The 57671-nt window shown below is 68.7% G+C and carries 32 protein-coding genes (1 of these 32 running past the window's edge); 14 read left to right on the top strand and 18 right to left on the bottom strand.

The features are described 5' to 3' along the window. From AB0L57_RS25900 to AB0L57_RS25890, 3 genes are all read right to left on the bottom strand, one after another. Nucleotides 1-5024, bottom strand: the 5' portion of a protein-coding gene (locus AB0L57_RS25900) for a type I polyketide synthase (RefSeq protein ID WP_364967167.1). The gene continues 982 nt to the left of window position 1, outside the view; the window shows 5024 of its 6006 coding nt (coding positions 1-5024); it begins with the start codon at nucleotides 5022-5024; its stop codon lies off the left edge, out of view. Between the two features lie 50 nt (nucleotides 5025-5074). Next, a complete protein-coding gene (locus AB0L57_RS25895; protein WP_364967164.1) occupies nucleotides 5075-19204 on the bottom strand; it encodes a type I polyketide synthase in 14130 nt (4709 codons plus the stop codon). 1128 nt (nucleotides 19205-20332) lie between these two features. Then, nucleotides 20333-20566 (bottom strand): DUF3039 domain-containing protein, encoded by a 234-nt coding sequence (locus AB0L57_RS25890; protein ID WP_364967162.1) that lies wholly within the window; start codon nucleotides 20564-20566, stop codon nucleotides 20333-20335. Between the two features lie 396 nt (nucleotides 20567-20962). On the opposite strand from AB0L57_RS25890, the gene AB0L57_RS25885 reads away from it, so the two are divergent. The 3 genes from AB0L57_RS25885 to AB0L57_RS25875 all read left to right on the top strand — a co-directional run bounded on the left by AB0L57_RS25885 (nucleotide 20963) and on the right by AB0L57_RS25875 (nucleotide 23977). Beyond that, on the top strand, nucleotides 20963-21259 hold the full coding sequence (locus AB0L57_RS25885; RefSeq protein WP_364967354.1) for a DUF3099 domain-containing protein: 297 nt from the start codon (nucleotides 20963-20965) through the stop codon (nucleotides 21257-21259). A gap of 60 nt (nucleotides 21260-21319) precedes the next feature. Next, nucleotides 21320-22849, top strand: a complete 1530-nt coding sequence (locus AB0L57_RS25880; protein WP_364967159.1) for a methyltransferase — start codon at nucleotides 21320-21322, stop codon at nucleotides 22847-22849. A 159-nt stretch (nucleotides 22850-23008) separates the two neighbouring features. Then, nucleotides 23009-23977 carry a sigma-70 family RNA polymerase sigma factor gene (locus AB0L57_RS25875; RefSeq protein WP_364967156.1) on the top strand — a complete coding sequence of 323 codons (969 nt, stop codon included), beginning with the start codon at nucleotides 23009-23011 and terminating at the stop codon, nucleotides 23975-23977. A gap of 144 nt (nucleotides 23978-24121) precedes the next feature. Here AB0L57_RS25875 and ppc read toward each other — a convergent pair whose 3' ends face one another. From ppc to AB0L57_RS25860, 3 genes are all read right to left on the bottom strand, one after another. Beyond that, nucleotides 24122-26908 carry a phosphoenolpyruvate carboxylase gene (gene ppc / locus AB0L57_RS25870; RefSeq protein WP_364967153.1) on the bottom strand — a complete coding sequence of 929 codons (2787 nt, stop codon included), beginning with the start codon at nucleotides 26906-26908 and terminating at the stop codon, nucleotides 24122-24124. A gap of 79 nt (nucleotides 26909-26987) precedes the next feature. Next, nucleotides 26988-29684 (bottom strand): GNAT family N-acetyltransferase, encoded by a 2697-nt coding sequence (locus AB0L57_RS25865; protein ID WP_364967150.1) that lies wholly within the window; start codon nucleotides 29682-29684, stop codon nucleotides 26988-26990. Continuing rightward, nucleotides 29677-30909: an acetoin utilization protein AcuC gene (locus tag AB0L57_RS25860; RefSeq protein WP_364967148.1), complete on the bottom strand. Its 1233-nt coding sequence runs from the start codon at nucleotides 30907-30909 to the stop codon at nucleotides 29677-29679. The genes AB0L57_RS25865 and AB0L57_RS25860 overlap by 8 nt, the downstream gene beginning before the upstream one ends. 252 nt (nucleotides 30910-31161) lie before the next feature. On the opposite strand from AB0L57_RS25860, the gene AB0L57_RS25855 reads away from it, so the two are divergent. Together AB0L57_RS25855 and galE are read left to right on the top strand one after the other, a co-directional pair. Continuing rightward, nucleotides 31162-31848 carry an iron dependent repressor, metal binding and dimerization domain protein gene (locus tag AB0L57_RS25855; RefSeq protein ID WP_364967145.1) on the top strand — a complete coding sequence of 229 codons (687 nt, stop codon included), beginning with the start codon at nucleotides 31162-31164 and terminating at the stop codon, nucleotides 31846-31848. A 3-nt stretch (nucleotides 31849-31851) separates the two neighbouring features. Continuing rightward, complete coding sequence (gene galE, locus AB0L57_RS25850) at nucleotides 31852-32832, top strand: UDP-glucose 4-epimerase GalE (RefSeq protein WP_364967142.1); 981 nt, start codon at nucleotides 31852-31854, stop codon at nucleotides 32830-32832. Between the two features lie 29 nt (nucleotides 32833-32861). On the opposite strand, the gene AB0L57_RS25845 is transcribed toward galE, so the two are convergent. Both AB0L57_RS25845 and AB0L57_RS25840 read right to left on the bottom strand, forming a co-directional pair. Next, complete coding sequence (locus AB0L57_RS25845; RefSeq protein WP_364967140.1) at nucleotides 32862-34091, bottom strand: DUF4192 domain-containing protein; 1230 nt, start codon at nucleotides 34089-34091, stop codon at nucleotides 32862-32864. Nucleotides 34092-34863: 772 nt separating this feature from the next. Then, entirely contained in the window at nucleotides 34864-35577 is a 714-nt protein-coding gene (locus tag AB0L57_RS25840; RefSeq protein ID WP_364967138.1) for a DUF5642 family protein, read from the bottom strand. 336 nt (nucleotides 35578-35913) lie between these two features. Here AB0L57_RS25840 and AB0L57_RS25835 point away from each other — a divergent pair, with 336 nt between their 5' ends. The 4 genes from AB0L57_RS25835 (at nucleotide 35914) to speD (ending at nucleotide 41984) form a co-directional block, all read left to right on the top strand. Further along, on the top strand, nucleotides 35914-36849 hold the full coding sequence (locus AB0L57_RS25835) for a PAC2 family protein (protein ID WP_364967135.1): 936 nt from the start codon (nucleotides 35914-35916) through the stop codon (nucleotides 36847-36849). Between the two features lie 63 nt (nucleotides 36850-36912). Continuing rightward, a complete protein-coding gene (locus tag AB0L57_RS25830) occupies nucleotides 36913-39420 on the top strand; it encodes a DUF3516 domain-containing protein (RefSeq protein WP_364967133.1) in 2508 nt (835 codons plus the stop codon). Nucleotides 39421-39642: 222 nt separating this feature from the next. Beyond that, nucleotides 39643-40758 carry a type III PLP-dependent enzyme gene (locus AB0L57_RS25825; protein WP_364967130.1) on the top strand — a complete coding sequence of 372 codons (1116 nt, stop codon included), beginning with the start codon at nucleotides 39643-39645 and terminating at the stop codon, nucleotides 40756-40758. Nucleotides 40759-40766: 8 nt separating this feature from the next. After that, nucleotides 40767-41984: an adenosylmethionine decarboxylase gene (gene speD / locus AB0L57_RS25820; protein WP_364967127.1), complete on the top strand. Its 1218-nt coding sequence runs from the start codon at nucleotides 40767-40769 to the stop codon at nucleotides 41982-41984. 108 nt (nucleotides 41985-42092) lie between these two features. On the opposite strand, the gene AB0L57_RS25815 is transcribed toward speD, so the two are convergent. The 3 genes from AB0L57_RS25815 to AB0L57_RS25805 all read right to left on the bottom strand — a co-directional run bounded on the left by AB0L57_RS25815 (nucleotide 42093) and on the right by AB0L57_RS25805 (nucleotide 44506). Further along, the gene (locus AB0L57_RS25815) at nucleotides 42093-42545 is read right to left on the bottom strand and encodes a gamma-glutamylcyclotransferase family protein (RefSeq protein ID WP_364967125.1); all 453 of its coding nucleotides are present in this window, start codon (nucleotides 42543-42545) and stop codon (nucleotides 42093-42095) included. A gap of 197 nt (nucleotides 42546-42742) precedes the next feature. Beyond that, the gene (locus tag AB0L57_RS25810) at nucleotides 42743-43537 is read right to left on the bottom strand and encodes an MBL fold metallo-hydrolase (protein ID WP_364967122.1); all 795 of its coding nucleotides are present in this window, start codon (nucleotides 43535-43537) and stop codon (nucleotides 42743-42745) included. A gap of 60 nt (nucleotides 43538-43597) precedes the next feature. Continuing rightward, entirely contained in the window at nucleotides 43598-44506 is a 909-nt protein-coding gene (locus AB0L57_RS25805) for a hydrogen peroxide-inducible genes activator (RefSeq protein WP_364967119.1), read from the bottom strand. Between the two features lie 157 nt (nucleotides 44507-44663). Between AB0L57_RS25805 and AB0L57_RS25800 the strand changes: the two genes are divergently transcribed. The 3 genes from AB0L57_RS25800 to AB0L57_RS25790 all read left to right on the top strand — a co-directional run bounded on the left by AB0L57_RS25800 (nucleotide 44664) and on the right by AB0L57_RS25790 (nucleotide 46636). After that, on the top strand, nucleotides 44664-45251 hold the full coding sequence (locus AB0L57_RS25800; protein WP_364967117.1) for a peroxiredoxin: 588 nt from the start codon (nucleotides 44664-44666) through the stop codon (nucleotides 45249-45251). Between the two features lie 18 nt (nucleotides 45252-45269). Further along, nucleotides 45270-45809: a carboxymuconolactone decarboxylase family protein gene (locus AB0L57_RS25795; RefSeq protein ID WP_364967114.1), complete on the top strand. Its 540-nt coding sequence runs from the start codon at nucleotides 45270-45272 to the stop codon at nucleotides 45807-45809. A 131-nt stretch (nucleotides 45810-45940) separates the two neighbouring features. Continuing rightward, on the top strand, nucleotides 45941-46636 hold the full coding sequence (locus tag AB0L57_RS25790) for a PhzF family phenazine biosynthesis protein (protein WP_364967112.1): 696 nt from the start codon (nucleotides 45941-45943) through the stop codon (nucleotides 46634-46636). A 31-nt stretch (nucleotides 46637-46667) separates the two neighbouring features. On the opposite strand, the gene AB0L57_RS25785 is transcribed toward AB0L57_RS25790, so the two are convergent. From AB0L57_RS25785 to AB0L57_RS25770, 4 genes are all read right to left on the bottom strand, one after another. Beyond that, nucleotides 46668-47300, bottom strand: a complete 633-nt coding sequence (locus AB0L57_RS25785; RefSeq protein ID WP_364967109.1) for a DUF5134 domain-containing protein — start codon at nucleotides 47298-47300, stop codon at nucleotides 46668-46670. A 170-nt stretch (nucleotides 47301-47470) separates the two neighbouring features. Further along, on the bottom strand, nucleotides 47471-48694 hold the full coding sequence (locus AB0L57_RS25780; protein ID WP_364967106.1) for an aminotransferase class III-fold pyridoxal phosphate-dependent enzyme: 1224 nt from the start codon (nucleotides 48692-48694) through the stop codon (nucleotides 47471-47473). Between the two features lie 135 nt (nucleotides 48695-48829). Beyond that, the gene (locus AB0L57_RS25775; protein WP_364967104.1) at nucleotides 48830-49462 is read right to left on the bottom strand and encodes a Pr6Pr family membrane protein; all 633 of its coding nucleotides are present in this window, start codon (nucleotides 49460-49462) and stop codon (nucleotides 48830-48832) included. Next, entirely contained in the window at nucleotides 49459-49650 is a 192-nt protein-coding gene (locus AB0L57_RS25770) for a hypothetical protein (RefSeq protein ID WP_364967101.1), read from the bottom strand. Before AB0L57_RS25770 ends, AB0L57_RS25775 begins: the two co-directional genes overlap by 4 nt. A 139-nt stretch (nucleotides 49651-49789) precedes the next feature. Between AB0L57_RS25770 and hrpA the strand changes: the two genes are divergently transcribed. Next, nucleotides 49790-53947, top strand: coding sequence for an ATP-dependent RNA helicase HrpA (hrpA, locus tag AB0L57_RS25765; protein ID WP_364967099.1), 4158 nt, complete (start codon nucleotides 49790-49792; stop codon nucleotides 53945-53947). On the opposite strand, the gene nrdR is transcribed toward hrpA, so the two are convergent. From nrdR to AB0L57_RS25750, 3 genes are all read right to left on the bottom strand, one after another. Beyond that, on the bottom strand, nucleotides 53948-54424 hold the full coding sequence (gene nrdR / locus AB0L57_RS25760; RefSeq protein WP_364967097.1) for a transcriptional regulator NrdR: 477 nt from the start codon (nucleotides 54422-54424) through the stop codon (nucleotides 53948-53950). A 156-nt stretch (nucleotides 54425-54580) separates the two neighbouring features. Beyond that, complete coding sequence (locus tag AB0L57_RS25755) at nucleotides 54581-55834, bottom strand: hypothetical protein (RefSeq protein WP_364967094.1); 1254 nt, start codon at nucleotides 55832-55834, stop codon at nucleotides 54581-54583. Between the two features lie 138 nt (nucleotides 55835-55972). Then, nucleotides 55973-56464 carry a LysM peptidoglycan-binding domain-containing protein gene (locus AB0L57_RS25750; protein ID WP_364967091.1) on the bottom strand — a complete coding sequence of 164 codons (492 nt, stop codon included), beginning with the start codon at nucleotides 56462-56464 and terminating at the stop codon, nucleotides 55973-55975. A 242-nt stretch (nucleotides 56465-56706) separates the two neighbouring features. Here AB0L57_RS25750 and lexA point away from each other — a divergent pair, with 242 nt between their 5' ends. Continuing rightward, nucleotides 56707-57477, top strand: coding sequence for a transcriptional repressor LexA (gene lexA / locus AB0L57_RS25745; protein WP_364967089.1), 771 nt, complete (start codon nucleotides 56707-56709; stop codon nucleotides 57475-57477). The last annotated feature ends 194 nt before the right edge of the window (nucleotides 57478-57671 follow it).

Here is a 57671-nt window from a genome sequence, read left to right as displayed (position 1 = left end):
TGACCGAGTACGGCCGCGAGGTGCTCGAGCACCGTGTCGAGGACCGCCTGCCGCTCCCGCAGATCCCGCACCTCCGAGGTCGCCGCCGACCGCCGGGAGGCTGCCGGGCGCCGGCTCGGCGCCAGTTCCCGCAGCAGCGGCGGCAGCAGACCGGCATCGGCCCGGTCGCGAAGCGCCGTGGTATCCACCCCGGCGATCACCGCGTGTGCCGCGTCCGCCGCGAGCGCCGCGCGCCAGCCGGCGAACGCCTGCTCGTCCGGCATCGCGACGAAGCCGGCGCGGGCCATCCGGGCCACATCGGCCGCCGCGAGCCCGCCGGTCATACCGCCCGAGCGGGCCCACAGACCCCACGCCAGCGATTGCCCGGCCAGCCCGCGCGCCCTGCGGTACGCCACCAGGGCGTCGAGGAAGGTGTTCGCGGCCGCGTAGTTGGCCTGCCCGGGACTGCCGATGATCCCCGCCGCGGACGAAAACATCACGAACGCAGCGAGATCAAGCTCCGCGGTCGCCTCGTGCAGCTGCCAGGCGGCGTCCACCTTGGGCGCCAGCACCGCATCCATCCGGTCCGCGGTGAGCGAGGCGACGGTCCCGTCGTCGAGCACGCCGGCGGCGTGGATCACGCCGGTCAGCGGCCACTGCGCCGGTACATCGGCCAGCAGACCGGCCACCGCCTCGGCATCGGTGACATCGCAGGCCACCACCCGCGCCTGCGCACCCAGTTGCTCCAATTCGGCGGTGAGCGCCGCCGCACCTTCGGCCCCGGGACCGCTACGGCTGACCAGCAGCACCGACTGCACGCCGTGCTCGACGACCACGTGCCGGGCCACGGCCGCACCCACATCGCCTGTGCCGCCGGTGATCAGCACCGTCCCCGCGCCGAATGCGGGCACGCCGCCGAGCTCCCCGGAGGGCGCGGCGGGCCGGACGAGCCGAGCGGTGTGCGTCACACCGGCGCGCACGACCACCTGGGGTTCGTCCACCGCCACGGTGGCGGCCGCGAGTCGTTCGTCGATACGAGTGTCCAAGTCCGCCAAGACGATCCGGCCCGGATCCTCCGCCTGCGCGGCCCGCACCAAACCCCAGACCGCGGCACCGGCCAGGTCGGTGAGATCCTCGCCCGGCAGTGCCACCGCGCCCCGCGTGGCAACCAGCAGGGTGCTCGCGGCGAACCGGTCACCGGCCAGCCACGCCTGCACCACCTCGAGAATCCGAGCGGCCTCGGCGTGGGTAGCGCTCACCACGCCGGCGCCGGTGGATTCGTGCCACCCGTCTCCGGCCTCGAGCACCACCACCGCGGGTGCCGGCCCTTCGGGATCCAGTCGGTCCCACCACTCGACATCCGAATCCAGCAGCGCGGCGGCGGATTCGGCCGGTGACCAGACGAGTTCGAGGACCGAATCCGGCGGGCTGGCCGAACCCGCGGCGGTGAGTTGCCCGACCGGCATCGGCCGGCTCGTCAACGACCCCGACAGCACCGGCTGTCCCTTGCGATCGGTGACCCACAGCGACGCCGACGAACCGTGCACGGTCAAGCGCCCACGCAACGCCGACGCTCCGGTGGCGTACAGCGACACCGACTCCCACGAGAACGGCAACACCACCTGACCCGCCGGGATCTCGAACGCACCGGCCAGCAGTCCCGACTGCACGACCGCGTCCAGCAGTGCCGGATGGATCCCGAATTCGGTGCCGCTCACCCCGGCGTCCGGATCGAGGGCGATTTCGGCGAATACCTCCTCGCCGCGCCGCCACAGCTCCCGTACGCACCGAAATGCGGGGCCCATGTCGTAATCGGCGGGCAGTGTCGTCCGCGCGAGGTCGATTCCGGTCGCCGCTTCGGGCGGCCACGGCTCCGAGCCCGGTTCGGTGGTCTCACGCTCGGCAGTCAGCAGACCGCGCGCGTGCAGTACCCACTGTCCGTTGTGATCGTGTTCACCACGGGAGTAGATCGATATCGGGCGCTGCCCGGAATCCCGCGCGGGCTCGACCGCGACCTGGATCCGCACACCGCCGGTCGCCGGAAGTACCAGCGGCGCCTGCATTATCAGTTCCTCGATCACCGGGCACCCGGCTTCGGCGCCGGCGCACAGTGCCAGCTCCACGAACCCGGTCCCCGGAAGCAGTGCGACCGCACCGATGGCATGGTCGGCCAGCCAGGGCTGCGACAGCGACGACAGCTGCCCGGTCAGGACGAGCCCGCCATCGGCCATCGGCACGACCACGTCCAGCATGGGGTGTTCGACCACACCCAGACCCGCGGCTTCGGCACCGGCGGCGCCGTAGGAGGGCGCGAGCCAGTAGCGGTGACGCTGGAACGCATAGGTGGGCAACGGGATTCGGCGCCGGACTCGGCCCGCGAACCAAACCCGCCAGTCCACCCGGGCACCCGCGACATGTACCTGCGCCAGGGCGGTGACGAACTGCTCCACCTCATCGGCCGACCGCCGGGCCGTGGCCGTCACCGACGAGATGGACTCGATCTCGGGCCGCTCCGCCAGGCAACCACGCGTCATCGCCGTGAGCACCGCATCGGGCCCCAGCTCGACGAACCGGCGCACACCGCCCGCGATCAGCGTCTCCACGCCCGGCGCGAACCGCACACAGGCCCGCAGCTGCCGCACCCAATACTCCGGGTCGGTCACCGCGTTGCCTGCGAGCTCCCCGGATGCGTTCGACACGATCGGCCAGTGCGGCGAACGATATTCGACGCCAGCGGCCACCTTCCGGAACTCGGTCAGCATGGGATCCATGCGCGCCGAATGGAACGCATGGCTGACCCGCAACCGAGTAGTCTGCACCCCCTCCGCGGACAGCGAGCGCTCGATGTCCGCGATGGCATCGATGTCTCCGGACAGCACGGTCGACGACGGGCCGTTCACCGCCGCGATCGAAACCCGATCCGAGAAGCCGGCGGCTCGGTCCGCATCGATCGCCACCGCGAGCATCGCGCCGCCCTCCGGTAGGGCACCCATCAACCGGCCCCGGGCCGCCACCAGCTTGCAGGCATCCGGCAGCGACCACACCCCGGCCACATACGCCGCGGCCAGCTCGCCGATCGAATGCCCGATCAGCAGATCCGGTGTGACACCGAAGGATTCGAGTAACCGGAACAGCGCCACCTCGTGTGCGAACAGCGCCGGTTGGGTGAATTCGGTCCGATCCAGCACACCGTCGGCATCGGCGAACATCAGGTCCCGCAGCGAGCGGCCCAGCAGCGGATCGAATTCCGCGCACACCTCGTCCAGCGCCGCCGCGAACCTCGGGAAGGCCCGATACAGGCCCTGTCCCATACCGATTCGCTGGGCACCCTGACCGGCGAACAGGAACGCCGTCCGATCGGAACCGGCCCGCCCCTCGATCGTGCCGGGTGCGCCCGCGGCCAGATCGACCAGACCGGCGAGCAGTTCGTCACGGTCGCGGCCCACGATCGCGCCGCGCCACTCCAACTGGGCCCGCGACGTCATCGATGAACAAGCCACGTCCCTGATGTCGGCATCGGGATCCTCGATCAGCCACTGCCGCAGGCGATCCGCCTGGGCGCGCAGCGCGTGCTCGGACTTGGCCGACACCAGAAGTGGAACACACTCGGCCGCAATGGGTTTCGATTCCGGCTCATCCTCGACGAGGACCGGCTGGGTGGGGGCCTCTTCGAGGATGAGGTGGGCGTTGGTGCCACTGACCCCGAACGACGACACCCCGGCACGCCGGACCCGGTCCCCCACCGGCCACGGTTCGCCGTCCTGTAGAAGCCGTACCGTGCCCGCGGACCAATCCACATGTGGAGTGGGCGAATCCACGTGCAAGGTCTTCGGCAGCACGCCGTGCCGCATCGCCTGCACCATCTTGATCACGCCGCCCACCCCCGCGGCGGCCGAGGTGTGACCGATATTCGACTTCAACGACCCCAGCCGCAACGGCGCGCCCTCGCGCCGGGTGCCGTACGCACTGATCAGTGCCCGCGCCTCGATCGGATCCCCGAGCATGGTGCCGGTGCCGTGCGCCTCCACCGCGTCGATATCCGACGGCGCCAGACCGGCACTCGCCAGCGCGGCCGCGATCACCCGTTCCTGCGACGGGCCGTTCGGCGCGGTCAGGCCGTTGCTCGCACCGTCCTGATTGACCGCGCTGCCACGCACCACGGCCAGCACGGTGTGACCGAGCCGCTGCGCGTCCGACAACCGCTCCAGCACCAGCACCCCGAGGCCCTCGGTGAAGCCGGTTCCGTCGGCGGCCGCCGCGAAGGCCTTGCAGCGACCGTCGGAGGCCAGCGCACGCTGCCGCGCGAACGCGATCAGCATGGACGGATCCGACATGATGGTCACGCCACCGGCCAGCGCCAGCGACGTATCACCCTGCCGCAGCGCCTGACACGCCAGATGCAACGCCACCAGCGACGACGAGCAAGCGGTGTCGACCGCCATGGCCGGACCCTGGAACCCGAAGCTGTAGGCGATCCGGCCGGACAGCACCGCATTCGAAACACCGAGGGCGGCGTGGCCTTCGGTCTCGGCGCCGAGTTTCGCCGCGCCGATGCGGGGACCGTAGTCCTGATGCATCACGCCGACGAAGACGCCGGTATCGCTGCCGCGCAACGACAGCGGGTCGATACCCGCGTCCTCCAGCGCCTCCCAGGACGATTCCAGCACCAGGCGCTGCTGCGGATCCATCGCCGCGGCCTCCCGCGGCCCGATACCGAAGAACGCCGCGTCGAAATCGCCCGCGCCTTCCAGGAATCCGCCGTCGCGGGTGTTGATGGCGCCGGGCACGTCGGGATTCGGGTTGTACAGCCGTTCCAGGTCCCATCCGCGATCGGCCGGGTAGCCCCCGATCGCGTCCACACCGTCGGCCGTGAGGCGCCACAGGTCTTCCGGTGTGCGCACCCCACCCGGATATCGGCAGGCCATGCCGACGATCGCGATCGGCTCCCGGGACCGGTCCGTCAGCACGCGCAGTTGCTGTTTGGTGTCGTAGAGCTCCTTCGCGGTCTTCTTCAGATATCGCCGTAGCTCATCGGTGTCGGTCAAGGGTGAAGCTCCAGATCGTGCGTGCTCGGTTGCGTGGCGGTGTGGCTGGGTCAACTGATGTGGTCGATGAAGTCGAACAACTCGCGGTCGTCGGCGGATTCGAGAGCGTCGGCGCCACCCGGGCCCGGGGGCTCGGCGCCTTCGAGCTCACGCAGCAGTGCGGTCAGCCGGTTGGCGAGGCCCGATCGATCTCCCGCCGACAGCTCGGCGGTGGTGTAACTGCGCGCCAGCGCATCGAGTGCCGCCGCAATGCGTTCCGCGGGCGTCTCGACCGGCACGAGTTCCTGCCGCAGGTGCGCGGCCAGTGCCTCCGGGGTGGGATGGTCGAACATCGCCGTAGTGGACAACTGCACGCCGGCGGTCGATTTCAGCCGGTTGCGGAATTCCATCACGGCGAGCGAGTCGAATCCGATGTCGCTGAACGGTTTATCCGGCGGGGTCGAATCCGCACGGTGGTGTCCCAGCACAGCCGCGGCCTCGGTCCGGATCACCTCGAGCAGGACGCGTTCCTGTTCGGCGGCCGGGCGGTCGCGCAGTTGGTCCACCAACGACGCCGAAGACCTACCCGCCGTCCCGGCATGCTTGTGGCGGGGAGTCCCGTTCGGCTGTTGGATTCCGGCCGAGAGCTCGCCGGAATGACGAGCGGACCTGCGGCCCGATGGCCACGTGAGGTCACGCATGAGCGGGCGCACCGTATCCGGCTGTGCCGCACCGAGAGCGGTCCGATCGATTCGAGTCGCCACGAACACCGGCCGGCCACCCGCCAACGCGGCATCGAGCAGCTCCATTCCGTCCTCGTCGCCGAGCGGCAGTAGACCCTCGCGTCGCAAACGGGCGAGATCGGTTGCGCTGAGCGCACCGGTCATACCGCCGCTCTGCTCCCACGGTCCCCAGACCACCGAGGTCGCGGGCAGCCCGTGCACGTGCCGATGGTGCGCCAGCGCATCGAGGAAGGCATTCGCGGCCGCATAGTTCGCCTGGCCCGCATTGCCGATCACCCCCGAGATCGAGGAGTACAGCACGAAGGCAGACAGCTCCATGTCCTGGGTCGCCTCGTGCAGATTCCAGGCCGCATTCACTTTGGCCCACAACACCTTCGAGAACTGTTCCCGGGTCATCGTGGCGAGCAGGCCGTCGGCCAGCACGCCCGCCGCATGGACGACGGCGGTCAGCGGATGCCGGTCCGGGATCGCCGCCAGCACCGCGTTCAGCGCGGCCCGGTCGGCCACGTCGCACGCGACGATCTCGACCTCCGCACCGAGGGCGGTCAGCTCGGCGACGAGCTCGGCCGCACCCGGCGCGTCCGGACCACGTCGGCCCGCGAGCACCAGCCGCCGCGCACCATGCGCGGTGATCAAATGACGCGCGGTCACCGCCCCCAATTCCCCTGTGCCACCCGCGATCAGGACCGTGCCCTCGGGACGCAGCGACCACGCCGGGGATTGTGGCGATGCGGGTTCGAGGGCATTCGAATCACCGCGGTTCAGCCGCGGCGCGTACACCTGCCCATGCCGAAACGCGAGCTGGGGCTCGTCGTCCGCACCCAGAGCCCGAACCACCGCGCTCCGATGATCCGCCCAGTCCTCGACATCGACGAGCACGATCCGATCCGGGTTCTCACTCTGCGCGGTGCGTATCAGACCCCACACCGCGGCCGTGGACAGATCCACCGACTCGTGCGGGTGCACCGCGACCGCCTGCCGCGTCACCACGACGATCAGCCGATCCACGGCCAGCAGTCGCTGTATCCGCGCCGCGAGTGCGATCACCGAATCCCGTACCGCCGTCGGGAGATCGTCACCGGTGGCAGCTCCGGTGTACAACAGTGCATTCCACCGATGCCCATCGAGCGGCGGCATCGACGCGTCACGCCGTGCGCCCGTGCCGGTGCCGTCGGCGGCGAAGCCCGTCGCATCGGCCCGCGCACCCTCGGATTCGGTGCCCAACAGCTCATTCCACCGCTGCGCATCCAGCCGCAACACCGTCGCATCCCGTCCGGCGATCGTCGCGATCTCGCCGTCGTCGGTGGAGCTCCAGGTGTCGACCGCGGAGAGCTCCCCGCCAGGCGGCCCTTGGGTCATTCCGGTCGGGTCTCGGCCGAAATCTTGACCACTGTCCGGGATTTCGGCCACAAACATGCCCGTTCGGCGGGACGCGTCCGGATGACGAACGATGCTGTCCGCGCGCCCATCGGACTCGGGTAGCGCGACCCAGGTCAATTCGTATCCGACGCCGTCGTCGCGACGGTGCGCCGAGCGGAGTGCATCGGGTGGCAAGGCCCGCAGCGTCAGTGCCTCGATGTCGGCGACGGCCAGGCCCGACGGATCGGCGAGTGTCAGGGCGATCCGCGCACCGCCCGGCCCGGAATCGGTCACGGCGGCGCGGACCCGCACGGTGGTCGCGGCGGTTGCGTGCAGGGTGATGTTCTCCCAGGAGAACGGGACGACCACCCCATCGGTCTCCGAAACCAGCCCGCCGAGCAGGATCGGGTGCAGCGCGGCATCCAGCAATGCCGGGTGCACACCGAATTTCGCGCCGTCCGATGCGACGGGCTCCGGCAGTGCGACCTCGGCGAACACCTCGCCGTCCCGCGACCACAGGGCGGTCAGCCCGCGGAATGCCGGTCCGTACTCGTAGCCTCGCTCGGCCAGTTCCGCATAGGCGTCGTCGATCACCATCGACGTCACACCTGCGGGTGGCCAGCTCGGGCCGAGATCCGGAGCAGGCGTCGCCGGTCCCGCGGCGAGGGTCGCTACCGCGTGCCGAATCCACCGGTCCGCTACTCCATTCGGCACATCCGCGGCATCGCTGTCGGACCGCGAGTACATCGACACCGTCCGTGCACCGGTTTCATCCGGTGCGCCCGCTACCACTCGTAGTCCGACGGACTTGTCGTCCGGCAGCGGCAGCGGCGCCTCGATTACCAGGTCCGCCAGGCGCGGGCAATCCATCACCGATCCCACGTGCACAGCCAGTTCCACGAAGGCAGCACCGGGCAACAACACCGTCCCGGCGACAGCGTGATCGGCCAGCCAAGGTTGCGCCGCCGGCGACAATCTCCCGGTGAACACCACGTCCCGGGAATCCGGCAGTCGCACCATCGCGCTCAACAACGGATGCCCCGCAGCGTCGAGGCCCGATTGCCACAGATCCGGAGCGCCGACCGGCCGCGCCCAGTAGCGGCGATGTTGAAATGCGTAGGTGGGCAACGTTATCCGGTTCGCGGTGCGGCCCGCGAACAGCGGCGCCCAATCCACCCCGACACCGGCGACAGCGGCCTGCGCCAGTGCGGACACGAATTGCGCCGCCTCATCACCAGATGCCTCGACCGAAGCTCCAGTCATCATCCCGGCACGATCGCGGCCGGGATCTCGCCCCAGCGCGTGGATTCCGGCCGAGGGGTCGCCGGAATGGGGAGAAGAACCTTCGCGCTGTTGCGTCGCGCGCCGGATGGTCGCGACCACGCTCGACTTCGCCTCGACCGCCGGCAGCTCGGCCAGGCATCGCCGAGTCATCGCGGCCAGCACCGCATCCGGCCCGATCTCCACGAATCGCCGCGCACCCGCCTGCGCCAGAGCCTCGATACCGGGCGCGAACCGGACGCACTCCCGCACCTGCCGAACCCAGTACTCGGGATCGGTCAGCTCGGCCGCGGCCAGGTCCGCCGACACGTTCGACACGATCGCCAGCAGCGGCTCCCGATATGTCACTCCTTCGGCGACGGAACGGAACTCGTCGAGCATGGGATCCATCAGCGCCGAGTGGAATGCGTGACTGACCCGGAGGCGGGAGGTCTGGACTCCCGCTCCGGCAAGCCGTGCGCCGATCTCGTCCAGCGCAGCCGCTGCCCCGGAAAGCACCACCGACGCGGGCCCGTTCACGGCGGCCAGCGACACCCGCTCGTCGTACTCGGCGACCACTCGCTCCGCCTCGGCCTCCGGCATCGCGATGGCGAGCATCGAACCCCCCGCCGGCAGCGCGCCCATCAGCCGGCCACGCGACGCCACCAGCCGGCACGCATCCGAAAGCGACCACACCCCCGCCACATACGCCGCCGCCAGCTCACCGACCGAATGCCCGATCAGCACATCCGGCGTGACACCGAAGGATTCGAGCAACCGGAACAACGCCACCTCGAACGCGAACAACGCCGGCTGCGTGAATTCTGTCCGATCGAGCACATCGGACGCGTCATCGAGAGCCTCCGGATGATCGCTGTGAGCGCCGCCGCTTCCCGTCATCCCGGCAGGCTTTCGGGCGGAATCCACCACGTCGCCCGAGATCCCGGCTACATGCGTGCCAGGCCGGGTGCGACCGCTATCGACCAGGCGGCCGGTGAACATCAATTCCCGCAGCGAACCGCCCAACAGTGGATCGAACTCCGCGCACACCTCGTCCAACGCATTCGCGAACGCCGGGAACGCCCGATACAGGCCCGCGCCCATACCAACTCGCTGCGCACCCTGACCGGTGAACAGGAACGCCGACTTCCCCGGAGTCTCGGCCCCCTCGATCGTGCCCGGGGCACCCGCCGCCACATCGGCCAGACCCGAGAGCAATTCGTCCCGATCCCGGCCGACGACGACCGCCCGCCGGTCCAGCAGTGCCCGCGTGTCCACCAAAGACTCTGCCACCGACCAGATATCGGCCTCCGGACGCTCGGCCGCCCACGCTCGCAACCGTTCCGCCTGCGCCCGCAGGGCTTCCGCCGACGTGGCCGACACGGTCCACGGCACCGTGTCGACGTCGATCCGCGGTTCGGGACCGGGCGGCGGCACCGAAACAGCTTGTGCCGGAGCCTCTTCGATGATCACGTGCGCATTGGTGCCGCTGATCCCGAACGACGACACCCCGGCCCGGCGCACTCCGTCACCGGCCGGCCACGCCTGCGCCTCGGACAGCACCCGCACCGACCCCGACGACCAGTCCACGTGCGGCGACAGGGAATCCACGTGCAGGGTCGCCGGCAGCGTCTCGTGCCGCAGTGCCTGCACCATCTTGATCACGCCGCCGACGCCCGCGGCCGCCTGCGTGTGACCGATGTTCGACTTGAGCGAGCCGAGTCGCAGCGGCGCTCCCGCACGGTCCTGTCCGTAGGTGGCGAGCAAGGCCTGCGCCTCGATCGGATCGCCCAGTGCCGTTCCGGTGCCGTGCGCTTCGACCGCATCCACATCCCGCGGCCGCAGCCCGGCATTCGCCAGCGCGGACGCGATCACCCGCTGCTGCGACGGCCCGTTCGGCGCGGTCAGGCCGTTGCTCGCACCGTCCTGATTGACGGCGCTGCCGCGCACCACCGCCAGCACGTCGTGCCCCAACCGGCGCGCATCCGAAAGGCGCTCCACCACCAGCACCGCCGCGCCCTCGGACCAGGCGACACCGTCGGCGTCGGCGGAGAACGACTTGCACCGGCCGTCGCGAGCCAGCCCGCGCTGCCGCGAAAACTCCTGGAACACCATGGGGGTCGACATCACCGTCGCACCACCGACCAGCGCCAGCGAGCTCTCACCCTGGCGCAGCGCCTGGCAGGCCAGATGCAGCGCCACCAGCGACGACGAGCACGCCGTGTCCACCGTCATCGCCGGTCCCTCCAGACCCAGCGCATAGGCCACCCGCCCGGACACCACACTGCCCAGGCCGCCGGTGAGAACATATCCTTCGGTCTCGGACCCGGCCTGGCCCGCCACCGTCTCGTAGTCCTGATACATCACGCCCGTGTAGACACCGGTATCGGTGCCGCGCAACGATGTCGGGTCGATTCCCGTGTGCTCCAGAGCTTCCCAGGACACCTCCAGCAGCAATCGCTGCTGCGGATCCATCGCCGCCGCCTCGCGCGGACCGATCCCGAAGAACCCGGGATCGAAATCACCCGCGTTATGGAGGAATCCACCACGCCGGGTGTAAACGGTGCCGGGCCTATCCGGATCCGCGTCGAAGAGCCGCTCCAGATCCCAGCCGCGATCCGACGGGAAATCGCCGGTCCCGTCCCTGCCGGACAACACCAGATCCCATAATTCGTCCGGCGATTCGACACCGCCGGGGTAACGGCAGGCCATGCCGACGATCGCGATGGATTCGTCCACGCGGGTACGGCGCGGCACGCGCGTCGCCCCGGAACCGGAGTCCGTGCCCTCGATCCGCGACTGCACGAGGGTCGCGACCGCCGCGGCGGTGGGATGGTCGAACACCAGCGTGGACGGCAACCGCACACCGGTGGCCTGCGCCAGCCGATTCCGGAATTCCACGCCGCCGAGCGAATCGAAGCCCAGCGAATCGAAGCGCTCGCCGGGACCGACATCCGCCGCCGAACCGTGCCCCAGCACCGCTGCCGCGTGCTCCCGAACCAGGTCGAGCACCATCTCGGCGCGCCGGACCTCCGGCACCCCGCGCAACCGGGCACCCAGCGAACTCGACTGTGCCGCCGACCGATCCGTGGCACGGGGCAGGAAACCGCGCAGTACCGCGGGCACCGCACCCCGGCCCGCTGCCCGCCGCAGCTCGGCTGGGTCGAACCGGATCGCGATCGAGTGTGCGGCGGCACCACTGATGGCCGTATCGAACAGCCGCAGCCCTTCCTCGTGCCCGAGCGCGTGCAGGCCGAGCCTTTCCCAGCGGGCGACCGCGCTGCGGTCCATTCCCCCGGTCATGCCGCTCACGGAGTCCCACGGCCCCCACGCCACCGAGGTCGCGGGCAGCCCTTCGGCCCGGCGACGCCGCGCCAGCGCGTCGAGGAACGCATTGACCGCCGCGTAGTTCCCCTGCCCCGCTGACCCGATCGTCGCCGCGACGGACGAGAACAGCACGAACGCCGACAGCTCACAGTCTCGGGTGAGCTCGTGCAGATGCCATGCGGCCTCGGCCTTCGGCCCGAACACCCGCTCCAGCTGCCCGGCGGTGAGGCCCGCGACGGTCCCGTCATCGAGCACACCCGCCGCATGGACGACACCGGTCAGCGGGCGATCCGCCGGAATCGAATCGAGCAGCGCGCGAAGGGCTTCGCGATCGCCGACATCGCAGGCCGCCACCGCGACGGCAGCGCCGCTCGCCGCGAGATCGGACACCAATTCCGGTGCACCGTCGGCCGTTTCGCCCCGACGCGACACCAGCAACAGACTACGAACATCATGCACGGCGACCAGATGCCGAGCGACCAGTGCGCCGAGGCCACCGGTCCCACCGGTGACCAGAACGGTCCCCGCACCGAACGAGCCCCCGGGCTCGCCCTCGTACCCCGCTCGCACCTCGCGCGCGCGAGCCGCACCCTCACCCCGCGACCCCGCAGGCCCCTCGCCGATCGCCCTGGCAGGAGCCGCGGTGGCCTCCGCGTCCGCCGATCCGGAACGACGAGGCGAGGTTGCCGCCGGGCGCTTCACCAGCCTCGGGACGTGCATTGCTTCGTCACGCACCGCGGCCTGCGGTTCGCCTGCCGCGATCACCGCACCGACCAGCGCCGGAATATCCTGTGGCACACCAGCTGCCGGATCGGTGTCGACGAGTACGAAGCGGCCCGGATGCTCGGATTGCGCGGTGCGCAGCAAGCCCCAGACAGCAGCCCCGAAAAGGTCCGGCGCCGCGCCCGGTAGAGCTGCGGCGTTCGCGGTCACCAGGACCAGCCGAGTGTCCGCCAGACGGTCCTCGGACAGCCAAGCCTGCACTGTCATCAGCACCGTTTCGAGGTGACCCCGTACAGCTACCGGACTGCCCGGCGTGGCCCCGCCGGGGAGGATGATGTCACCCTGCGTGCGGTTCGGACGGCCGTCATCACCCTCGGTACGGCGGCCATCGTCCCGGTTCGAAACTCGGGGAGCGTCCGGTTCCGGGCGCCAGATCACGACATCCGGAACTTCTTGTGCCGCAGCCAGTTCCGATGGGCTCGCGAAGCAGGTGTCAATTCCGTCGACTGGTTGCGGACCGAGCACGGCCATCCGGACGGCGGGCCCACTCGGTGCCGCGGCGAGCGTCCACTGGACCTCGTACAGGTCGGCGTCATCCCCGGCCAGGGTGCGGCGCAGCTGTTTCACGTCGTGGGGCCGCATCACGACCGCGTCGACGGAGACCACGGGCCGCCCCGAACCATCGACAGCCGCAACGGCAATCGTCTCCGGACCGTTCTCGGTCGCGATGACCCGCAGCGTCGTCGCACGTCCCAGCGGCCGGTACAGTCGAGCTCCGCCCCAGCGGAACAGCAACCTGCCGGAGTCCGGGCCGGGCTCCTGATCACGCCAGAGCAGCCCGGCCAGCCCGGCGTGCAGCACCTGGTCGAGCAGGGCCGGATGCAGCTCGAACCGCTGCGGTTCGGGCGCGGCCACCGGATCCAGGGTGATCTCGGAGAAGACGGTTTCGCCCCGCCGCCACGCGGCTTCCACACCGATCAGCGCCGGACCGTATTCGAGCCCGGTAGCTTCGGCGATCCGCCCGGGAATCCACGCCGGGTCGAGAATTTCAGCGTCGACCGGCGGCCAGGCCTCGTCCTGCAGCCGGTCCAGCAGCCGGTGGTCACCATCCCACGAGGGCGCCAGTACACCGCTGGCGTTGCGCACCCATTCGCCCGCCTGGCGGAAGTAGAAGCCGAACTGCCGCCGTCCGGACGAGTCCGGCTCCCCCACCGACACCTGAAGCTCGACCTCACCGTCGCCGGCCGGCGGCACCGGAGCCTCCAGGGTCAGCTCCTCGACGACACCACAATCGATACGATCGCCTGCGGCAAAAAGGAATTCGACGAGGGCGGAACTGGGCAGCACCACGGTGCCGTAGGTCATGTGGTCGGCGACCCACCGATCGGCCGACAGCGAGAACCGGCCGGTGAATACGAATTCGTCCGCACCGGCCACCGGCACGACACCGGTCAGCAGCGGGTGAGCGAGAGCATCGGCGCCTTCGGCACGCGGCGGCAACCAGAACCGCTGATGTTGGAAGGCGTACGTGGGCAAGGGAACTCGCCGACTCCGCCGCAGCAGCGGCGCCCAATCCACATGCACACCGGATACGTGAGCCTGCGCCAGCGTGGCCGAGAACTGCTGGGCCTCATCGTGATCCCGGCGCGCGGCGGCGATCACAATCGTTTCGGTGTCCGCCGCGAGCGTTCGCCGGGTCATCGCCGCCAGTACCGCGTCGGGCCCGATCTCCAGGAACCGCCGCACACCCGAGGCGTGCAAGGTCTCGATCCCGGGCGCGAATCGCACCGCGGTCCGCACCTGCCGAACCCAGTAGGCAGGCTCGGTCATTTCCTCACCGGCAAGCCTGCCCGACACAGTGGAAACCACCGGAAGCCGGAGCCGGTTGTAGGTCAGTCCCTCTGCGACAGCCTTGAATGCGGCCAGCATCGGCTCCATCCGATGCGAGTGGAACGCGTGGCTGACCCGCAGTCGTGACGTCTTCGCGCCACGCTCGGCGAACACCGCCCCGATCTGCGTGACCGCATCCTCGTCTCCCGAGACCACCAGGGCCGCAGGCGCATTCACCGCGGCGACCGAAGCTCGCCCGGGATACCGTTCCACGACGTCGTTCACGTCGGCTTCGGATGCTCCGATGGCCAGCATCGCCCCGCCCTCGGGTAGCACTCCCATGAGCCGACCGCGCGCCGCCACCAACCGGCAGGCGTCCTCGAGCGACCACAGTCCCGCGACACAGGCGGCCGCGATCTCGCCGATCGAATGCCCGATCAGCACATCCGGGGTGACGCCGAACGATTCCAGCAGGCGATACAGCGCCACCTCGAAGGCGAACAGCGCGGGCTGGGTGAACTCCGTCCGGTCCAGCACGCCGGCGTCACCGAACATGATGTCCCGCAGGGGGATCGTCGCGGAGTTCTCGCGTTCGGAGATCGAATCGAATTGGGCGCATACCGAATCCAGCGCCTGCGCGAATACCGGGAACGCCTCGTACAGCCCGGCGCCCATACCGGCCCGCTGCGCACCCTGACCGGTGAACAGGAACGCCGTGCGCCCCGAACCCGCGACACCTTCGATCACACCGGCGCCGGACCCCGAGTCGGCGAGATTCGCCAACCGCTCGAGCAGCTCGTCCCGATCGTGCCCGAGGACCACACCGCGTGAATCCAGCTGCGCCCGCGACGTCGCCAGCGCATAGGCCGCATCCGCCATATCGATCTCCGGCCGCTCCGCCAGCCAGGACCGCAGCCGCGCCGCCTGCGCCCGCAGGCCCGCCTCCCCCTTGCCCGACACCAGCAACGGCGTGACGCCCGTATTCGGCCGCTTCGCAACGTCTTCGACAAGCCCCGGTGTGGCGGGCGCCTCTTCGAGGATCACATGCGCATTGGTGCCGCTGATCCCGAACGACGACACACCCGCGCGACGCGACCGCTCCCCGGCGCTCCACGGCTCGGCCGCGGTCAGCAGCCGCACCGCGCCCGCCGCCCAATCCACATGCGGCGACGGCGTCTCGGCGTGCAGCGTGCGCGGCAGCCGCTCGTGCCGCATGGCCTGCACCATCTTGATCACACCGGCCACCCCGGCGGCGGCCACGGTATGGCCGATATTCGATTTCACCGAACCGATCCGCAACGGTTCCCGTTCGCCGCGATCCTGTCCGTAGGCGGCGATCAATGCCTGCGCCTCGATCGGATCACCGAGTCTCGTGCCGGTCCCGTGCGCCTCCACGGCATCCACGTCGGCCGCCGAGATCCCCGCGTCCGCGAGTGCCTGCGCGATCACCCGCTCCTGGGACGGTCCGTTCGGAGCGCTCAGGCCGTTGCTCGCACCGTCCTGGTTCACCGCGCTGCCGCGAATCACGGCCAGGACATCGTGGCCGAGTCGGCGCGCGTCCGAAAAGCGTTCGAGCACAAGTACACCCGCGCCCTCCGACCACGCCACACCGTCGGCCGCCGCCGAGAACGCCTTGCAGCGGCCATCCGGTGCCAGGCCGCGCTGACGGGCGAAGTCCACGAACAGATCCGGACCGGCCGCGATGGTCACGCCACCGGCCAGCACCAGCGAACTATCGCCGCCTTGCAGTGCCCGGCACGCCAGATGCACGGCCACCAGCGACGAGGAGCACGCCGTATCCACCGTCACCGCCGGACCTTCCAGCCCGTACACATACGCGATCCGGCCCGAGACGACGCTGTGCGATGTCCCGGTCAGCCGGTAGCCCTCCAGATCGCCGGTGACCCGGTCCGCGTAGCCCGAGGAGCAGGCACCGGCGAATACGCCGGTATCGCTGCCCCGCAACGACATCGGATCGATGCCCGCGTCTTCCAATGCCTCCCAGGATGTCTCCAGCAGCAGCCGCTGCTGCGGATCCATCGCCAGCGCTTCCCGGGGGCCGATACCGAAGAAGCCCGGATCGAAATCGCCCGCACCGTCGAGAAATCCACCGCGGCGGGTGTAGACCGTCCCCGGCTTGCCGGGGTCGGTGTCGAACAGCCGGTCCAGGTCCCAGCCGCGGTCGCCGGGGAAGTCGCCGATCACGTCCCGGCCCGCGAGCATCAGATCCCACAGATCCTCGGCGGAGCGCACTCCCCCCGGGAACCGGGCGCCGATGCCGACGATTGCGATGGGTTCGTCCGTGCTCGCACGCCGAGATACCCGGTGCGTGGTCGAATCCGTGCCGGTGACCCGGCCGGACAGCAGTGCCACCACCGCATTCGCGGTGGGGTGGTCGAAGACGAGCGAGGCGGGCAACGGCAGGCCGGTGGCCCGGATCAGCCGGTTCCGCAACTCGACTCCGCCGGCCGAATCGATACCGAGCTCGGTGAACGGCAGATCGGGGTCGATCGATCGGGGCGCATCGAGGCCCAGTACCGCGGCGGCGTGATCTCGGACGATATCGAGAACCACTGTGGCACGCTGATATTCGGGAACGGCCGGCATGGTGCGGGCGAGTGGCCCGTCCAGCCATCGGCCGGCCGTCGGCTGCTCGGCGATTTCGGCGTCGGCACCGGTGACGACCGCCGCGTCGGTGCGGAAGTTCCGGCGCTGGAACGCGTACGGCGGCAGGTCGACCCGGGATCCACCGGCGACCAGCGCACCCGGATCCACGCCGATACCGGTGCAGTACGCCTGTGCCAGCGATGCCAGGAACCGTTGTGGGCCGCCCTCGTCGCGCCGCAGGGATCCGACCACCGCGATATCCTCGGCCGCTTCGGCGGCCTCGATGCCCATGACGAGTACCGGATGCGGGCTGACCTCGACGAATCCGTTGACTCCGTCCGCGATCAGCGCCGCGACGGCCTCGGCGAACCGAATCGGTTCCCGCTCGGAGCGATACCAGTACTCGGCGTCCAACTCGGCCGTATCCAACCGGTCGGCGAATACCGTCGAAAAGAACGGCACCGGCCCGGATTGCGGCCGGATCGGCGCCAACTCCGTGAGCAGCCGGTCACGGATCTGCTCGATCGCCGTCGAATGCGATGCGTAGTCGATCGGCACCCGGCGGGCCCACACGCCGTCGCGTGAGCACTCGGCGAGAAATTCCGTCACCGCCGATACCGCACCGGACACCACGCATTGCGCGGGTCCGTTCACCGCGGCGAGTGACAGCCGATCCCCGTACGCCGGCAGCCGTTCCCGGACCGCGTCGGCGCCGAGTCCGACCGAGACCATGCCCCCGTGTCCTGCCAGTTCCTCGGCGAGAGCCCGCGACCGCAGCGCCACCACCCGCGCCGCATCGGCCAGCGACAGTCCTCCGGCAACATGGGCGGCGGCGATCTCGCCGTGGGAATGACCGATCACCACATCTGGTTCCACACCGGCCGCTCGCCACATCCGGGCCAGCGAGACCATCACCGCGAACAGCGCCGGCTGCACGACATGCACTTGATCCAATGCGGGCGCGCCGGGTTCACGGCGGAGCACCGCGGTCAGCGACCAGTCCACGTACGGCTCGAGCGCCGCTTCACATTCCGCGATCGACTCCGCGAACACCCCAGCCGATTCCAGCAGCCCGAGAGCCATCCCCTCCCACTGACTGCCGTTCCCCGGGAAAACGAACGCCACCCGCCGCCGCGCGGCCCGCCCGGTCACCGGCTCGATCGCCACCGCGGGCGCGGCCGGGTCGGCCAGTGCGGTCAGCCCCGTCAGCAGCTCCTCCCGGTGACGTCCGATAACGCCTGCGCGCCAGGGCATTTGGGCACGTGTGGTCAGCAGCGAATGCGCCACGTCGTGCGCGCTCAGCTCCGGATATCGCAGGATCCACTCCCGCAGCCGGGCCGCCTGCGCCGCGACGCCGCTCGCGCTGCGTGCCGACACCAGCCACGGCACCGCGCCGGGAGCCTCGCCCGCCGTCGCCGCGAGGACCGCCGATGCGGGCGCCTCCTCCACGATCACACGAACGTTCGGTCCCGCCGCGCCCGATGACGCCACGGCCACCCTGTGTGGTTCGGCCACGGGCCGCTGTTCGATGCCCGCCACCGGTGGATCCGAATCCACAGGCGGAACCGGTGACGCGGCATCGGCCGTGGATTCCCGGCGACGCACACTCAGCACGATCTCGATCAGGTCCGCGATATCGGCGGCACCCTCCAGATGTTCGCCACTCCTCGCGACCGATCCGATGGCCGGTGGCACATCCGGGTACCCGGTGCCGGATTCGCCGAGCGCGGCGGTCGCCGGATCATCGGCACCACTTCCGGTGGCGTCGATCGCGCTGCCGCGAATCACAGCATGAATACGATCACCGTCGGTGACGGCCTGTGCCAGTGGTTTCACCACCACCACACCGCCTGCCTCGCCGCGCATGAACGCGCCCGCCAGGGCCACCTCACACTCGCCGCGACGCAGGCTCTCAGCGGCCGCGTGCACTGCGACCAGTGAGGAGGCCTCTGCACCGTCGATCAGGACGCGGGGACCGCCGAAACCGAGGCAGTCCGAGACACGGTCGACAACACTGCTTCCGGCACCACCCAGGAACACACCGCACCGCCGGGGTTCGCGGCCCGGCGCGGTCAGGCCCGCGTCCTCGAGTGCCTCCCAGCACAGCTCCAGCGCCAGCGCCTGGGGTGGATCGACCAGCCGGGCCGCGGCCGGCGACATCCCGAAGAAGGTCGCATCGAACTCCCCCGCGGTATCGGCGAATCCGGCCTGATCGGTGCCGCTTTCCCACTCGGATGTGCCGATCGCTTCGCGCCCTGGTCGCAGCAGCCGCCGAAAACTGTCGAGATCGGCCACGCCCGGCATCCTGCAGGCCATGCCGACGAGTGCGACGGCAAAAGCCGATCCGGTCACCTCAGATCATCCTTCCTCGTGGCGCACGAACTTCGCGCCCCCTCATCCGCCCCCGATCGCCACGAGCCACCGTGCCGGACAAGTTCCGTTCCATCAGGGCAGACCACCCGTGAAACCGCGCGACGCCGTGACCGAAGCCCACGACGTCGCTATCGGAGACAATCGTGGTGTTTGTCCGGATCGCCGAACAGGCCGTGGCGTGATCGAATCACATGTCCGGCCAGAATCTCTGAAGTGCGTCGATGCGAAACACTGTGATTTCGGCGCGACGAATTCCGATTTGAACGAGACCTGTGAATCACTCGGAGGATGGGGAGCCGCTTCGGCAGAGCCTGGGCCCGACCGCGGCGTCGATCACCGTGGTGCTACCACTCAGCGGGCGACACTGTTCACTGAACATTGAGGTGCGCACACCTGCACTGAATCAAGCACACAGAGTCTTCGAGCCGCTGATCTCATCGTTCCGAACCTATTGGGGCATTCTCGGCTTTGTCAAACGATCCAAACTTTCCAGCAATGGGAAATCTACCGATCGGTAACGATGTTTGAACTGGCCATCCTCGGAACGGCGGATCCGCACCGGCTGTGACGAACGGCAGCGAACCATCCAGTCGACGACCACGATCCGTAAGACTCGATGCCGGGCACCGGCCGCAGATCTCGCAGTGGCCCGGACCGCATTCCGATTGGTACCGCATTGTGAAAAGGATTGACGGCGAGTCGAATTCGAATCAGAGCTCAGTGCGAGTGAGCGAACTCCCGCGATGCCTCTCGACGCGAATTCGGGATGACTCCGGGAAATGTATTGCACTCGTGGACAATTCGACATCGACCGGACCCGCACCAGGTCTGATCGTGAGCGAGTTCGCCTCATCGTGGAACACACGCGCGACGGGAGCCGGTGCCGGTCCCGCCGGTATCCAGGTTGGTTGCGCCGACCGACGACAGCGTCGACAGATGACTCGCCACCGGCGCCGCCGGTGGCGCTCACATCGTTGGTCCGATATCCGATGCCGAGATTGTCACTGGGCGCCCGCCTCGCGGCAAGCGCAAAAATGCCACGCGCAGGTGTTCACCGCGGCCTCGATCATCTCCACGGATACAGCCGCGCGCGGGAGCGCCGGGCGATCAGTCCTTCTTCATCATTTCGTAGATGCGCTTGCAGTCCGGGCAGACCGGCGAACCGGGCTTGGCGGAGCGGGTCACCGGGAAAACCTCACCACAGAGGGCGACGACATGGGTGCCCATGACCGCGCTCTCGGCGATCTTGTCCTTCTTCACATAGTGGAAGAACTTGGGAGTGTCGCTGTCGGTCGACTCGTCGGTGGTCGTATCCGGGCGTACCAGAGTATCGGTGCTCACCCGATCGATTCTGCCATCGTCGCGTGCCGAGGGTCGCCGGGTGTCGCCAACCCGGGGCCCGACCGTGGGAATGCGCGGGTGGGCGCGTGTGCATTCGATCATGCGGAGTGGAAGACTCGAGGTATGCAGCGTGAGCGCGACTCCTCCGATCCACCGCCCGAGTCCCGGGCGTCGGGCCCGGGGCAAGCCGGCGCGGAACGTGGTGACGCGCGGGCCGAGGAGACACGCGCGGCCAGCTCCGATGCCGGGAGCACCGAGGCGCCGCCGACGGATTCCACGGGTGACGATGAGCAGACGACAGCCGATCCCGGATTCGAGCGCCGCCCGCCGGGCTCGGTCCCCCGCCCCACCCACGTATCGGTCGGCTACTTCCCCGGTGAGGACAAACATCCGGCCCTGATCACCGAGGCCGCGCCGTCGCTCGATCAGCAGCATCGCGCTCGCGTCAAGCGGTACTCCATCCTGATGGGATTCCGTATCCCCTGCCTCGTCCTGGCGGCGGTGGCCTACGGACTGTGGGGCAATGCGCTGATTTCACTCGCGATCATCGGGGTCTCCATTCCCCTGCCGTGGATCGCGGTGCTCGTCGCCAACGACCGCCCGCCGCGCAGCAAGGACGAGCCCAGCCGCTGGGACGGGCGGCGGGACGCCACAGCGATCGAATCCCGGCCACACCGCTCGATCGACGGCTGACGCCCGCGCGAGGCGTGCCCCAGCGCCGCCGCCGGCGCTCACCGGTGGCAGAGTTCTCCTGTGCCTGCCGATCCGACGACCGCATCCCCGCTGACCGCTCTCGCACCCGCGCTGCGCACCGCGCTGATCCGGGTTCGCTACGACGCCGATGCGGTGCTCGACGCCCTGGGCGCCGACGCGCACAGCGCACTGGGCCGTTCGGAGCCGGTACCGGTTCGCCGCGCCGCCCGGGACGCCGGTGAACTCGGCACGCTGATCCGGCTGCTGCTCCTGGGGGACGCCCTGCCCGAAAACGAGGTCGCCGCGGCGCTGGCACCGCTCGACATCGACCGGGCGCTGGCCGCCGGACTGCTCGAACGCGACGGCGACCTGGTCCGGGCCGCCCTGGATCTGCGCCCGCTCGACCTGGGATCGGGCCCCCGGTGGGTGCTGTCGGACCTCGACGATTCGATGCGCAGGCGCACACTCGACGCCGATCACGTGCTCGGTGTCGGGCACGCCTCGCTGTCGCTGCTGCGCGCCACCCCCACCGATCCGGTCGGGTCGGTGCTGGACCTGGGCACCGGCTGCGGTGTGCAGGCGGTCCACGCGGCCGGGTACGCCGCCGCGGTGACCGGCACCGATGTCAGCCGCCGGGCCCTGTGGCTGGCCGAGGCGACCGCCGCCCTCAACGAACTCGCCATCGAATTGGCCGAAGGGCCCTGGTTCGAGCCGGTGGCCGGACGCCGATTCGATCAGGTGGTGGCCAATCCCCCGTTCGTGGTGGGGCCGGCGCGAATCGAACACACCTACCGGGACTCGGGCCTGGCCCTCGACGGCGCGAGCGAGCTGGTGATCTCGCAGGCGCCCACCCTGTTGAATCCGGGCGGTACCGCGGCGATGCTGGCCTCCTGGATCCACACCGGCGACGCCGATTGGCGGGCCCAGGTCGCGGGCTGGCTGCCCGATCACGGTGTCGACGCCTGGATCGTCCAGCGTGATGTCGCCGACCCCGGCCTGTACGTCGGAACGTGGCTGCGCGACGCGGGCCTCGATCCCCGCGACCCCGAGGCCCAGCAGCGGGCCGAGCAGTGGCTGGCGGCCTTCGACGCCGCCGATGTCGAGGGCATCGGATTCGGATTCGTCTATCTGCGTGCCATCGACGGCCCCACCGAGGTCCTCGCCGAGGACCTGAGCCACGGATTCGACGACCCCCTCGGTGCGGAGGCGCCGGACTATTTCCGGCGCTCGGCGTGGCTGCGATCGGTGGCCACGAACAACGACATCGCCTGGGACGCGCGCTTCGCCGTCGACGCTGCCACGGCACTGGAGCGGGTGCTCCTGCCCGGCGCCGACGGCTGGGAGCAGCGGGTCGTCCGGCTGCACCGCGGTGACGGTCCACGCTGGCAACACGAGATCGACGACACCCTCGCGGCGCTGCTCGCGGGAATGCGACCCGGCGGCCTGCCGTTGGAAGAACTGGTCGAATTGCTCGCAATAGGCCACACCGGCACACCCGCCACACCGCAATTCCGTTCCGAAGCCCTCGCGGCGATCACCGGGCTGGTACGGCACGGCCTGATCGCACCGGAGGAGCTCACCGCGCGCTGAGCGACCACCCCCGTTCCGGGACCCGTTCCTTCTTAGGAACTTCTCAGACGAAGGTTGCGAAAGCCGCAGCTCAGAACGGTTTATCGGTGGCGGGGCGGGGAACTTTCCCAATGTCGGGTCCGTTGATCGGAGTGAGACACCACCGACAGGAGGCAAGTCATGACAAGCCCCGCCACCACCCGAGTGCGCGCCATCGATTCCGACCTCGACGCCCAGAGCCCGGCCGCCGACCTGGTACGCGTGTACCTGAACGGGATCGGCAAGACCGCGCTGCTCACGGCGGCCGACGAGGTCGAGTTGGCCAAGCGCATCGAGGCGGGCCTCTATGCCCAGAACCTGTTGGAGACGGGCAAGCGGTTGTCCGCTACCCGCAAGCGTGATCTGGCGATTCTCGTCCGCGACGGCCAGGCCGCTCGTCAGCATCTGCTGGAAGCCAATCTCCGCCTGGTCGTATCGCTGGCCAAGCGCTACACCGGCCGCGGCATGCCGCTGCTGGATCTGATCCAGGAAGGCAACCTGGGCCTGATCCGCGCGATGGAGAAGTTCGACTACGCCAAGGGCTTCAAGTTCTCCACCTACGCGACCTGGTGGATTCGCCAGGCCATCACCCGCGGTATGGCCGATCAGAGCCGCACCATCCGGCTGCCCGTGCATCTGGTCGAGCAGGTCAACAAGCTGGCGCGGATCAAGCGAGAACTGCATCAGCAGCTGGGCCGGGAGGCCAGCGACGACGAACTCGCGGCCGAGTCCGGTATCCCGGTCGAGAAGATCGCCGATCTGCTCGACCACAGCCGCGACCCGGTGAGCCTGGACATGCCGGTCGGTAGCGACGAGGAAGCCCCGCTGGGCGACTTCATCGAGGACTCGGAGGCCACCTCCGCCGAGAGCGCCGTGATCGCCGGACTCATGCATCGCGATGTGCGCACCGTGCTCGCCACCCTCGACGAGCGGGAACAGCAGGTCATCCGCCTGCGTTTCGGACTCGACGACGGCCAGCCGCGCACTCTCGACCAGATCGGCAAACTGTTCGGTCTCTCGCGCGAGCGTGTGCGCCAGATCGAGCGCGAAGTCATGGCCAAGTTGCGTAAAGGTGAGCGGGCCGATCGCCTGCGCGCCTACGCCAGCTAGGTCACACAGACGCTGGGCCGCCCGGAATCCGGCCCAGCACCACCCAGGTGACCGGATATCGCGGTCACCTCCGCAGCGCCGGCCGATGCCGGTGTGCCCCTCCCCCTCCGGGGTGCACCCGTCGGCCGGCGTGCCTTTCCACCGCTAGCCCGAGTTGCGCAGGGCGGTGGCCAGGCCGTTCATGGTCAGCAGAATGCCGCGTTCGACCAACTCCGACTCATCTCCCGCCCGGCGACGCCGCAGCAGATCCACCTGCATCTGATTGAGCGGCTCGAGATACGGGAAGCGATTGCGGATGGATTCGGCGAGAGCCGGGTTGTCCGCCAGCAGCTCATCACTGCCCGTGATCGCCGCGTGTACATCGGCGGTGCGGTCGAATTCCGCCCGGATCATGCCGAAGATGGTGTCGCGCAACGTCGTATCACCGACGAGTTCGGCATAGCTCTCGGCGATGTCCATATCCGCCTTGGCCATCACCTGCGCGAGATTCGACATCACGGTGCGGAAGAACGGCCAGCGCCGGTACAGCTCGCGCAACGTCTGCCAGCGCTGCTCATCGGTACCCGCCCAGTCCCGGATGGCGCTGCCGGTGCCGTACCAGCCGGGCAGCATCACCCGCGCCTGACTCCACGCCATCACCCACGGGATCGCCCGCAGATCGGACACGGAGTTGGTTGGTTTGCGTGAGGCCGGACGACTGCCGAGATTGAGGTCGGCCACTTCCGCGATCGGTGTGGAAGCGCGGAAGTAGTCCACGAATCCGGGAGTTTCGTGCACCAGCCGGGCATAGGCCGCGCGCGCCGCCTCGGCGAGTTCCTCGAAGATCTCGTAGGCCGCCTCGGCACCGTCGCCGAGCCCTTCCACGTCCAGCAGCGAGGATTCCAGGGTGCCGGCCACCAGCGATTCCAGATTGCGGTGCGCGGAACCGGATTCGGCGTATTTCGTGGAGATCACCTCGCCCTGTTCGGTGAGCCGCAGAGACCCGCGGACCGCACCTGCGGGCTGCGCGAGGATGGCATCGTAGCTGCGGCCACCACCGCGGCCGACGGTTCCGCCCCGGCCGTGGAACAGCCGCAATCGAATTCCGGTCTTCCGCGCGGTTTCCACGAGGTCCAGTTCCGCCCGGTACAAGGCCCAGTTCGCCGCCAGGTATCCGCCGTCCTTGTTCGAATCGGAGTAGCCGAGCATCACCTCCTGCGCCATGGCGCGGGCGGCGACGAGGCGCCGATAGACCGGAACATCCAGGGCCGCAGCGAGAGTCGCCGCACCGCCACGCAGATCGTCGATGGTCTCGAACAGCGGGACCACCCCGACCGGCGAGTGCGGCGGTGTGCTGTCATCGCCCGGGTCGAGAATGCCCGCCTCCTTCAACAGCAGCGCGGCCTCGAGCATGTCACTGACCGAGGTGCACATGCTGATGATGTAGTTGGGCACCGTATCGGGCCCCAGGGCGTCCAGTGCGGCGCGGGCCGCACGCAGCACACCGAGCTCCTTCGCCGCCAGATCACTCAACTGCGCGCCGGGACCCAGCAGTGGTCGCCGAGTGCTCAATTCCCGTGACAGCAGGTCGACTCGCTCGGATTCGGTCAGGCCGGCGTACTCGGAATGCACTCCCGACCAGGCCAGTAATTCGGCGACGACCTGCTCGTGCACCTCCGAGTTCTGGCGCATGTCCAAGCCCTGCAGATGGAAGCCGAACGTCTCCACCGCACCGCGCAGCGCCGCGAGCCGGTCATCGGCCAGCAGCGCGTCACCCGACGCCCGCATGGACGAGTCGACGATGTCCAGTTCGGCGAGCAACTGCGCCGCACTCTCGTACGGTGCGACACTGTCGAGCCGGTCGCCGGCAAGTTCGAAGACCGAGGGCAGTCCGGCCGCCGACCCCAGTGCGGCACGCGCGGTCGCGGCGGTGCGCAACCGGATACCCCGGATCGCGCGGCGGTAGGGTTCGTCGGCCCGCTGGGGGGAATCGTCACCGGCGGCGTCGCCCAGCTGCGCCAGCTCGGGTGTGATGTCCACCAACCGGATCGACTGGGACAGTGATTTCTCCAGTCCGACAAGCTCTTTCATATAGTGCGCGAAGATCACCGAGGCGGCCCGGCGGGTGGCCCGCTCCACCACCTCACCGGTGACATTCGGATTGCCGTCACGGTCGCCACCGATCCACGAACCGGGCCGCAGAATCGGGCGGGCGAGCAGTTCATATCCGGGCCAATGCGCCCGCAGTGCGGCCCGCACCTCGGCATTGATCCGCGGGATCACCTCGAGCAGGGTCAATTCGTAGTACCGCAGACCGACCTCGATCTCGTCGGAGATCCGCAGGCGTGCCAGCCGGATCAGCGCGGTCCGCCAGAGCGTCAGGATCTGACGGCGGATGTCGTGGTCGATGGCCGAGTAGTCGGGTTCGTCGTCGCGGTAACGGGCTCGCCGCCGCATCAATTCGGTGATGTGGGCCTGCACATCGAAGACGGTGCGGCGGCGCGTCTCGGTGGGATGTGCGGTGATGACCGGCGAGACCAGCGCGTCACCGAGCACATCGGCGGCGACAGCGCCGTCGATGTGGGCGCGATCCAGTGCGCTGTAGGTCGCGGCCAGACTCGACTCCTGCGGTGGCTCACCGGCACCGACATGGACCGCCCGGCGGCGGTCGCGCTGCAGATCCTCGGCCAGATTCGCCAGCAGCAGGAAGTGGCTGAACGCCCGGATCAACGGGATCGCGACCCGCAGATCGGTACCGCGCAGCATCTCCGCGACAGCGCTGCGCTCCACTTCGGAGCGGCGCACGCGAAAGGCCTCGACCCGGACCCGTTCGATGAGGTCGAACACCTCCGCGCCCTCGTGATCGCGAATCGTCTCGCCCAGAATCGCGCCGAGAAACCGGATATCGTCTCGCAGTGGCGCCGTAGCGCTCTCGATCTGATCTTCGCGCATACCGTCAGTATCGACCATCGACGGGGATCGGCCGCGGTGGCACCGGTCACTACGGTACGGCGAGCGCCCGTCCCCGGTCTCAGACCAAACGGCGCGGACCGTTGTCGAACCGGCTCGGTTCCGGACCGATGCGTACCCGCGCATACAGGATCGCGGCTCCTTCGGGCGAGGCCAGCACCGGTTCCACCGACAGTTCCCGGACCTCGGGCAGATCGTCGCACAGCGCCGAAATCCGTTGGGCCAGTACTGCGAGCGCCGCTTTGTCGGCCGGTTCGCCGATGGTGCGGCCCGCTCCCGCCTGCCCGTCCAGCAGCGGGGCGGCGCGTGGCGCATCGATCAACTCCGCGGCTTCGGCCTCGGTCAGCGGCAGCGCCCGGTAGGCCCGGTCACCGAGCAGATCGATGATGGTGCCCGACAAGCCGAATCCGATCACCGACCCGAACGACGGATCGTCCTGCACGCGCAGCACACATCCGACCCCCTTGGTGGCCATCTTCTGAATGTGGATCACCTCGTTGCCGGTCAGCTCAGCCAACTCGGTGTAGGCACGCCGCACCGCGGTGTCACGCCACAGATCGAGGCGGACGCCGATGAAATCGGGACGGTTGCGCCACATTTCACCGGTGGCCTTGGCAGCCACCGGATACCCGAGCTCCGCCGCCGCGGCAACCGCCGATTCCGGGTCCCGCGCCTCCCGGAACTCCACCACCCGGATTCCGTAACAGGCGAGCAGTTCGGCGGCTTCCAGATCGCCGAGCCATTCGCCCTCCGGGCGGCGATCGGTCCACCGCTCCACCAGCTCTCGTGCTCGCCCGACCGCCAGCCCCTCGGGCCGCACCACCAGCGAGGCCGGCCGCGTGCGCCAGGCCGCGTAGCGCCGCACTCGCGCCAGCGCCCGGGCGGCACGCTCGGGATCGGGATACGACGGGATCGACCCGCGCTCGACAGCACCGCCGGTGCCGCGCACGGTCAGCAGGTTCGGCATGCCGTGGTCGGCGACGAAAGTGGTGAGCACGGGTTTCGTCGCCTCCCGCGCACCGGTCCGGATGGCCTCGGCGAACGTGGTCACCGCCACCGGCACCGGCGGGGCGAAGATGACGATGACGGCGTCGACCGCGGCCGAGTTCATCGCCTCCGCCACCGCACTCAGATAGTCGGCTGGTTCGGCCTGCGGCCCGAGATCGGTCGGTTCCCCGACCTCGAGCCCCTCGCCGCGAGCGGCATCCACCGCCAGCCAGCCCAGTGCGGCACTGTTCCCGACGACCGCCAGGCGCGGGCCATCGGGCAGCGGCTGATAGGCCAGCAGCATCGCGCAGTCGAACAATTCGGCGATGGTGTCGACCTGCACGATCCCGGCCTGGGCGAACAGATCGCGCTCGACCGAACGCTCCAGCCCACTGACCGGCGCGTTGGCGGCATTACGGCCGCTGCTCACCGCCACGACCGGTTTCGTACGCGCCACCCGGCGCGCGATCCGCGAGAACTTGCGCGGATTTCCGAAGGTCTCCAGATACAGCAGGACCACGTCGGTGTCGGGATCGGTATCCCAGTACTGCAGCAGGTCGTTGCCCGAGACATCGGCACGGTTACCCGCGGACACGAAGGTCGACAGTCCCAGTTTCCGGGCGGCCGCCTCGGCCAGGATGGCCGCGCCCAGCGGACCCGACTGGCAGAAGAACCCGACCCGCCCGCGGCCGGGCAGTACCGACGCGAGCGTCGCGTTGAGCGATACCGCCGGATCGGTGTTGGCGATCCCCAGCGCGCTGGGCCCGACCACCCGCATCCCGTGCCCGCGGGCGGCATCGACCAGGTCTCGCTCGGCACCGAATCCCGCCGGGCCGGTCTCGGAGAAACCGGCGGTGAGTACCACGAGGCCTTTGACCCCCTTGGCCATACAGTCGTCGAGCACCGACTTGATCTCACCGGCCGGAACCGCGATCACGGCCAGGTCCAGTTCATCGGGGATGTCGTGGACGGTGGGATATGCGCGCACCCCGCGCACCGAGACCCGGTTCGGATTGACCGGGTACACCGGGCCCTGGAACACCCCCGACAGCAAGTTGGCCAGTACCGCACCACCGACCCGTCCGGCCGCGGGAGTGGCACCGATGACCGCGATCGATTTCGGGGCCAGCAGATTGCCGACACTGCGGGCCTCCGAGGCTCGCTCCCGCGAATCACGTACCGACAGCAGTGCTTCGGTGGGATCGATGGCGAATTCCAGATGCAGCACCGAGCCGTCGCGGCTGCGTTGCACCTGATATCCGGCCTCGCGGAAGACGGTCACCATGGTGTGGTTCTCGGCCAGCACCTCCGCGACGAAGGTGTCGATATCGCTTTCGGCGGCCGCGCCGGCCAGGTGTTCCAGCAGAATCGATCCGAGCCCGCGGCCTTGGTGTTCATCGGCCACCACGAACGCCACCTCCGCCGCCCGCGGCCCCTCACGATCGGTGAGCAGTTCGTAACGGCCGACCGCGATGATCGACGAACCGAGTTCCACCACCAGCCCGACCCGGTTGTGATAGTCGACATGGGTGGTGCGGTAGATGTCCTTCGGCGTCATGCGCGGGTAGGGCCCGAAATAGCGCAGGTACCGGGTGCGGTCGGACAGGGCCGCGTGGAAGCGCTGCATCGGTTCCGCGTCGTCGGGAGTGATCGGCCGCAACCGCACCACGCCGCCGTCGGCGGCGAGGACATCGGCGAACCAGTGCTGCGGCGGGGGCGGCGGATCTGCCGGGGTGTTGTCGGCGATCGATGCGGCGGGCGGCTCAGTCACGAGGGTCCTCCGGGTCCAGGCCCAGCAGTCCGTAGGTCGCGCGGCGTGTGGCCAGCACCGCGGTGTCGACAGCGCGCTGAGCGCGATCGAGGTGAGCGTCACCGGTGCCGAGCGCGCCACCGGGCCCCTCCCAGGGCAGGAAAGCGGTGTCACCACCGTCTCCCATGGTGATCGGCGGTCGCACGGTCGGGGCGTACGCGCCGACCAGTTCGCGCCATTCACCCGGTGTCTCGGTCGCGGGGTCCACGTCGCGGTCGAGCGCGATGGCCAGCAGATGCGTCCACGCGCGCGGCACCACCCGGACCAAGCCGTATCCACCGCCGCCCACCGCCAGCCAGCGGCCCTCGGCATGGCGATCGGCGAGTTCACGCATGGCTCGGAACGCCGCGCGCTGGCCGTCGACGGTGAGTTCGAGGTCGGCGAGCGGATCCTCACGATGACTGTCGACCCCGCATTGGCTCACCACGATCTGCGGGCGAAACGCCGCCAGCGCACCGGGTACGACGGCGTGGAATCCGCGCAGCCACTGGGAATCCCGGGTTCCGGGCAGCATCGCGAGGTTGATCGCGGTGCCCTCGGCACCACCTGCGCCGACCTCTTCCGGCCAGCCGGTGTTGGGCCACAGGGTCGCCGGATGCTGATGCAGCGAAATCGTCAGTACCCGAGGGTCGTTGTAGAAGGCCCGCTGCACGCCGTCACCGTGATGCACGTCGACATCGACATAGGCGATGCGGTCGAATCCGTTGTCCAGCAGCCAGGAGATGGCCACCGCCACATCGTTGTACACGCAGAATCCGGAGGCGGCGTCCGGCATCGCATGGTGCATCCCGCCGCCGATGCTCACCGCCCGGCGGGTCCGCCCCGCCGCGATTTCACCGGCGGCGGCGAGGGTTCCGCCGACGATCACCGAGGCCGCCTCGTGCATGCGCGGGAATACCGGATTGTCCATCGAGCCGAGTCCGTGCGGGGGCGCGGCGGGGGGCGTGGTCCCCGGTGGTGCGGGGACCGCGTGCCGGACGGCCTCCAGGTACGCGGCGGTGTGGATCCGCAGCAGATCACCGTCACCGGCGGCACCGGCGGTGAGAGCCTCGACACCTTCCAGCACTCCGAGGCTGCGCGCCAGTGCCATGGTGAACCGGAGCCGAGCCGGTTTCATCGGATGTTCCGGAGTCCAGGTGTAGTCCAGGAACCGGTCGGTCCAGACCACCGTGGCGTCGTCTGCCATACCCGTCACGCTAGCCCACCACCGCCGGTCGCCGTGGCGTTGCTCGCACCCGTACGGACACGGGAAGCAGACCGCCCGCGTTGTCGTTGTGATGCAGTAGAAATGCAGGACGACATCGACCGAGTCGGTCGCGCGCGTGGATCCGGCAACGCGCGCAGGCACCGGCGAGGGTCGCGCGGGACCCGCAACGTACGTGGACGCCGATTGTGCGGCCGGACGTGGGTAGAATTCGTGCCGACGAAGGGGTAACAGGTGAAGGATCTGGTCGACACCACGGAGATGTACCTCCGTACCATCTACGACCTCGAGGAGGAGGGCGTTGTACCGCTGCGTGCGCGCATCGCCGAGCGCCTCGAGCAGAGCGGCCCGACGGTGAGTCAGACGGTCGCGCGGATGGAGCGCGACGGTCTGCTGATGGTCGCCGGCGACCGACACCTCGAGCTCACCGACAAGGGCCGGGCCATGGCGGTCGCGGTGATGCGCAAGCACCGCTTGGCCGAACGGTTGCTCGTCGATGTCATCGGGCTCGATTGGCAGAACGTGCACGCCGAGGCCTGCCGCTGGGAGCACGTGATGAGCGAGGAGGTCGAGCTGCGTCTGCTCGAGGTCCTCAACAACCCCACGACCTCCCCGTACGGCAACCCCATCCCCGGCCTCGACGAACTCGGCGTCAATTCCGGCAATTCCGGTGAAGAGGTCCTCGTCCGGCTCTCCGATCTGCCCCCGGGGCAGGTGTCCGCGGTCGTCGTGCGTCGACTGTCGGAGCACATCCAGTCCGACCCCGACGTGATCGGGCAGTTGCGTGAGGCCGGCGTGGTACCCGACGCTCGCGTCACGGTCGAGACCAAGCCCGGTGTGGTGATCATCTCGGTCCCCGGCCACGAGGGCTTCGAACTGAACGAGGAACTGGCCCACGCGGTCCAGGTGAGGCTGGCCTGACAGATGAAACTCCTGGTAACCGGCGGTGCCGGATATGTCGGTGGCGTGTGCGCGCAGGTTCTGATCCAGGACGGGCACGACGTTGTCGTCGTCGATGACCTGTCCACCGGTAACGCCGACGGCGTGCCCGCCGGCGCGAAGTTCGTCGACGGCGACATCGCGACCGTCGGCGTGCAGCTGATCGAATCCGAATCCTTCGACGGTGTCCTGCATTTCGCCGCGCAGTCGCTGGTCGGCGAGTCGGTACAGCAGCCCGAGAAGTACTGGCAGGGCAATGTGGTGAAGACGCTGGCGGTACTGGAGGCGATTCGCCGGTCCGCCACACCACGGCTCGTATTCTCCTCGACCGCCGCCGTATACGGCGAGCCCGAGCAGGTACCCATTCTCGAGTCCGCCCCGGCCCGTCCGACCAACCCGTACGGTGCGTCCAAACTGGCGATCGACCATGCCATCACCTCGTATGCGAATGCTCACGGACTGGCCGCGACCAGTCTGCGGTATTTCAATGTCGCCGGCGCCTACGGCGGTCTGGGCGAGAACCGCGCGGTCGAAACACATCTCATCCCGCTGATCCTGCAAACCGCTCTGGGCCATCGTGATTCGATTTCGGTCTTCGGCGACGACTACCCCACCCCGGACGGCACCGCGATCCGCGATTACATCCACATTCGCGATCTGGCGGCCGCCCACGCGCTCGCCCTGGCGCAATCGAAGCCTGGTGAGCACCGAGTCTTCAATCTGGGTAGCGGTACGGGATTCTCTGTGCGCGAGGTGATCTCGGCGTGCGAGCGAGTTGTCGGCCGGCCGATTCCCGCGGTCGACGCACCGCGCCGTGCGGGCGACCCGGCGGTATTGATCGCCTCCAGCGCGAAGGCCACCGAGGAACTCGGCTGGCGGCCCGAGCACAACGATCTCGATGAAATCGTTTCCGACGCTTGGGATTTCCTCGTATCCCTCGGCGATCGCGCGCACAGCGCGCGCTAGTCGGCCGTCCCGATGCCGGGTCGCGGCGATCACCGCGATGCCTCGTCGGCCGGCGGGTCGTACGGTTCGGTGATGCCGAGGTCGACCCCCAGCCCGGCGGCGGTGTCCCGCCCGCTGCATGCGAGTTTGCGCACATCCCCGGGCCGCATTCCGGTACGCAGCGCCGCATCGAGCAATCGCGCGATGCGGTGCCCCGGTTCCGCCACCAGGGCCGCATCGAAGGCGACTCCGGCCAGCGGCCCGTCACCGCGAGCGTAGGCGCTGTATCCGAGCAGTGTGGCGACCTCGGCACGATCCGGGCCGCCGAGTCCCCGGCACGCTCTGGCCCACAGCGTCTCGGCAGCCGCGGCATGCTCGGTCAAGGCCACCGCGAACAACGAATCCCGCACCGCGTCGTCGCGGATCGCGACGGCCACATCAGCCAGTTCCGGTGGGTCGAGTTCGTCTCCGGATGCGACCGTGCAGATCTGCCACAGCACCATCTCCAGGGCCGCCCGGCTGTAGGAACGCGGTACGCCGGCCTGCAATGCCTGTCGGAAACGCGATCGCGCCGCCTCGGCGGCAGCACCGATCACCGCGTCGATGCGGTCGCGCAGTGCTTCGTCCTCGGCGACCACGGCGGTCAGTTCCGCCCGCGACGCGCGGATCGGCCGGCCGTCGAGCACCTGGGCGAGCGCCACCGGCGAAGCCGCCGGGTCCGATTGCCTGCCTCGGTGCCCGGCATCGACGACACTCCACCAGTCCGCGCCGGCGGCGATGTCGGTGACCGCCCATGCCTGCACCAGCGTGACACCCCGAGCCCCCAGCGCGCCGTCGAGCGTGCGGACCAGATCGCGATGACGCGCGCCGCGACGCCCCGCTCGCCCGGCCCGCGGCGCCGTCGCCCGGTCGTCGACGATCAGGACCAGCACTCCCACCGCCTCTTCCTGCCCGCAGATCGCGGCCAGTTGCCCGGCCAGCCGCACCCACGCCCCGCATCCGGCGACGTCGAGATCATGGCGTGCGAGCGCTCCGAGATACACCGCCCCCGGATACTTCCGCGAGCGCAACAGCAGACACACCACCAGCGAACGCTGCGGCCGAAACCCCAGCAGAGCCGGCACTGCCGCGATGAACTCCCCCGGTTCGCTCATCGTCGATGCCATGGCCGCCCAGCACTCTTCGGCCTCCCGCGGGCCCGGTCGCTTCGGCCCGGCAGCCGGATCGGCTCCGCCGCGCCCCTCGCGCGTGGGTCCCTCGTGGCCGGTCGCGCCGTCCACCGGATCCGATGTTGCGGACCGGTCGTTCCCCGCTGGTTGGGTGGGCTCCGCACCCGATCGGTCCGCACCCTCTCCGCCGCCGGGACGCACCGGCTCGACGTCGTCGGTACTGCAATCGAATTCACACAGCCGCGAGCCGGATGTCTGCCCTCGTCCGGTGCTCGCCGGATCCCTGCGGCTCACGTCCGCACAGATGTCCGCCCCACCGGAGGTCCGGCCCCGAGCGCGCGGGTTCCGTCCGCAACCGATACCGATCCGGCCCCTCCCGAGTACCGTCTCGCCGGCCGGATCCGAAGTCGCCGAGCGTGTGACGCCTGCGCATCGCCGTGCACCTGCGGCACCGGTCGCCGATTCGGGACGCACTTCGGACGAGACGCGGGATGCCGCGCTGTCTCGTGTCCCTGCCGGCGACGTGTCGCCCGGAATGACCGCGGCGCGCAGTGATTCGGCACCGCGGCCGGCCGGTTCGTCGGATGGCGGCGCACCGGTGGGGTTCGGATCGACGCGCGACCAGGCGGGTGCGGACCCGGGAACGGCGGATTCGGAGGGACGGCCTGCGCCGAGGCCGGGCCGGGTGGGTTCGGTGGGTGTGGTCATGGCTCCACCCTCCGGCACCGGCGAATCCGGACGTCCGCGCCGACCAGGGCATTCATCTTCGCTGGGGATGGCTCCGCGAACTGGGGACCGGATCATGCGACACGCTCGGACCCGAAGTCCGGTTGTCGGTTCCAGCTGTTACGGTGCCCGCGGGGAGCACGCGCCCGCCGCGGGGTCAGCGCCCGCGCACGTCCGCGACGGTCGCGGTGAAGACCTGATCCAGCCCGGTCGTATCGGGTTGAGCGGCACCGAAACTCATCGCCGTGGTCTGGATACGGACATCGCCGATCTGCGCGAGCAAGGTCCGCATGGTCGGATCCGCCGCACTACCCGCCGGTGCCCCCGTCGTGGTCCGGGCGAAGGCCAGGGTGTCGTCGGCGTCGACCGGTGGCGGCGGCAACAACTCGGTCGTGACCGTCCGGTCGATCGCCGCGTGGCGCACCCGCACCGTCGCGCAGTGCGAGAGCTCGGCGCCGAGCCGGGACAGCGGCTCATCGGTACGGGTCAGGACCACGGTGATCGTGGCGCGGGTCCGGTCGTCGGTACCGACCGTCACGGCGGTTCGTTCCGGATCGGGCGGGTCGGGGGCACAGTCGGGCGGATCGATGGTGGCACCCGGCGTGATCGCGGACAGATCGGTGACCGCCGCGGCGGCGCCGTCCCCGGCCGGGACGACCGTCGTGTAGCCGGAGGGAAAGCGGTCGGGTCCCGGCAGCAGACTCGACAGATCCCCTGCGGCATGCCTGGTCATCGCACTGCGCTGAACGGAGACCGGATGTCCGGGCACCGTGGACCCGCACGCGGCGAGTACACAGCCCGACATCGCGAAGCCGAGAATGCGGCCGAACCCGCGGCGCCTCCGCGAGGCCGGCGGATCCGGGACGCTCACTCCCACACTATGACCGATCCGGGCGATCGGCGCCGAACTGCCACGCCGCGATCACCGCGGGAATACCACCACCTGATCCGGAGTTGTGTTCTCCGGTAGGGCGAGAGGGTGGCCTACTTCCGTCGGGTACGGTGCTAGACCGCTAGTCTGCGGAGGTTGGATCCCCCGGTGGACCGGCGGTTTCCGCCGGATCGCACCACCGCACGCCGACCGGTACGCGACCTCCGCGCGCGTACCCTGGAAGGTGGCGGGATGGCGGGATCCGATAGCGAAGCAGCACCGGAAACGACATCGAAACGACTGAGGCGGATAGGGCTTGACCAGGGAGTTTGGCAAATGAGCAGTATGTACGAGCTGGAGTTCCCCGCTCCGCAGCTGTCCTCGGCCGACGGCGAGGGTCCGGTGCTGGTGCACGGCCTGGAAGGGTTCACCGACGCGGGCCACGCGGTCCGGCTGGCGACGACCCATCTGCGCGAAAGTCTCGAGTCCGAGCTCGTCGCGTCCTTCGATGTCGACGAGTTGCTCGATTACCGGTCCCGACGCCCGATGATGACCTTCAAGACCGACCATTTCTCCGATTACGCCGATCCGGAGCTCAATCTGTGGGCGCTGCGCGACACCGCAGGCACCCCGTTCCTGCTGCTCGCCGGGATCGAGCCGGATCTGCGCTGGGAGAAGTTCGTGACGGCGGTGCGGCTGCTGTCCGAACAGCTGGGTGTGCGCCGCAGTGTCGGCCTCTCCGCCATTCCCATGGCCATCCCGCACACCCGTCCGCTGGGTATCACCGCGCACGCCAGCGACCGCGATCTGATCGGTGAGCATCAGCGCTGGCCGGGCGAGTTGCAGGTTCCGGGCAGTGCGTCCTCGCTGCTGGAGTACCGGATGGGTCAGCACGGCCACGAGTCCATCGGATTCTCCGTGCACGTGCCGCACTATCTGGCACAGACCGCCTACCCGGAGGCCGCACAGACGCTGCTCGAGAGCGTGGCCGACAACGCCGGGCTGGAGCTTCCGCTGGCGGCACTGACCGAATCCGCGGCCCGGGTGCGTGAGCAGGTCAACGAGCACATCGCGGGCAATGCCGAGGTGGAGACGGTGGTCCAAGCGCTCGAGCGGCAATACGACAGCTTCGTCACCGCGCAGGAGCGCCGGTCGAGCCTGCTCGCGGGCGAGGCGGACCTGCCCACCGGTGACGAACTGGGTGCCGAATTCGAACGGTTCCTGGCCGAGCAGAGCGAATTCGGCGACGGAGACGACAGCGCCCAGCACTGACCGCGTGGCGCGCTGATACCGGGGATGCGGCCCGGCAGCGCGCTCCCGGTAACGTGGACGCACGTGCAGCTGTCCGAACTGGTTCCCGACCGTGCCGTGCCCGATGTGGATGCCGACTGGCTGTACGAGACATTCGCCGAATGGACCACCGCACAGGGACTGACGCTGTACCCGGCGCAGGAAGAGGCGCTGCTCGAGCTGATGACCGGCGCCAACGTCATCCTTGCCACACCCACCGGTTCCGGTAAATCCATGGTGGCGGTCGGCGCGCACTTCGCCGCGCTGAACCGCGGTGAGCGCAGCTACTACACGGCACCGATCAAGGCGCTGGTCAGCGAGAAGTTCTTCGCTCTGTGCGAGGTTTTCGGCGCGGACAAGGTCGGCATGGTGACCGGTGACGCCGCGGTGAATCCGACCGCGCCGATCATCTGCGCCACCGCCGAGATCCTCGCGAATCTCGCACTGCGCGAAGGCCCCGAGGCCCCGGTCGGCCAGGTGGTGATGGACGAATTCCATTACTACGCCGATCCCGACCGCGGCTGGGCCTGGCAGGTGCCGCTGCTCGAACTTCCGAAGACCCAGTTCCTGCTGATGTCGGCCACTCTCGGCGAGGTCGACCATTTCGCGCGCGATCTCGAGCGGCGCACCGGTAATCCCACAGCCGTCGTCACCGGTACCGAACGTCCGGTGCCGCTGATGTTCTCGTATGTGCGGACCCCCATCACCGAGACGCTGGAAGATCTCGTGACCACCAGCCAGGCCCCGGTGTACGTCGTGCACTTCACCCAGGCCGCGGCGCTGGAACGCGCGCAGGCCCTGACGAGCGTGAATTTCTCATCCAAGGCCGAGAAGGAGGCGATTGCCCAGGCGCTGGGCGGTTTCCGCTTCGCGACCGGATTCGGCAAGACGCTGTCGCGGCTGATCCGGCACGGAATCGGCGTGCATCACGCGGGCATGCTGCCGAAGTACCGGCGCCTGGTCGAGCGCCTGGCCCAGGAGGGGCTACTGAAGGTCGTGTGCGGCACCGACACACTCGGCGTCGGCATCAACGTCCCGATCCGCACCGTCCTGCTGACCGGACTCACCAAGTTCGACGGGGTCCGCACGCGGCGGCTCAAGGCGCGCGAATTCCATCAGATCGCCGGACGGGCGGGCCGCGCCGGATACGACACGGTCGGCACGGTGGTGGTGCAGGCACCCGAACACGAGGTCGAGAACGCCCGCCTGGTGGCCAAGGCCGGTGACGATCCGAAGAAGTTGCGCAAGGTGCAGCGGCGTAAACCGCCGGAGGGCTTCGTGTCCTGGTCCGAGGACACCTTCGACCGGCTCGTCACCGCACAACCCGAACCCATGGTCTCGCGGTTCCGGGTCACGAATTCGATGCTGCTCAATGTCATCTCGCGCCCGGGCAACTGTTTCGACGCGATGCGGCATCTGCTCGAGGACAATCACGAACCGCGCCCGGCTCAGCGCAAACACATCCTGCGGGCGATCCGGCTGTATCGGGCATTGCGCGATGCCGGGGTGGTTCAGCAACTCGACGAGCCCGACGCCACCGGCCGCCGGGCCCGGCTCACGGTCGACCTGCAACGCGACTTCGCGCTCGATCAGCCATTGTCGCCGTTCGCCCTGGCCGCACTGGAGCTCCTTGACAACTCCGCGCCCACCTACACACTGGATGTGGTGTCGATCATCGAGTCCACACTGGAGGATCCGCGCCAGCTGCTGCTCGCTCAGCAGCACCGGGCGCGCGGTGCGGCGATCGCCGAAATGAAGGCCGACGGAATCGAATACGACGAACGTATGGAGCTGATCGAGGACATCACCTGGCCACGTCCACTGGCCGAGCTGATCGACCCTGCTTTCGAGACCTATCGCGCCGGCCATCCGTGGGTCTCGGAATTCAGTCCCGCCCCGAAGTCGGTGGTGCGCGAAATGATCGAGCGCTCGCTGACTTTCGCCGAGCTGGTGTCGCAGTACGAGCTGGCACGCTCGGAGGGACTGATTCTGCGCTATCTGGCCGATGCCTACCGGGCGCTGCGCCGTACGGTGCCGGAGACGGCCCGCACCGAGGAGCTCGAGGACATCACCGAATGGCTCGGCGAGCTTGTCCGGCAGGTGGATTCGAGTCTGCTCGACGAGTGGGAGCAGCTCACCGATCCGGGCGCCGAAACCGACGACGAGCAACTCGCCTTCGGTGCCGACACCGTGCGCCCCATCACCGCCAATGAGCGGGCGTTCCGGATCATGGTGCGTAACAGCATGTTCCGCCGAGTCGATCTGGCTTCCCGGCAGCGCTGGGACGAGCTCGACGATATGGGCGACGGGCCGGACTGGGCCACCGATCTCGCCCCGTACTTCGCCGAGTACTCGACCATCGGCACCGGCCCGGACGCGCGCGGCCCGGCATTGTTCGGAGTCGAAACCGACCCGAGCTACTGGCGGGTGCGTCAGGTCCTCGACGATCCCGCGGGCGATCATGGCTGGGCCATCGAAGCCGTGGTCGACCTGGCCGAATCCGATGCGGCCGGTGAGGTCGTCTTCGACGAGATGACGGTGCGTGCGGGATGAGCGCGCGCACCCGCCGCGATCCGGCCGTCACGTCGATCCGGCGCCGAAAACCTGGCGTCGACACGCGAAACTGATCCTGTCCGCGACTCCGGCGCATCCCGGTTCACCGCAGCGTGATCAAGACGACCCCGTTCCGGTTCGTTTCCCGTGGCTCCGCGCTGATACTGTCTCGCTCGCTGCCTGCAGCGGGAGGCTGCCCAGAAGAAAGAGAGTTCCCTTAGATTGATCGGTACAAACGCGCCCGAGTCGCCCTATCTCGTCATCGATCTCGATCGGGTGCGCGGCAACTTCCTCGCTCTCCGCACGGCCTTTCCCTCGGCACGAATCAGGTTCGCGGTCAAGGCATCTCCGCTTCCGCAGATCATCGGTCTGCTCGACGAATTGGGCGCCGAATTCGACGTCGCCAGTGTCGGCGAGATGGAAATGTGCGTGGGTCTCGGTGTCGATCCGGCGATGCTCTGCTACGGCAACCCGATCAAGAAGGCCGCCCACATCGCCACCGCCTACGCCGCGGGGGTACGACGGTTCGCCTTCGACACCGAGGACGATCTGGACCGGATCGCCACCCTCGCGCCGGATGCCGAGGTCGAGTGCCGATTCCTGGCCTCGGTCCCGCAGTCGCAGACCCCGTTCGGCACCAAGTTCGGCTGCGCCCCCGGTGAGGCGGTCCGGCTGCTGGTGCGTGCGCGCGATCTCGGCCTGACCGTCGCCGGGCCCTACTTCCATGTCGGATCCCAGCAGCTGGATCCGGTGGCCTGGGAGATCGGAATCGAGCAGGCGGCCGCGATCACGGAAGCGCTGGCGGTCAAGGACATTCCGATCACGTCGGTGAACATCGGTGGCGGACTGCCGATTTCGTATGCCGAGCCGGCACCGGAGCTGTCGGAGTTCGGCGCGGTGATCGCCGAGGCCGCGACGCGGCATCTCCCCGAGCACGTCGATCTCGTGGTGGAACCCGGCCGGGCCCTGGTGGGCAATGCCGGTGTGATCCACGCCGAGGTCGTGAACGTGCGCATGGCGCCGGACGGGCGGCGCTGGGTGTATCTCGACATCGGCCGTTACAACGGTATGGCCGAGACCGAGAACGAGTACATCGCCTACCGGATCGAGACAGATCGAGACGGTGACCTCTCCGACGAGGCGGTGATCGCGGGTCCGACCTGCGACGGCGACGATGTACTGTATCAACGCACGCGAGTCCTTCTGCCGACCACGTTGCGAGCCGGTGATCCCGTTCGGATCCTCGATACCGGCGCTTATACGGCGAGCTATTCGTCGGTGTCCTTCAATGGTTTCCCGCCTTTGACTGTGCATGTCATCGGCGCTGAGCGAGAGTGAGTTTGCCCATGACGGCAGAATTCACCGGCTGGCACGTGCTGGCCGAGTTCGGTGGTGTCGACGTAGCCCTCTGCGACGATCTCGAACGACTCGAAACAGCGCTTCGTGAATCGTTGCTCGCCGCGGGGGTGACGATCTGCGAAGTGGTGCGCAAGAAGTTCGAACCGCACGGGGTCACGGTGCTGGCGCTGCTGTCGGAATCACACGCCTCGATCCACACCTATCCGGAATCCGGCGATATTTTCGTCGACGTATTCACGTGCGGCAGTATCGGTTCCGGCGCCACCAAGGCCGTCGAGCTGCTGCAGCAGGCGCTGAATCCGGAATCGGTGCACCTCGAGGTCGTGCAGCGCGGGCACAACGCCCGCCGGGTGCACGAACCCGTCGGTGCCGGACTGACCCGGGTGTGGGACCTGTCCGACGTCATCGTGGATGCGCGAACTCCGTTCCAGCACATGGTGATCGCCCGCACCGCGCAGGGCATTTCCCTGTTCTCCGACGACGATCGGCAGTCCACGGAATTCTCCCAGCTCACCTACCACGAGGCGATGCTGGTCCCGGCCTACGCCCTGGCCGCGAAGCTGGACAATGTGCTCATCATCGGTTCGGGCGAGGGTGTGGCCAGCCAGATGTCGGTGGCGGCGGGCGCCACGCGCGTCGACCACGTCGATATCGACCGGATGGAGGTGGAGCTGTGCGCACGACACCTGCCCTATGGCTACACCTCGGCCGACCTGCAGGACGCGGTACGCGGTGACGGTGCGATCCGTATGCACTACGCCGACGGCTGGGATTTCCTCGCCGAGGCCGAATCCGCGGGTGTGCGCTACGACGTGATCGTGATCGACCTGCCCGACGAGCGCGTCGAGGACGCTCAGCACAACCGGCTCTACGAGGAGGAATTCCTCACTCGATGCCGGACCCTGCTGGCCGAGGGCGGGGTGCTGGCGGCCCAGGCCGGCTGTCCGACCATGTGGCGCAACGAAACCCTCGAGCGTTCCTGGCGGCGGTTCACCGATCTGTTCGACACCGTCGTGCCCTACGGAAGCGACGAGCACGAATGGACATTCCTGTTCGGCGTCACCGAGCGGATCGACGACCCGGTCGCGGTGATGTGCGAGAAGCTGGGGCAGCTGCCCTATCGCGCCCGGACCGTCGACGAGCGTGCGCTGATCCGCGGCGCCATCGAGCCGTACGCGCTGCGGGAGATCGCCGCCCGCGCCTGATCGCGAGCAACGGCCGACGACGATCTGGTTGCACCACAATCGAATACACGAGGGCCGCCCGGGAATCGACTTCCCCGGGCGGCCCTCGCTGTCGGTCGACCTGTCAGCTCAGGCGCGCTCCCGTCGCCACTGCGCGGCGCGGTCGACGTATCGGTCGAGGTGATCGGAGACGAAGACCTCCGGCAGCCAGTCGTTGCCGGTGACCGCCGCCGACCAGACGAACGTCGGCACGGGTTGCTCCGCGCCGATCAGCTCGATGGGCCGCAGATCGTATTCCGGATCCTCGAACGCCTCGATGATCCGCCAATCCGCGACGGTCAGCCCGCGCAGCACCACGCCGCCCGCCATCCGGCCCGGCTGCGCCACCAATCCGGGATAGAGCCGTTGCGGCAGTGTCGCCACCCGCCAGTCGCGCGCGACCGCGACATCCATATCCGGAGTGCGCCCGAGCAGCACATCGAGTACGGGACCGAACTGCAAGGTGCCGTAGGCGAACAGATCGGGCCCGGGATCGTCCGGACGAGCCCGGCGCTGGGGAGCGGGCTTCTTCGCGGCGCTCATCGCCCGGCCCGTCCGACGCCGGCACCATGCCGCCGTGCGGTCATCCGATCACCACATCCGTTTCCACTCACAGACCCGTTTCCCATCTCTCCACTGTGCCCAATGCGCGGAGGGCGACTCACACCAGGCAAATGTGACCTCCATCACAATAATGAAGATACCGGGTCGGCGGTTGCCGGAAAGTGGCCGAGAGTCGGCTAGCCCACCGAGCGGACCGAATTCCCGGTGACCCGGGCGAACAGATCCGGATCGTGGGAGTTGACGATCGTGATCTCGCCACCATGTCCGCGGTTGAGCGCCACCAGCCGCCGCCGGTTCTCGTGGTAAGCGTCGCGCACGACGGTGCCGAGTTCGAAGGTCCACCAGAACAGCGGGGTCTTCGGTGCGACCGGATCGATCTCACTCGCGACGTAGAACGCGTCACCGGCGTGCAGCAGCCAGCCCGCTCCACTGTCCACCGCCACTCCGATGTGTCCGCGGGTGTGCCCCGGCAGCGGGACGACAAGGATCTCCGGCGGGATCCCCGGCAGATCCCGCACCGTACGGAAACCGAACCATTCGTCGGTGCCGTCGAGTTCATTGACCATCCAGCGCGGGCCGTGCGCCCACTGAGAGGCGCGATACCGGACCCGCTCCGCCAAGGTGCGCCCGGCGGTCGCGGCCCGGAACTCCGGTCCGTACACGTGCACGGTCGCCTCCGGGAAATCGGCCAGACCGGCGGCGTGGTCGAAGTCGAGATGGGTCAGGATGATGTTTCGCACATCGGCCGGGTCGTAGCCGAGGGCCTGGATCTGGCGGATCGCGGTCTCGTGTTCGGCCGGCCGGATACCCAGCAACGTCCGGCTGGGACCGACGAACCGCCTCGGATCCCGCGCCGCGTCGAGCCCGAACCCGGTGTCCACCAGTACCAACCCGGTCCTGGTCTCGATGAGCAGGCAGTGGTCCACCATGCCCATGGCCATGGTGCCGCAGTTGAGGTGATGAATCCGCACGCGCCGAGCGTTCCAGACGCTCACCGCCCGGTCAATCGGGGCGAGCGCCGGTGGAATTTCTCATAACGGACGCTGGGTGCGAATGATTTCCGCCAGTTGCTCGTAGTCCTCCACCCGGGCGGTCGACCCCCGGAAGACCAAGCCGATCGTGCGGCCGGGCGCCGGTGTGACGAATCGCGCGATATCCAATGTGCCGCGCGAGGTTTCGGCCGCAACCGCCATCTCCGGGATGAGCGTCACCCCCAGTCCGCCGCCGACGCACTGCACCACCGTGGTCAGCGAGGCCGCCCGAGTGTCGCCGACCGGTCCCGGCCGCACATCCTGGGAACGGCACAGGTCCAAGGTCTGATCCCGCAGGCAGTGCCCCTCGTCGAGCAGCAGCAGCGGCAGTTCACCCAATACCGCGGGGGTGATGTCGGACCGGCCCGCCAGTTCGTGCCCGATCGGCGTGACCAGCACGAATTCCTCTGCGTACAGCGGAACTTCGATCATGCCGGAGGCATCGGCCGGCAGGGCCATCATCGCGACGTCGAGGACACCGGTGCGCAACCCGTCGAGCAAGCGCGCCGTCTGGTCCTCGATCACGTGCGGGACCAGGGCGGGCAGGCGGCGGCGCAACTCCGGCAACAACGTCGGCAGCACGTAGGGCGCCACCGTCGGGATGATGCCCATCCGCACCGTGCCGCCCAGTCCGTCACCCGCCGCGGTGGCCACGAAGCGATCGGCGGCCTCGAGCGTCGCCATCGCCTGCGGCAGTAGCCGTTTGCCCGCGGCAGTCACCAGCACCCGGCGCGTACTGCGCTCTATCAGTTGCAGGCCCAGTCCGTTTTCCAGTGATGCCAACGCCTGCGATAACGTGGGTTGGCTCACATTCAAATGGGCCGCGGCGGTACCGAAATGGCGATATTCGGCGATCGCCACGAACGCACGCAGCTGTGACAGGGTGGGCTGATAAGTCTGATCAGTCACGCCTATCAGTGTAATGCAACTGATCACCTTTACCTTTTAACGGCTTTTCGGCAAGATCGACTGTGCAAGCTTCGACGGCGTCCCCGCACCCAGGAGGCGCCGTCACCCCCATGTCCCGCTGCGACATGACTCCCACAACACGACACAAGGAGACACCATGGCTCTGCTGACCATCGGCGACCAGTTCCCCGCCTACAACCTGACCGCGGTCATCGGCGGCGACCTGTCGAAGGTGAACGCTCAGCAGCCCGACGACTACTTCACCCAGATCTCGAGCGACGACCACGCCGGCAAGTGGCGCATCGTCTTCTTCTGGCCGAAGGACTTCACCTTCGTCTGCCCGACCGAGATCGCCGCCTTCGGCAAGCTGAACGAGGAGTTCGCCGACCGCGACGCCCAGGTGCTGGGCGCCTCGGTCGACAACGAGTTCGTGCACTTCCAGTGGCGGGCCCAGCACGAGGATCTCAAGACCCTGCCCTTCCCCATGCTGAGCGACCTCAAGCGTGAGCTCGCCGAGGCCACCGGCGTGCTCAACGCCGACGGTGTCGCCGATCGCGCGACCTTCATCGTCGACCCCAACAACGAGATCCAGTTCGTCTCCGTCACCGCCGGTTCCGTGGGCCGCAACGTCGACGAGGTGCTGCGCGTTCTCGACGCGCTGCAGTCCGACGAGTTGTGCGCGTGCAACTGGAAGAAGGGCGACCCGACCATCGACGCCGGTGAACTGCTGGCCGCCAGCGTCTGATCCGAGGAGTAATACGCAGTGTCCGTGGAGAACCTGAAGAACTCGCTACCCGAATACGCCAAGGACCTCAAGCTCAATCTGTCGTCCATCGCACGCTCGACCGTGCTGAACGAACAGCAGCTGTGGGGCACCCTGCTCGCCGCGGCGGCCGCCACCCGGTCGGGCACCACGCTGCGCGAGATCGGTGAGGAAGCCGCCGACACCCTGTCCGAGCAGGCGTACAACGCCGCGCTGGGCGCCGCGACCGCGATGGGTATGAACAATGTGTTCTACCGCGGCCGCGCATTTCTCGAGGGACGCTACGACGACCTCCGGGCCGGGCTGCGGATGCAGATCATCGGTAATCCGGGCGTCGACAAGGCCGACTTCGAGCTGTGGTCGTTCGCGGTGTCGTCGATCAACGGCTGCCAGCACTGCCTGGAGGCCCACGAGCACACCCTGCGTGAGGCCGGTGTGTCGCGCGAGGTGATCTTCGAGGCGCTGCGTGTGGCCGCGATCGTCGCCGGTGTCGGGCAGGCCGTGCAGGCCAGTGAGACGCTGGCGGCCACCACCGTCTGAGTTCGATCGTCTGTGCCGATGCCCCGTTCCGCACCCGCGGGCGGGGCATCGTCGTATCGGCGCCGGCCGAGTACCGCACCATCGGCGCGAAGTCCCGATTCGATCACTAGCTGCGAGTACGCTGGATCAGCATGAGCGAATTCGGCAGCGCAGGCGCACAGGTCGAAGTGGTCCGGGTGTTCACCGATGTCGCGGGCCGATTCGGCAACCCGCTCGGCATAGCCCGCGCGTCAACAGTGCTCGATGCCGACCACCAGGCCCTGGCAGCGCGCGTCGGCCACAGCGAGACGGTCGTCGTGCGGGACCCAGAGGCCGGACGTACCCGAATGCGGATCTACACCCCCACACGTGAGCTGTCGTTCGCCGGGCACCCATTGCTGGGCACTTGCTGGTGGCTGGCCGATCAAGGACATCCGGTGAAGGTCATCGACGTTGCGGCCGGACCGGTCGAGGTACAGATGCTCGACGACGGACTGGTATGGCTCCGTGCCCGTGCCGAGTGGGCACCCGAGTTCACCTTCGATCAGTTCACCGACGGCAAGTTGCTCGACACCGTCGACCCGCGTCATTTCACCGAGGGTCAGCACTACATCTGGACCTGGACCAATGAGGCGCGCGGTGCGATCCACTCGCGAATGTTCGCCCCCGCCATGGGAATCGCCGAGGACCAGGCCACCGGTGCGGCCGCGATCGCGCTCACCGCACAGCTGCGCCGCAGCCTGATCATCACCCAGGGGTCGGGCTCGCAGCTGTTCACCGAGTGGGACTCCGACGGGTGGGTTCGCCTGGGCGGGCGCGTGGTCGCCGATCACCCGGTGCTCGTATAGCGGCGGCGCCCGCCGCGGTATCCCGTACTCCTCAGCCCGCGACGCTCGCGACGAGCATGTACGCCGTACCCAGATCCATCACCACGTGCGGCACGGCGCCCAATGCCCCCGGAGCCCCCGGCAGATGCGAGATGTTGTGCCGCAGGAGATGTCTCGTACGCGGAATGATCAGCAACAGCGCGTCGAGTGCGAACAGCGCGGCGGCGATCGCCACGGGCACGGCGGGTGCCCTCGCCATGTCACTCGCGCCGTGCCGATGCCCCGACATCACCCACAGCATGGCCGCCGCGGCGACCAGGTGATAGCCCAACGTCGGCGTGCGAAAGTCCGCGGCGGTGAATGTCTTGCGCCACCGACCGATTCGAACCACCAGCAGGATCGCGTACACGACGATCATCGCGATGAGTACGCCACGGATCGCATCGGGCGCCGCGGTGGCGGGGAACAGCAGCATCGCCAGCATGACCAGACACATCATCAGGTGGGCGGCATCGGCCTCGTGGTCGGCCTCCCCCGCCGACCACATCCCGGCACGCAGAGCACCGGACGAACCGGATGCCACCGGCACCGAGATGTGGCGCACCGCCACGATCGCCGCGGCGACCACGAAGGCGGCGGCCACACCCCACCGCAGCGCCTCGTGCTGAATCATGAAAGAGCCCACACCCGACCACCTTCCGCCGCGACGCGTCCGTCTCACCATGCTCGCATCCGGCGAAGGAATGCGCTGCCCCTCCGGCGGGGCTCGGGCACCGGAGGGGCAGGTGACGGACCGGCCTCAGCGGCTGGTTCCAGGTGTCATGGGCGGCGACTCGGTCGATACCGCCGTCCGGCTCAACCCAGGGCGCGTTCGATCGCCGCGGCGAGTTCGGCGACCTGCTCGCCGGTGATCACGAATGACGGCGAGATCTGTAGTGCACCCTGGCCTGCCGCGCGTCCCGAGACCCCCTGGGCGCGCATCGCTTTCACCATCGCGGGCCCCTCGGACGGTTCGGCGAGCTGAATCGCGGCGACCGCGCCCAGACCGCTGCGCACCTCGGCCACCCGCGGATGATCGGCCAATGGTGCGAGATGCTCGTGTAGCAGTGATTCGACGTTCTTGCTGGCGTCGAGCAGATTCTCGCGTTCGACGATGTCCAGATTGGCCATGGCGGCCGCGGCCGAACCGGCATGACCCCCGTAGGTGTAACCGTGCCGGAACCACACCCCGCCGGAGAAGAACGGCTCGGCCACCCGCGGGGCCACGAACACCGCGCCCATCGGCAGATAGCCCGAGGTCAGTCCCTTGGCGGTGGTCATCAGATCGGGTTCGAGACCGAATCTCGTGGAGGCGAACCAGGATCCGCCGATCCGGCCGAAACCGGTCACGACCTCGTCGGCGACGAAGAGGATGTCATTGTCGCGGCACAGCCTGCGGACCTGCTCGAGATAGCCCTCCGGCGGCAGGTACACCCCGCCGGCGCCGATGATCGGCTCACAGAAGAACGCGGCGATGCGCTCGGCGCCCACCTCGTCGATGAGAGCGCGCAACGACTCCGCCGCATCCCATTCCACCGTGCGGGTATCGGCCATCAGTTCGCCGTAGCCCTCGTGGTTGACCGCGATACCGGCCAGTGCCGTCCCGGCGACGTGCATACCGTGATAGGCCAGCCGGCGGCCCACCAGCAGCGTCTTGTCCGGGCGGCCCAGCTCGCGCCAGTAGCGCCGAGCGAGTTTGGCGGCGGTGTCGACCGAATCCGAACCACCCGAGGTGAACATGACCTTGCTCCCGGGCACCGGGGCCAGCTCCGAGAGCCGTTGCGCCAGCCGCTGGGTCACCGGGGCGGTCAGGTCACCGAAATTCGAATAGTGCGCGAGGGTCGACAGCTGCTCCGCGACCGCGTCGGCGATCTCGCGGCGGCCGTGGCCGACATTGGTGAACCACAGACCGGCAGTGGCGTCGATGTAGCGTCGCCCGGCCTCGTCCCAGATGTAGGCGCCCTCACCGCGAGCCACCACGAAGGCGCCCTCTCGTTCGACTGCGCCCATATCCGCGAATCCGTGCCACAACGCGCCCATCGCCGACTTCCTCCTCGGTCGTACCTGGCGGCGACCACCTGTCCGCCGCGTCGCCAGACTACCCGTGCCATTACTCATCGGCTCAGCCCGCGAAGTTCTCGCAATCGGTGGGCAACCTCAGTTTCCGGACGACGTTCAGGCCGGGACCACCGCATCCCGGTGCCCACGCAACGATCCCAGCCACGCCACGGCGATCGCCATCAACCCGATCACCACCGCCAGGATCATCACGCCGATCAGCAGCGACGGATATCCCTGACTCCGCGGATCCAGGAACGGATACGGATACCAGTTCACGGCGTGCCCGCGGAACAGGCTGTACCCGCAGTAGACGATCGGAGCGGACAACCACCCGCCGATCAGCGCGGCACTGATCCGCAGCCCCGCCGGGACGAGGATCCAGTCGGCGACCAGCACGATCGGCAGCACCCGGTGCAGGGTGTGGTTGACCCACCGGTCGGTGAGCATCACGTCGATGCCCGACAGCAGCACCGCGTACACCACGCCGGTGATCAGCAGATACAGCGTCGCCGCACCGCGCACCACCTGCCAGCGTGCGGAGCGCGGATCCAGGACACCGCCGATCAGCAGAACCACGACACCGAGGATGTTCGATTCGATGGTGAAGTAGCCGAGATAGTTGCCGAGGGAGAATCCGGCGTCGGTACCGGTACGCAGCGGGATCCACAGCAGGGCAACGATTCCCAGCGCGGCGAAGGTGACGCGCAGGGCGCGGATCAGCATCGGCGTCCGCGCGCGGGCGATCATCGGGCCGAGCCGGCCGCCACGGTACGCCTGTCACCGGATCCGGTCCGTGGCGGCCGCAACCGCAACGCGTTGGCCACCGGCACCACCATCGCCCGTACCCACTCACGAACCACAGCGGCGATACCCAGCAGCACCGACAACACCTGAAGTGCGCGGACCCACATCGGCCTTCCCGAACCTGCAGTCATGGCCCGATGGTGACATACCGCCCCCCGAATCGGGACCAAGCTCACCGCAATAGCAACATTTTGGTTATCCATATGGTCCGGTTCTGCTTCGGCGCCGGAACCGGCCTGGTCGGGCCGTTTCGCTACCCTGGTCGATGCAATGACCTCGACTGCCGCCCGCACCCGTGAACTCCGTGCTCGCCTGACCGATCTCACCATCCGTGACGAACACCGGCTCCGCCGGCGGCTCGACAAGATGCGGTCGGACGCGGATTTCGAGCGACTGGACCAGGAGATCGACCAGGCGAACGGCCGGGTCCAGGCCCGCCGCGCCGCGGTTCCGGCGATCCGTTATCCCGAGCAGCTTCCGGTATCGGCCCACCGCGACGATATCGCCGCCGCGATCGCCGCCCATCAGGTCGTGGTCATCGCCGGCGAGACCGGATCCGGTAAGACCACCCAGATCCCCAAGATCTGCCTGGAACTCGGGCGCGGCATCCGCGGCACCATCGGCCACACCCAGCCGCGGCGGCTGGCCGCGCGCACCGTCGCCGAACGCATTGCCAGCGAGCTCGATACCGAACTCGGCGACGTCGTCGGCTACACGGTGCGATTCACCGATCAGGCCTCGGACCGGACCCTGGTCAAGCTGATGACCGACGGCATCCTGCTGGCCGAGATCCAGCGCGACCGCCTGCTGCGCCGTTACGACACGATCATCATCGACGAGGCACACGAACGCAGCCTCAATATCGACTTCCTGCTCGGTTATCTGCGGGCGCTGCTGCCGAAGCGCCCCGATCTGAAGGTGATCATCACCTCCGCGACCATCGATCCGGAATTGTTCGCCCGGCATTTCACCGATCCGGCCACCGGTGAGCCCGCGCCGATCGTGGAGGTCTCGGGCCGGTCCTACCCCGTGGAGATCCGGTATCGGCCGCTGGCTCCGGAGATGTCGGCCACCCGCGACGACGACGAACTCGACGACGGTGACACCCCGCGCGAGAGCCGATCCCCCGGGCGCGGCGGCGCGCAGCGGCGATCCGCCGCCGAGGAGGCCCGCGATCAGACCGATGCCATCGGCGACGCGGTACGCGAATTGCTCGCCGAGGGCGACGGTGACGTACTGGTGTTCCTCTCCGGTGAACGCGAGATCCGCGATACCGCCGATGCGCTGGCGGATCTGCGACTGCCACGCACCGAGATCGTGCCGCTGTACGCGCGACTGTCGGCGGCCGAACAGCACCGGGTGTTCCAGTCACACACCGGCCGTCGCGTCGTCCTGGCCACCAATGTCGCCGAAACCTCACTGACGGTGCCGGGCATTCGCTATGTCGTGGATCCCGGAACCGCTCGCATCTCACGCTATTCGATGCGGACCAAGGTGCAGCGGCTGCCGATCGAGCCGATCTCCCAGGCATCCGCGCGCCAGCGATCCGGGCGCTGCGGCCGCGTCGCCGACGGCATCTGCGTCCGGCTCTATTCCGAGGACGATTTCGACAATCGCCCGGCCTTCACCGAACCGGAGATCCTGCGCACCAATCTCGCCGCGGTCATCCTGCAGATGACCGCGCTCGGCCTCGGTGACATCGAAAGCTTTCCCTTCGTGGAACCACCGGACCGGCGCGCGATTCGCGACGGCATCGCATTGTTGCTCGAACTGGGCGCGCTCGGGCGCAATATCGCGCCCGAGGAGTCCCCCGCACGCGGGAACCGCCGGCGACGCGGTGGCCGGCGACGCGATGCGCCCGCCGCCACCGACGGGCGGGTGCACGCACCGGAAGGCGGTGACGATCTGGCATTGACCCCGGTCGGACGGCAGATGGCCCAGTTGCCGGTCGATCCGCGGATGGCGCGGATGCTCGTCGCCGCCGAGGCGGGCGGCTGTCTGGCCGAGGTACTGGTGATCGTGGCGGCACTGTCGATCCAGGATGTCCGCGAAAGACCGGCCGAATTCCAGCAGGCCGCCGATACGAAGCACGCCAGGTTCGCCGTGGACGGCTCGGACTTCCTCGCCTATCTCCGGCTCTGGGATTACCTGCGCGGACAGCGGAAGGCGCTGTCCTCCAATCAGTTCCGCCGGATGTGCCGTGACGAGTTCCTGCATTATCTGCGAATCCGGGAATGGCAGGATCTGCAGGGACAACTGCGGACCATCACCCGCGGGCTGGGCTGGTCGGCGAGTGATTCGGCTGCGACGCAGGATGATTCGCCGACGATGTCGGCGGACGGGGACGGCCGGGGCATACCGAACGGTGACGCCGTCCATCGCGCACTGTTGGCCGGGATGCTGTCGCATATCGGGGTCCGCGAGGCCGAATCGCGTGAATTCCTCGGCGCGCGCGGGGCCAAGTTCATGATCTTCCCCGGTTCGGGGCTGGCGAAGAAGCCACCGCGCTGGGTGATGGCGGCGGAGCTGGTCGAGACCTCTCGGCTCTGGGGGCGGATGGCGGCACGGGTCGAACCCGAGTGGGCCGAACAACTCGCCGGTGAACTGGCCAAACGCAGCTACTCCGAACCACACTGGTCCTCGCGGCGCGGAGCAGCGATGGCCTACGAGCGGGTGACTCTCTACGGCATTCCGCTGGTCACCCAGCGGCGCGTCGACTTCGGGCGCATCGACCCGCAACTGTCTCGCGAACTGTTCATCCGCCACGCTCTCGTCCAGGGGGAATGGCAGACCCGGCACCGCTTCTTCCAGCGCAACCGCGATCTGCTTGAGGATGTGGCGGATCTGGAACATCGGGCACGCCGGCGCGACATCCTGGTCGACGATCAGGTGCTGTTCGACTTCTACGACACCCGCGTTCCCGCCGATGTCGTATCGGTACGGCATTTCGACAGCTGGTGGCGCAAGGCCGAATCAGATGACCCCGACCTACTCGACTTCTCGACCGCCACCGTGGTCAACGCCGGGGCCGCCGCATTGGATCCGGCTGCCTACCCCGACAGCTGGCGGCAGGGCGAATTGAGTTTCCCCCTCACCTATCAATTCGAACCGGGGCAGGCCGACGACGGGGTGACCGTACACATTCCGGTGGCCCAGCTCGCCCACGTGCGGGCGGTCGGCTTCGACTGGCTGGTCCCGGGTATGCGCGAGGAACTCGCCGCCGCGCTGATCAAGACACTGCCGAAGCAGCTGCGGCGCAGTGTGGTTCCCGCTCCTGATTTCGCCCGGGCGGCGCTGGCCCGGCTCACCGCGCGGGCCGAACCCCTGCGCACCGGCCTGGCACGGGAACTGACGACGCTGGCCGGGGCGCCGATCGCGCCCGCCGATCTCGATCCCGGCGCATTGCCCGAACACTTGCGGATGACCTTCGCCGCCGAGGGCCCCGACGGCGCCGTCCTCGCCCGCGGAAAGAATCTCGCCACCCTGAAAAATCAACTGTCGCAGCAGATTTCCCAATCCGTCGCGAAGGCGACCAGCGCGGCCGAGCGCGCGCCCGCCACGAGCTGGACCGCACAGACACTGGGCACGGTGCCCCAGACCATCCGGCGCGAGGTGGGCGGGCAGACGATCACCGGTTACCCCGCACTGGTCAGCGAGGGCGACGGCGTCGCGGTGCGCGTGCTGTCCTCACCGGCCGCACAACACGCGGCGATGCGAACCGGAACCCGCACATTGCTGCTGCGCGAACTACCGACCGCCCAGCGGGCCGCGACCGCGGGGCTCTCGGCCTCCGACCGTCTGGCGCTGAGCCAGAATCCGTACGGATCACTGGAGCGGTTGATCGAGGACTGCCGCGCCTGCGCGGCCGATGAGCTGATCGCCGTCCACGGCGGACCCGTGCGGAGTCCCGAGGAGTTCACTCGGCTCGTCGAGAAGGTCCGGCCGCAATTCGCGACGACCGTCGCCCGGGTATTGGCTCTGGTCGTGCCGATTCTGGCGGCCGCACATCAGGTGCGCGCAGCCCTGTCGGAGACCACCGATCGCGAGATCGCCGACGATGTGCGCGGCCAGCTCGACGATCTGGTCTTCGACGGCTTCATCGGTGAATTCGGCAGCACCCGGCTCCGGGAGATTCCACGATATCTGCGTGCGGCCGAGGCGAGGCTGCGCGCACTGCCGGCCTCGGCCGACCGTGATCGCCACGGCTCGGCCGAGTTGGACCGCGTGCACGCGGTCTATGCACGATTGCTCGGGCGGCTTCCCGAAGCACGTCGCGGTGCCGCCGACGTCACCGAGATCTGGTGGATGATCGAGGAATTGCGGGTGAGCCTGTTCGCACAGCAGCTGGGCACACCCCAGCCGGTCTCGGCCAAGCGAATCATCAAGGCGATGGACGGAATCGGCGCCGCACCGGCCCGATCGCGCTGATCAGTCCGCGCCGGCGGCCACCGAGCGCTCGGTGCGATGCCGGCGCAGATCGGCGATCTCGCGTTCGAAGTCGTCGGCGGAGCTGAAGGACCGATACACCGAGGCGAACCGCAGATAGGCGACCTCGTCGAGATCGCGTAGCGGTCCGAGAATCGCCAGACCGACCTCGTGACTCGCGACCTCGGGCGCCCCCTTGGCTCGCACCGCGTCCTCGACCTGCTGGGCCAGCAGGTTCAATGCGTCGTCGTCGACCTCACGCCCCTGGCAGGCGCGGCGCACACCGCGGATGACCTTCTCCCGGCTGAACGGCTCGGTGACACCACTACGCTTGACCACCGACAAGATCGCGGTCTCGACGGTGGTGAAGCGGCGCCCGCATTGCGGACACGCGCGACGGCGCCTGATCGCGCTACCTTCCTCGGCCTCACGTGAGTCGACCACCCGCGAATCCGGGTGCCGACAGTACGGGCAATGCATCCGGGATCCTTTGTCGATGCCTGCGTCGGTACATACCGAGCCGCCACGTCCGACCGGGCGGTCGGCAGGTGCGGACTCAGCACGTATGTCCTGAGCTTTTCCAGGATACCCGCACGCTGATCCCCCTGGCCCACGCGGACCCGGCCCCTGCCCCGCTCAGGCCGTCAGTTGCCACTGGCTGGTCATGTCGGCGAGCAGATCCGGCAGGCGGGTCAGCAATCTCCCGGCGGCGAGATCCTCGGCGAAAGGCACCGACAACACCCGGTGCGCGAAACCCGGATTCGCTTGCAGGCGTGAATAACACGGCACCAGATCGCCGGTGATGTAGGTCCACCGCTGATCTCGATCGGCCCAGTTGAAGCTGGGCAGCGGAGTGCGCAGCGACACCGTGTGCCCGTCCATCACGGCCGAGACCGTGGTCGGAGCGAAAACCCCGGGCGCCCGTACGCCGGGTACCGCGGGTTTGGCGGCCACGGTGCTGACATAGGTCAGCACCCGGCCCATCGCACCGCGCCCCTCGGAGGTGGCATCCCACTGATCGGCGATGATCTGGTTCTGCTCGCGGTCGGTCATCCGCATCAGCGCATCGTCGGCACCGGCGGCCGTGCCCGAATCCAGCGACCGCCAGGCCTGCACGGCGTTCCGGTCGAGCACACCGGCGGCGTACATCTCCTCGATCGCGGGCAGCCCCTCGGCGGCGTATGCCTCGTGCATCGGGACCTGATCGAGAAATATGTGCTTCTGCATGATCATCAGCCGAGCCCGGAACCAGGACAGGTCATCGGAGGTCAGACGTGATCCCTCGGCGGCGAGCAGGCGGATGTCACCGGGGAGGAGGTCGACCAGTTGCGGCGGCGTGATCCGCAGGAGGTCCGCCACCGCGGCACCGAGCTGATGGATGCCCGGCACGCTGAGAATCGTTGTCACATCGCTCATATCGAAGAACCCCGACGCGAAGGAGCCTCCGGCCAGCCCCGCCAGGCCGGTCCACTGGAATTCGGGGTGTGCGTTGGTCAGCCGCAGATAGTTGACATAGACCTGGGTGAAGGTGCGGGAATTCGCCGCCACTCCCAGGTTCGGATCCCACGCCGCGAGGTCGATATCGGCATTGCCGGTCGCGACGACGAGCCAGTACTGATGCAGCAGAGCGGAATAGTGACGCGGTGCGACCCCGTCGGCGCGGGCGCCGTCGATCGCGGCGCGCAGCGTCGAAACATCGGACGGGAGTTCGGGATTCAATCCGCCGGCGGCGGCGCCGTCACCATTGACGACGGGGAGGTCGAGGTAGGTCGTGTACACCGCCTCTGCCCGCACCACGGGCATCCAGACGAATGCGAGCGCCAGACAGACGAACAGACCGGCCACGCGTGTGAGCCAACGCGCCCGCGGCGGAAAAGGGGTGTGCACCATGCTGGCTGGTCCTCGAAATCCGTTGTCGGCGAATGTAGCCCCGATCACATCTCGAGCACAGTAGCAATATGTTCCGGGCGCCACTCGAAAATTCCGGCCGGTCGGATCGATGCGGCACCGGACTCCGGACGCGAGCGCCTATCGCGCGGCGGGCACCAGCAGCGTGCGCCCGCCGGCCACTGCGGCGCCACGCAGACCGTTCAACTCGACAATGCGAGCGACGGTGTCGCGCACCGGATCCGCCGGCGCCACCCGTTGCGCCACCTCGGACAACGACTCCCCCGGCCGCACCTGAACCGTCTGCGTGGCCGCGGCCGGCGGCACACTCCGAACGTGCGCGATCCCGATCAGGGCGCATACCGCGGCGGCGGTGAACAGCGCGGTCGCGGCCAGGGTCGCCAGGTTCGCCCGGGCTCGCTGCACCCGCTGAACCGGATGCGGGCCGCGTGGCAGCCGCGTCACCGAGACCCGGTCGTACCCGGCGACGCCCGACGGGCGCACGCCGCGAGGGCGGCGGGAGTCGGCCCGGTCCACATCGCCACGCGCCGGGCGGGCCATGCGGACCGGACGCTCATCGAGCGAGCCGAACCGGATGTCGATCGTGCTGAATTCCTCGACCGCGGTACGCATCTGACGACCTCCAGGGAAATGTGCGGAGTGGATCACCGTTGGGAGCTGTGGCGTATTCGATCATCTGTTCGACGAACTGATGTTCGATTTTCTACCACGACGAGGCGGCAAAGTCATCAGCCACGCCGACATTCGTCGAACAGATGTTTGAAACCTGAGCGCGGGCGGACTACATTCGAACCCACGCGATCCGGCAGTGCCGGCACAAACCGACAGACATCCACGAACGGAGGACGGCGAGCGTGAGCGAACGTACGGTGGTCGGACACGAGGAGGCAGCCGCGCGCGGCTCGGTCTCCCCCGGTGGTGCCGCGGCATCCGCCGGTGACACCGAATCCCCCGGCACCGGCGCGGATCTCACCGTCCGCCAGCGCAGGGTGCTCGAGGTCATCCGGACCTCGGTGAACGAACGCGGTTATCCCCCCAGCATTCGCGAGATCGGCGATGCGGTCGGACTGACGTCCACCTCGTCGGTGGCCCACCAGCTGCGCGCTCTCGAGCGCAAGGGCTACCTGCGCCGCGACCCCAACCGGCCACGCGCGGTCGACGTGCGCGGTCTCGACGAGACAGCGATCCGGGCAACGGGTGCGGTATCGGGCCCACAGGCCGTGGCCGCCGAGTCGGGTGAGGCCACACCGATCCCGACCTACGTCCCGGTGCTGGGCCGGATCGCGGCCGGTGGTCCGATTCTCGCCGAACAAGCCGTCGAGGATGTGTTCCCGCTGCCGCGCGAACTGGTCGGTGAGGGGGCACTGTTCCTGTTGAAGGTCGTCGGCGAATCGATGGTCGATGCGGCCATCTGCGACGGCGACTTCGTGGTGGTACGCCAGCAGAACGTCGCCGACAACGGCGATATCGTGGCCGCCATGATCGAGGGCGAGGCCACGGTCAAGACGTTCAAGCGCACCGGCGACCAGGTCTGGCTGATGCCCCACAATCCGCTGTTCGAACCCATCGACGGTAACGACGCCCAGATTCTGGGCAAGGTCGTCACGGTGATCCGCAAGATCTGAGCGCTCGACTCCGGTCAGCGCCGGAACCGAGCGCGCAGTACCGGATCGTCCTCCCACCACAGACCGCTCCGACTCGGCTCGTCCGCATCCGTGGTGACCACGGATCGCGGTCGGGTTGGGCCGCACCACCGTCATCGATGCCCCGGATCGAGACGTTCAGGCACGACAGCGCCTGGTCGCACCGCTGGTGGAGC

Origin of the sequence: Nocardia sp. NPDC052254 (assembly GCF_040679495.1) — a bacterium.
Lineage (GTDB): Bacteria > Actinomycetota > Actinomycetes > Mycobacteriales > Mycobacteriaceae > Nocardia.
The sequence above is the reverse complement of the archived record's forward strand: the minus strand, read 5'-3'. Positions and strand labels throughout refer to the sequence as shown.

Coding starts and splice junctions, on each gene's coding strand:
- AB0L57_RS25800 (WP_364967117.1), top strand. CDS start 44,664: ATGGCTCTGCTGACCATCGGCGACCAGTTCCCCGCCTACAACCTGACC.
- hrpA (WP_364967099.1), top strand. CDS start 49,790: ATGACCTCGACTGCCGCCCGCACCCGTGAACTCCGTGCTCGCCTGACC.
- AB0L57_RS25790 (WP_364967112.1), top strand. CDS start 45,941: ATGAGCGAATTCGGCAGCGCAGGCGCACAGGTCGAAGTGGTCCGGGTG.
- galE (WP_364967142.1), top strand. CDS start 31,852: ATGAAACTCCTGGTAACCGGCGGTGCCGGATATGTCGGTGGCGTGTGC.
- nrdR (WP_364967097.1), bottom strand. CDS start 54,424: ATGCATTGCCCGTACTGTCGGCACCCGGATTCGCGGGTGGTCGACTCA.
- AB0L57_RS25780 (WP_364967106.1), bottom strand. CDS start 48,694: ATGGGCGCGTTGTGGCACGGATTCGCGGATATGGGCGCAGTCGAACGA.
- AB0L57_RS25815 (WP_364967125.1), bottom strand. CDS start 42,545: ATGAGCGCCGCGAAGAAGCCCGCTCCCCAGCGCCGGGCTCGTCCGGAC.
- AB0L57_RS25835 (WP_364967135.1), top strand. CDS start 35,914: ATGAGCAGTATGTACGAGCTGGAGTTCCCCGCTCCGCAGCTGTCCTCG.
- AB0L57_RS25755 (WP_364967094.1), bottom strand. CDS start 55,834: ATGGTGCACACCCCTTTTCCGCCGCGGGCGCGTTGGCTCACACGCGTG.
- speD (WP_364967127.1), top strand. CDS start 40,767: ATGACGGCAGAATTCACCGGCTGGCACGTGCTGGCCGAGTTCGGTGGT.
- AB0L57_RS25775 (WP_364967104.1), bottom strand. CDS start 49,462: ATGATCGCCCGCGCGCGGACGCCGATGCTGATCCGCGCCCTGCGCGTC.
- ppc (WP_364967153.1), bottom strand. CDS start 26,908: ATGCGCGAAGATCAGATCGAGAGCGCTACGGCGCCACTGCGAGACGAT.
- AB0L57_RS25770 (WP_364967101.1), bottom strand. CDS start 49,650: ATGACTGCAGGTTCGGGAAGGCCGATGTGGGTCCGCGCACTTCAGGTG.
- AB0L57_RS25860 (WP_364967148.1), bottom strand. CDS start 30,909: ATGGCAGACGACGCCACGGTGGTCTGGACCGACCGGTTCCTGGACTAC.
- AB0L57_RS25875 (WP_364967156.1), top strand. CDS start 23,009: ATGACAAGCCCCGCCACCACCCGAGTGCGCGCCATCGATTCCGACCTC.
- AB0L57_RS25750 (WP_364967091.1), bottom strand. CDS start 56,464: ATGCGTACCGCGGTCGAGGAATTCAGCACGATCGACATCCGGTTCGGC.